The organism is Trinickia sp. Y13 (assembly GCF_029522115.1).
Classification (GTDB): domain Bacteria; phylum Pseudomonadota; class Gammaproteobacteria; order Burkholderiales; family Burkholderiaceae; genus Trinickia.
Genome location: NZ_JAKWFK010000023.1, coordinates 1 through 57,671, shown reverse-complemented (window position 1 = coordinate 57,671; position 57,671 = coordinate 1). Strand labels below are relative to the sequence as shown.

The following is a 57,671-nucleotide window of genomic DNA, read 5'->3' as shown; positions in this document are numbered from 1 at the left end:
CCGATGCCGATGCCGATGCCGATGCCGGCGCCGATGCCGATGCGGGCGAGGGCTTGGCCGTGGCCGTGGCCGACGCCGCAGAAGCGGGGGGCGTCGCGGGGACATGCGAAGCAGGAGCGACCGCAGAAGCCGCCGAGGCGCCCTCGGCCGCCGCCGCGCTTGCCGCAGCGGGCGCTGTGGCGCCCGTGCTGCTTTCGTCCTCGTCGCCGTAATTAGGCAGCGCCGGTGGCTTCGACGAATCCGCACCCAGTGCGGCGCGACGTTGCTGCGTATAGGCGTCGCGCACGAACGAATATTTGTCGAGCGCAGCCTGTTCGAGAATATTCGTCGCTCCGAGCATGTCCGACCTTGCACTGACGAACTGCAAGGCGTACAGCGGCCTTTTCGAATCGGTAGGCGCGTAAATCATCGGGCTGAAGCGCGTGTCGACGGCAAGCCCCACGCCGTCGCGGAACGAACTCGGTCCAAAGATCGGCAGCACGAGGTAGGGCCCGGATGGTATGCCCCAGTGACCAAGCGTCAGGCCAAAGTCTTGATGGTGCTTCGGCAAGCGGGCTGGCGTGGCGAAATCGATCAGCCCGCCGATGCCGAACGTCGTGTTCATCGCGAAACGAATCAAATCTTGCGTGGCATCGGTGATCTTCAACTGCAGCAATTCATTGGCGAAGTTATTCAGATCGCCCAAGTTCGAGAAGAAGTTGCTGATCGCCGTGCGCAGCGGGTGCGGCGTGATCTTCTGATAGCCCTTGGCGATCGGCACGGCCACAGTGCGATCGATCGTGTCATTGACCTTGAATATCACACGATTCATGGGCTCCAAAGGGTCGCCCGCGGTGCGCTGATCCGGGCTCGCGCAGCCGCTCAAAAGGGCCGCGGCGAGCGCCGTCGCGGCCAAGGTTCGTAGGTTATCCATCAATTCCTTCTAATCCGTCCTTTTGGGCGCGGGCGGCGCGTGGTTTGCCCATGAGCACGGGCTGGAACACGACCGCGCCGATGAGCGTGCAAGTCAGCGCGAGCGCCAGTAGGCGGCCCATGCTGGCAGTGCCGGGATGGTGCGATAGCCATAAGCTGCCGAAGGCCGTGGCCGTCGTGGCGGCACTGAACAATACCGCATGCGTGAGGCTCGACGCGAGCAGGCTGGTCTGGCCGGCGCGCCATGCCATCACGAAGTAGACCTTGAAGGCGACGCCCACCCCGAGCATCAGCGGCAACGCAATGATGTTCGCGAAGTTCAGCGGCATGTCGAACGCGACGCAGAGCTCGAGCGTGACCAGAGCGGAGACGAGCAGCGGAATCATGGTCCGCAAGACATCTCCGAATCGGCCCAGCGTGACCCATAGCAGCAGCGTGATCGAAAGGACTGCCCAAGCTGCCGCTTGCAAGAACGCCGAGATGATCGTATTGGCCGAATGCAGGATCGAGATCGGTCCGCCGACCGCATTCGGCTCGGCCTGCTTCACCGCGTGGGCGAACTGGCGCAGCATCGTATCGTCGTTCGAGTCGGCGCCAGGCGACACGCGCGGTGAAATTTGCACGAGCGCGCGGCCGTCGGGGGCGACCCAATCGCGCACGAGTGCGGGCGGCAAGGTCTCGCGCGTGATGACCGACGGCTGCAGCAACATCGTGAGTTGCCGCAGGGCGAGCCGCAACGGGGTCGAGAAGGCCGCCTCGGCCCGGTCGCGCATTGCGGCGTCCGCGGCCGCGAGCTTGGCGAGCGAGGCCGATAGCCGCCGCGCTTCGTTCGCGCCGGGGCCGGGGTGGTCGTCGGCCGCATACGTGAGCTGATTCGACGCGCGCTTTAGTGCGGCGACACGCTGCGCGTCGGCCGCCGGGGGCGCGGGCGGTTGCGTCAGTGCAGGCAGCAGGGCTTGCGCAGCCGGCTCGATCAGGGAAATCTTTTGCGGCTGGTCGGGCGGGATGAAGCTCGTGAGCGTAGTGACGCGCCCGACTTCGGGCAGCGCGCCGACGCGGCGAGCCGTCAAATCGGCCGCCGCGAGCGAAGGCGCGAGCACGGCGACATCGTTGATCGAAGCTTCGGGCGAATCTTTCAGCGACAACAGCGTCGCCATCGATTCGGTCGTCGGATCTTTCAAATGCAGCGGGTTGAAATCGAAACGCAGATGCAGCAGCAACGGCGTGGCGCCGAGCACGATGACGAGCGTGCCCAGCAATATCGGCTTGCGGTGGTCTTGCAGGAAATCGTCGACGGGCGCCAAGCGCGCGAAGCCGGGACGCGACGCCTCTCCCGGAGGCGCCATCAGCTTGAGCAGCGCGGGCAGTAACGTCATCGTGCTGAAGTAGGCGACGATCATGCCCACGCCGGCGATCAGGCCAAGTTCCGAGACGCCGCGGTAGGCGGTCGGCAAAAACGAAAAGAAGCTGGTCGCGACGGCTGCCGCCGCCAACGTGAGCGGCAGTCCCATCGAGTGGGCGGCGCCGACGAGCGCATGGTCGAGCCGAGGGTCGCGGTGCCGTTCCTCGCGGTACTTCACGCCGTATTGAATGGCGAAATCGGCGCCCAGCCCGATGAACAACACCATGAACGCGACCGAGATCATGTTCAGCGAGCCGACCATCATGAGGCCGAGCGCTGCTGTGATCGGCAAACCGACGGCCAGCGTAACGAGCACGGCCAGAATCATCCGCTTCGAACGCAATGCAAGCCAAAGAATGGCCAGGACGACGAGGAGCGTGCCGATGCCGTTGACGATCGCACCGTCTTGGACCGAAGCGAATTCTTCGTCGGCAAGCGGTTGTGCGCCGGTCAGGCGCACGACGGCGCCATAGCGCTTCTGCAGATCGAGTTCGCGTGCCACGGTGCGAATCGTCTCCGACGCCTGCGCGCCGGCTTGCAATGCGCCGTAGTTCACGACCGGTTGCACCGTGACGAACGCTCGGGCCGGTTGACGGGCCGCATCGGCGTCGACCAGCGCTCGCCATGAAAAGGCCGCATTTTTACCGGCCAGGACGGCGTCCACCGTATTGGCCGCCCGTGTCAGCAGGTTGGCCATGGCGGGCAATTGCACTTGGCCCGACTGCAACGGCAGCCCGAGCATCGTCGATAACGTCGTGGCAAGGCCCGTGACGCTCGGATCGTGCGCCAGCGTGTTGATGAGCGGGCGCGCTTGCGAGAGCTGCGCCGTCGTTTTCGCTACGCTGTCGGCCGGCAAAAACAGCATGCCGTTGTGCTCGAACAGGGGGCCGCCGCCCGGCTGCGAAACTGCGCCGACCCGGGAGCGGTACGCGGGGCTCGCCAGCCCGGTGGCCAGCGCATCGGCGGCGGCGTCCGCCAATTCGGGTGCGCCCGCCTCGACGACGGCAAGGATGGTCTGATCGCGATCGGGGAACGCCCGGTCCATTGCGCCGCTGAGCGCGGACCATTGCGCATCGGTTTCGATCAGCTTGCTGACGTCGGTGTTGATTTTGAAATGCCGCGTCATGTATACGCTGCTCGCTGCCGCCAAGACGAGCGCGAGCGCGACGATCCAGACCGGGCGGCGCACGGAAAAGGCGACGAGACGAACGATGAGAGGCGTCAGCATGAATCGACCGGCAGCGGAAATCGGGGAGGCAAAACGCCTAAGTATACCGGGGGACGGCTCATGGCCCCCGCACGCAGAGCACGGCGGTGCGGAACCGGCCACGCCCGGCATGCGTCCAACCCCAGGATGGCCGCACTAGGACCGGTATACTGCCCGGATCGCACGATGACCGCGCTCGCATGCCCAGGCTCGAGCGGCGCTATCGATCCCCTTTCATTCGAGTTCGACATTCCATGAAACGTCATCTGTTTGCATTTTTCACCGCGGCGTTCGTCAGCGCCGCCGCCTGGGCGCAATCGGCTCCCGTCGATGTGGTCAAGCAAGCCGTCGTGGGCACCGTGGACGCCATGAAGCAAGATCCTGCCGCGCGCGGCGGCGACATGCCGAAGATCACGCAAATCGTGCGGAGTCACTTCCTGCCCGCGACCAACTTCGAGCGGACCGCACGTATCGCCGTGGGCGATGCGTGGAAGCAAGCCACGCCGGCGCAGCAACAGGAATTGACGAAGCAATTTAAAGTCCTGATGACACGCACTTACGCGGCATCGCTTGCGCAGCTCGGCACCCAAGATGCGCGATTCTCCTTCAAGCAGGAACAAGCGAGCGCCAACGATGCGCTGGTTATGTCCACCGTCACGACGCCCGGCGACAGCCAGCAGGTCGGCTATCGGCTCGGCAAAGCCGGCAACGATTGGAAGATTTACGACATCGACATGTCCGGCGCGTGGCTCATTCAGGTCTACCAGAATCAGTTCAAGCCCCAGTTGGCCAAAGGCGGCGTCGACGGCCTAATCAAGTACCTGACCGAGCACAACGCCCGCAGCGAGTGAGCGAGCTGCGCCGGTCAACGCCGGCGCCGTTCGACGGCGAACTTGATCAGTTCGGCCTGCCCTTCGATCTCGAGCTTGCGTTTCACGTTCAGCCGGTGGGTTTCCACCGTGCGCACCGACAACCCGTAGCGCTCGGCAATCTGCTTGCTCGACAGTCCTTCCGCGAGCGCATCGAGAATTTCGCTTTCGCGCGGCGTCAGGCGCTCCACCGGTGTTTGCAACGTGCTGGCTTGAATCATGCGCGCCGCGATTCCGGCGCTGAAGAACGTTCGGTTCTGCAGTACGGCCGCAATCGCGTGAACGATCTCAGTGGCCGGCGAATCCTTCAACACATAGCCGCTCGCTCCGGCCCGTACAGCTTGCATCACATACTCGATGTTGTCGTGCATCGACAGCATCAGCACGCGCACGGCCGGGAAGCGTTCGTGGAAGACGCCGGCCAACGCGATGCCGCTCATGCCGTTCATGCCCACGTCCATCAACGCGAGATCGGGTGAAAGCGTTTGCGCCAGGGTTAGCGCTTCTTCGGCATTGCCCGCTTCTCCGGCCACGACGAAGCCGGGCAGGCCTTCGAGCCGTAGTCGCAAGCCGTCGCGCACGAGCGGATGGTCGTCGACGAGGATGATGCTGGCCGGTTGCGAGGAGGGGAGTGGGTTCATAGGCGATGAGTGTCTTGCGAAGAATCGGCCGCCCGCGCCGGTGCGGGGTGCGGCAGCGGCGCCGATGCGGCGACGACCGTTCGACCCGGTTGCGATGCGATCGTCAGCGTGCCGGCGAGTGCATCGAGCCGCTCGCGCATGTTGCGCAAGCCGATGCCGCCGCGAGCATCCGCGTGCACACGGTCGATGTCGAAGCCGCGCCCATCGTCCGCAATCGTCAAGTTCACGGCTTGTTCTGCAACGGAGAAGGCCAGCGTGACATGCGCTGCCTGCGCGTGCCGCACGATGTTGGTCAGCGCTTCCTGAGCGACCCTGAACAACGCCGTGTTGATGGCCGCCGGCAGCACGGCGGCGCGCGAGGCGGCGTCCGTTTCGACCCGCATGTCGATCCCCGTCTCCTCGCCGAGTTCGCGCGTCAACTGCTCGAGCGCGGCGGCCAAGCCGAGGTCGTCGAGCATGGAGGGACGCAGCGCATGCGAGATGCGTCGCACTTCGCGCAGGACATGCGATAGCCGCGTAAGGGCGGTGCCGAGCGCCGATTCGGCACTGGGCACGCGCATTTGGGGGTGGCTTGCGTGTTCGAGGCGCGCGAGCGCCGATTCGAGCAAGAGCTTGACCGACACCATCATTTGACTGATGCCGTCGTGCAGTTCGCGGGAAAGTCGCGCGCGCTCATGTTCTTGCGATTCGACCACTTGTTGTGCGAGGCGCTTGAGCTTGGCGTCGGCGCTGCGATATTCGGAGACGTTCAAGAATAGCGCGCAGGCCGTAATGACCCCGAAGCCGGCGAGTGCGATGACGCCGATCCACGTCATGGTGTGCGTGATGTTGGTCGAAGCGCTGGCGTCGATGCGCGTGAGGGCCTCGGTGACGCCGTCGAGATAAATGCCCGTGCCGATCATCCAGCCCCAGCGGGGCAAAGGTACGACGTATCCGAGCTTGGGTTCGAGGCGATGCGTGGACGGACGATGCCAAACATAGCGCACGTAGCCCCCGCCCGCGTTCGCGGCCGAGATGAGCCGCTGTATCGTCAATCTGCCGCGGGGGTCCTTGAGCAGCCACCAGTTGTGGCCGACGAGATCGGGCTCGCGCGGATGCATCAGCGAGTCGCCCTTCATGTCGTAGACGAAGAAATAGCCATCCGGCCCGAAGTCCATGCGCTGCAGCATGGCGAGCGCTTCGCGTTGGTGCGCCTCGTCGTCTTTCGCATCGCCGCCCGCCTCGTAAAGCGGCGTGATGGCCGTTACCGCGAGGTCGACGTAATGCTTGAGTTCGGTCCTTTTGCTCGAGAGATACGCGGCTTCCACGGTCTCGCGCTGCGCTTTGACGAGGGCGGCGGCCTGCAGGCGCACACCGATGCCGATGCCCGCGATGGCGATGACGAACGGAACGATCGCCAGCAAAAAGATCTTCGTCTTGATCTTCATCTCGACAGCGCCGCGTTCTTGGAAACGGGCATTCGTGTGAACAAAACCGCTGATGTTTCGCCGCAAAACAAAGCGGCGCGGCCCATCGGGACCGCGCCGCTCTGGCGAGGCGTACCAAGAACCGACGCTTAGTGTACCGCCGCCGTGCGTGCTTTCTTCGTATTGGCTGCGCGCCCGATTTCTTCGAGCTTGATCTCGACGTGGCGCGAGAACACGTATTCGGCGGGACGCTGCTTGTCGAGCGGAATGTCCTTGGCGAATGCGCCTTCGATCTTCGGGCCGCGCATGCTCACGCCCAGCGCCTTCAGCGGATGCGCCACCGTATCCATGACGGCGGTCGCTTCGAAGCCGCTGTGAACCATGCAATCGGCGCACTTCTCATAATTGCCGGTGCCGTACGCGTCCCAATCGGTTTCTTCCATCAACTCTTTGAAGGTCTTTGCATAACCTTCGCCGACGAGATAGCACGGGCGCTGCCAGCCGAACACCGTACGCGCCGGGTTGCCCCACGGCGTGCAGTGATAGGTTTGGTTGCCCGCGAGGAAATCGAGGAACATCGCCGATTGGCTGAACGACCAGTTCTTGCCGCGATTGCCGCGCTTGAAGATCTCGCGGAACAGTTGCTTGGTTTTATCGCGGTTCAGGAAGTGCTGCTGATCCGGCGCACGCTCGTAGGCATAGCCGGGCGAGACGGTGATGCCGTCCACGCCCATCGGCCCGAGCGTATCGAAGAACGCTGCGACGCGCTCGGGTTTAGCATCGTTGAACAGCGTGCAGTTGATGTTGACGCGAAAGCCGCGGCGCTTCGCTTCGCGAATTGCGGCGACGGCCTTCTCGTACACGCCTTCTTGCGACACCGAGTGATCGTGCATCGCCTGGTCGCCGTCGAGGTGAACCGACCAAACGAAGTATGGGCTCGGCTCGTAATCGTCCATCTTCTTTTCCATCAACAACGCGTTCGTGCAGAGATAGACGAACTTCTTGCGCGCGATGATGCCCTTGACGATGGTGGGCATGTCCTTGTGCAGCAGCGGCTCGCCGCCGGCGATCGAGACCACGGGGGCGCCGCACTCGTCGACTGCGCCGAGGCATTCTTCGATCGACAGCCGTTGATTCAGAATGGGATCGGGATAATCGATCTTGCCGCAGCCATTACAGGCGAGATTGCAGCGAAAAAGCGGCTCGAGCATCAGCGCGAGCGGATAGCGTTTGTTGCCGCTGAAATGTTGGCGCGCGATATAAGCGCCCACGCGGACTTTCTGCAAAAGCGGGATCGACAAGGCAACCTCCTTAAACTTGGCGTGCGTCGGCAGGCTCCGTGAGCTTTGCCGGCAGCTTGAATTCGACTTTCTCTTCCCGGCCCGTCATGGTCGAGACTTCGACAGGGCCCAGCGCGCGCAGCGCATCGATCACGTGTTCGACCATTTCCTCCGGCGCCGAAGCGCCGGCCGTAATGCCAACCGCTCGCGCGTTGGCGAACCATTCGCTTTTGATCTCGGAGCCGTCGGCGACGAGATAGCTCGGCACGCCCGTTTCGGCGCCGATCTCGCGCAGCCGGTTCGAGTTCGAACTGTTCGTCGCACCCACGACGAGCAAGACGTCGACTTGCTCGCTCAATTCCCGCACCGCGGCTTGCCGGTTCTGCGTGGCATAGCAAATATCGCGCGTATCGGGACCGACGATATTGCTGAAGCGCTGCATCAGCGCTTCGATGATGCCGCGGGTATCGTCGACCGACAGCGTGGTCTGCGTCACATAGGCGAGCGGCGTGTCCTGGGGCAGGTCGAGCTTGGCGACTTCGGCTTCGCTCTGCACGAGCAGCACCTTGCCCGGAATCTGGCCGATCGTGCCTTCCACTTCAGGATGCCCCGCATGCCCGATCAGGATCAGCGTGCGGCCAGCAGCCACGTATTGGCGGCCTTGCACGTGTACCTTGGTGACGAGCGGACACGTGGCGTCGAGCACATCGAGCCCGCGCGCCTGCGCATCGTCCTCGACGCTTTGGGCCACGCCGTGTGCGCTGAAAATAGCGACCGCCCCGTGCGGCACTTCGTCCAATTCTTCGACGAAACGCGCGCCTTTACTGCGCAAATTCTCTACGACGTGCCGGTTATGCACGATTTCATGCCGCACGTACACGGGCGCGCCGTGCCGTTGCAATGCGCGATCGACGATTTCGATGGCGCGAACGACGCCCGCACAAAAGCCGCGGGGTTGAGCAAGGATGACTCGCATGTATGGCGAACTCCGACCGAATCGGGATATCGGGCCGCCGGCACTTAGCGGCATGATTGCCCAGATTCAAACCTATTATTAGAGAGCGGGCGTGATAGCCGGCAAACCAACCCAAACGCGCATTCTAACGCTATCGGACCTCGAACGCTTCCAGCAAGGCAGGCGGGCGTTGCAAGAATGCCAGCAGGCCGCTCGGCGCGGTCTGCGCCAATGGCGCCGGCAAGCCGGTAAACTAGCCGAGCGGGCCGCACCTAGCCGGCCGCACGCCTTTCCGTGCGCCTTGTTTGCGCAAATCCTTTCATTTTTATTTCGATGACCCCGTAGGATGCCCTCCGCTCACTATTCATATCGCTTCACGCCGTGCTCCGTCGAGCGCCCGCATCCGGTCGCGGGCGCGGCCGTTCGCGGTGATCGGCCCGCCGGCCTCGTTGCCGTGAGGGGGCGCGCATGACCGCCGCGCTCTTCGGATTGTCGGCGCTTTCTCTGATCATATGGTGCGTTCTGCTCTTCGCGCGTGGCGGGTTTTGGCGCACGCGCTGCGCGCCGAAAGTCGCCGCCGACGCTATCGAAGCCTTCGGCTCATGGCCCGCGGTGGTCGCGGTCGTGCCGGCGCGCAATGAAGCGGACGTGATCGGCGCGGCTGTGACGTCGCTGATCGAGCAAGCCTATGAGGGGGCCTTCCACGTTGTCGTCGTCGACGATCACAGTACAGACGGCACGGCCGATGTCGCACGCGCCGCGGCGCTCGCGCGGGGCGTACCCGAGCGGTTGACGGTGATCGCCGCCGAGCCGCTGCCCGCCGGATGGTCCGGCAAAGTGTGGGCGCAGTCTCAGGGCGTCGCCGCCATCGAGGCGCGCGGCCTGCCTGCCGATTTTCTGCTGTTGACCGATGCCGACATCGCGCATCCGCCCGATGCCGTCGCGCAACTCGTTGCACGTGCAACGATCGAGCGTCGCGATCTGGTTTCGCTGATGGTGCGGCTACGCTGCGATTCGTTCTGGGAAAAGGCCCTCATTCCCGCGTTCGTTTTCTTTTTCGCCAAGCTCTACCCGTTCAAGTGGGTCAACGATCCTCGCAACAAGACAGCCGCGGCGGCGGGCGGGTGCATGCTGGTGAAGCGTGCGGCGCTGGAGGAGGCCGGCGGCATGGCGTCGATCCGCGCCGCCTTGATCGACGATTGCTCGCTCGCGGCGCGCATCAAGCATCGCGGCCAAGGCCGCCATGCGATTCGTCTCGACGTGGCCGCGAGCAGCCACTCGCTACGTCCGTACGACGGCCCCGGCGAAATCTGGAACATGATCGCGCGTACGGCTTTCACGCAGTTGCGATATTCGCCGTGGTTGCTTGCGGGAACGTTGGCAGGGATGGGCGTGATCTATCTGGCGCCGCCAGTGGTGGCGATGGCGCTCGGCCCGCTCGGCTGGCCCGCGTGGCTCGCTTGGGCGGCGATGTGCTGCGCCTACGCGCCCATGCTGCGCTATTACGGCCGCTCGCCCTGGTGGGCGCCCGCTTTGCCGCTCATCGCGCTCTTTTACGTGGGTGCGACGGTGGCATCCGCCGTGCGGTACTGGCGCGGCAAGGGGGGGCAGTGGAAAGCTCGCGTGCAAGCGCCCGCGCAGGGCAATTGAGCCTGCGCGGTCAGGACTGAGTCAGCATGAGGTAGAGCTCTACGGCGGCGTCGGGGGAGAACGTGAACGGCACCCAGCCGTGACCCGTATGCCGCGCGACCAGCAGACGGTCGCCGTTCGCTTGCTTCTGCATCGCTATGGCGGGGTTCTTGGTCGAAACGAAACGCCAGCCCGGCGGGAGCGCCATCGACGGCTCGGGTGTCATCGAGGCGCGGGCGTTGGCGAGCTCCTCGATCAATTGGCCGATTTGCTCCGGGTGCAGCGTGACGGACTGCGAGCCGATGCTGAGCGTCAGCGCGTTGTGCGCCGGACGCGCGACGCGCAGCGTCGGCCGTGCGTCGTTTGGCGCGTGCGTATCGTCAGCGGATTGCTTCGGCTCGCTTGTCGCGGCGGGCTCGGCCGCCTCGGCCGCGGCTGGCGCTCGTTCCGGCGCGGCATGCGCTGCCTGCTCCGCGGCCGCCTGGGCGAGCCGAAGGAGTTCGCTAAGCCGATCGACCTGCGCGTCGATCGCACCGATCTGTTCTTCCAAGTTCATGCGGCGGCTACTTCAACCAAAGAGACGCGATTCTACCGGGTGCGTGGCCCCTCTATTCGAGCGTGCCGCCGTCCAGTTGTAACAAAATGCACGCGCGGGGCTCACGTGCGCAGGTAGCCCGCTTCGCGAAACCATTGCAGCGCATCGCGCAAGCCGTCCAGATAAGGCCGCGCCAGGTAGCCGATTTCCCGCTCGGCCTTCGCCGACGTGAAATACATTTTGTTCTTCGACATCTTGAGACCGTCGACCGTGACGAACGGTTCGCGCTTGGTCACCTTCGCCACGCATTCTGCGCCGAATGCGAGGGGATAGAGCGGCCAGCGCGGCAAGCTGATCGAGGGCGGTTTGCGGCCCGTTTCCTTGGCGATGTCGGCGAGCATTTGCTGCAGCGGTAAATTTTCGCCGCCCAGAATATAGCGTTCACCGATCGTGCCGCGCTCGAGCGCCAGCAAATGACCTTCGGCGACATCGTCGACATGTACGAGATTCAAGCCCGTATCGACGAAGGCCGGGATTTTGCCGAGTGCGGCCTCGACGATGATGCGGCCGGTCGGCGTGGGGCGCACATCGCGCGGACCAATGGGCGTGGACGGATTGACGATGACTGCGGGTAGCCGGTCGCGTTCGATCATGCGCTCTACGGCGCGCTCGGCCAACACTTTGCTGCGCTTGTAGACGCCGATCGCCTGTTGTGCCGTGAGGGGCGCGGTTTCGTCGGCAACGCGCCCTTCGCGGGTGACTTTCAGCGTTGCGACGCTGCTCGTGTAGACGATGCGCTCGACGCCCTCGGCGAGCGCGGCCCGCATCGTGACTTCAGTGCCTTCGAGGTTGGCGCGTTCGATCTCGGAAGGATCGGGCGCCCATAGGCGGTAGTCGGCCGCCACGTGAAAGAGATATCGCGCGCCGCGCAGCGCGGCCCGCATCGAGCGTTCGTCGCGCATATCGCCGACGACGATTTCAGCGTCGAGCGATTCGAGGTTTTTGCGTGGGCTCGTCGCGCGCACGAGCACGCGCACGCGCATGCCGCGCGCGAGCGCCGTGCGTGCGACGGCTGAGCCGACGAAGCCCGATGCGCCCGTGACAAGCACGAGATCGCGGGAAGATTCGGTCATGGTATGGCGCGTATGAATTGATTACGTCGATGCGCCGAGATTGTACTTGGTGTTGTGTCCGCGCTTCAGGCGTAGGTCATCGTGCCTTGGTTGAACTGCGTAATGAAAGCGTGGGCGTCGGCGGCGGGCATCGGGCGAGCGAAGCGATAGCCCTGCACCACGCTGCAGCCGTGCCGGCGTAGAAACGCGAGTTGCGTTTCGGTTTCGACGCCCTCGGCCACGACTTTGAAGCCGAGCGCGCGACCCAACGACAGAATCGCACGCGTGATGACTTCGTCCTCGCGATGCCGGCCGATGCCGGAGACGAACGACATATCGAGCTTGAGTCGTTCGGCGTGGAAGTTGCGGATGTAGGACAGGCTCGAATAACCGGTGCCGAAATCGTCGATGGCGATATCGATGTCCATCGCCCGCAGCGCGCGCAGCACGTCTAGCGCGCCGATCGTCATGAGCGCGCCCTCGGTGATCTCGAGCTCTAGCAATCGCGGCGAGAGTCGCGCCCGCGAGAGTGCCTGCTGCACGACGCGCAGAATGTCGGCGCGCGCAAATTGGCGCGGCGACAAATTGACCGACATGCGCAACCCCGGAAGCGACGCTTGCCAGACTTGCGCTTGAAAACATGCTTGCTGCATCACCCATTCGCCGATCGGAACGATGAGGCCGTTTTCTTCCGCGATCGGAATGAAGGTCGCCGGGCTGACGCGGCCGAGTTCACTGTCGGCCCATCTCAACAGCGCCTCGACGCCCGTGACGCGATTCATATGGAGATCGACTTGGGGCTGATACTCGAGGCAGAATTCGCCATTGGCCAACGCGGCCCGCATGCGGCGCGATAGGGCTAGACGTTCGTCGGCGCGCCGGCCCAGATCGGGGGAGAAGCGTTGCAGCGAATTGCGGCCGTTCGATTTGGCGCGATACATGGCAAGATCGGCGCGGCGCAGTAGCGTCTCCGGATCGCCGCCGTCGTTGGGAAAGCATGCAACACCAATGCTCGTTTCGACATAGAACTCCGTGTCGTCGATCCAAACAGGCCGCGCGAACGCTTGCGAAGCACGTGCGAGCACCTCGGTGAGGCGGTCTTCTTCGCCGCTCTCGGAGATCACCATGACGAACTCGTCGCCGCCATAGCGCGCCACGGTGTCCGTCGCGCTCACGCAGGCGGAAAGACGCGCGCTGATTTCTTGCAGCAGGCGGTCGCCGATACCGTGACCGAGGCTGTCGTTGACATCCTTGAAGTGATCGATATCCATGAACACCACTGCGACGTGCGTCTCGTCGCGCCGGGCATCGCCGAGCGCTTGAGCGAGCCGTTCGTTCAAGCGATAGCGGTTCGGCAGCGAGGTGAGCGAATCGTAATTGGCTTGTTGGCTCAGTAAGTCACGCGATTGGACGAGCTCGGTCACGTCGTTGACGACGCTGATGTGATGCGTGACGGTACCGTTCTCGTCACGTACCGGCGCAATGTAGATCTGATTCCAAAACAGTGTGCCGTCGCGCCGGTAATTGCGCAGCAACGTCGTAATTTCGCGCTCTTCGGCCAAGGCGCGCCGGATCGAATCGATGCCGTCCTGTTGCCGGTCTTCGCCTTGCAGGAACCGGAAATCCAGACCTTTGACGTCCTCTACCGAATACCCCGTAATGCGCTCGAATGCGGGGTTGGTGTATTCGATCAAGTTGCCGTCTTCGGTCACGCGCGTGATGAGGACGGCGTTGACGATGGCATCGAGCGCGCGGCTGCGCAAATGCAGCGCAAGCTCGACGCCCTTGCGTTCGGTGATGTCTTCGTAAGTGGCGAGGAGACCGATGACTTTGCCGTGCGCATCGCGCAGTGGCACCTTCGTTTTACGCAGCCACCGCGACTTGCCGTTCGCCGCGGGCGAAAACTCTTCGTAATTCGCTAGCGGCTCGCCGCTTTGAATGACTTGGCGGTCACGCATGCGAGCAGTCTCGGCGCCGCTGCGCCAGGGGAGATCGTCGTCCGTGACGCCTACGATTTGCGAGGCATCGGTCAGACCCACATCGTGCGCAAACGCACGATTGCACCCGAGGTAGCGCGATTGCGTATCTTTCCAGAAGATGCGCTGCGGCACGCTGTCGATGACGGCCTCGAGCATTTGCTTCGATTCGCGCAACGCTTCCTTTGCGCATTCTTTTTCGGTCACGTCGATGGCCACGACGAAGCACGCGCGCCGATGTGCGTAGGTCATGAAGTGATACGACGCTTCGACGAAAAAGCGCGAGCCATCTTTGCGCACGTGCGTGCGCACGTGGGTGGAGCCGCTCGTCGTGTTACCTGCCGATGCCAACTTGATGAAGTTCGCCAAGAAGGCGGCACTGTCTTCGGGCGGGCGCAGCGCGGCGATCGACATGCCCGCGAGTTCGTCGCGTTCGTAACCATACTGCCGCACTGCGGCGCCGTTGATTGCGGCGATGGTGAGCGTTTCGACATCGTAGATGAGCATCGGTAAGGGATGCTCTTCGAAGTACTCGCGAAAGCGCGCTTCGCCTTCTTCCGTTGAAATCCGGGCGCGGGCGCGTTCGAGGCCGAACCGATGATTCGCGAGAAAGCCGTAGACCAGAAAGACGAAGGCCGCTGCCGCGGCGGACGCGAATGCAATGCGTTCGGAGGCATAGCGGCGCGCCATCTTGGTTGCTTGCGCGCCGGCGGACACGTCTTGGTCGGCGTCGAGACGGCGCAGATCGACGCTCACTCGATGCCGGCTCGTTTCGACGGCTACCAGCGCATCCCGCGGCAATTCGGCCGCTTGGGGCTGCGTGCCGCCTAGGGCTTGTGCGACGCTGCGCTGCCATTCGTGCGTAGCAGCGCGCAACGCTTCGATGTGTGCCGTTCGTTCTTTCGACGAATCGCGATTGCGTTCCAATGCATTGAGCGTTTGCTCCGCGCGCTCGATGCGCGAAACGGGCCATGGCGTCGCGCGTGAGGCCGGATCGGCGAGCACGCGCAAGAAATCGGCGTCCGCATCGGCGTAAATGCTTTCTAGATCCTCGACGTTGTCACGAATTTGTAACGCGCGCGCGAAGCGAGCGTCGTCGAGTTCGCGCGCGGCGAAGATCTGGCTGGCGCCGAACGCGACGATTCCGACCGCGATCGCGCATACCGCGACGGTCAGGATGGCGGTGCTATTGTCGTCGAGCCAGCTTCTGAGCAAGCGGGTGCGACCGATTTTCGCCCCGTGATCCTGTAGCGCCACCTTGAGTCTCCTCTCGCCAATTGACCTGTCGCGCATAGGCAATCAATGCATTTAACGACCGGCAAGTGACTTTTCTTTAGCGTTGACGCCGCGACGGCTTTCAAAAGCATTCGCGGCATGGCGATTACAATGCGGCGTTAGTGAGATCGCTGCTGGAGCAGGCAATGGAAGGTCCGGATTTGGACAAGAAGGTCGAGACATACTATGTGCGCGTCCGAGGTGTCGTGCAAGGGGTGGGGTTTAGGCATGCGACCCTACGTCAAGCGCATGCGCTCGGCATCACCGGTTGGGTAGCCAACGTGGCCGACGGCTCTGTGGAAGCGATGTTGCAGGGCACAGCGAATCAAATCGATCGGATGCTCGAATGGATGCGACGCGGGCCGCCTTCGGCGCGCGTGACGGAATGCGTTAGCGAGGAACGCAAGATCGATAAACGGTTTGCACGTTTCGAGCAGCATTGAGAAATCCCACAATCTGAGTTCTGTACGAACTGCGCTAACGAACCCGCTCGGCGCTGAACGGCTGGGTAAGAAAATGAAACGACAGGAAACGGGGCGTGGCATCGCACTATCAGTTGCAGCGACGACGTTATTCGCGCTTCTGTCGGTGTATACCCGGATGCTGCATCCGCTCGGCGGGCTCGATATTTTCGCGTGGCGGATCGTATGGACGGTGCCGGGAGCGTTGGTATTGGTCGCGCTGCGGGGGCGTGGTGCACAGATGTTGCAGCTCATGTGCGCTGCTGTGCGCGACCCGTTACGAGGGTTGATGCTGTTGCTCGCCAGCGGCTTGCTCGGCGCTCAGCTTTGGCTGTTCATGTGGGCGCCGCTGCACGGACGCATGCTCGAGGTGTCGCTCGGCTATTTTCTGCTGCCGCTGACGATGGTGCTGGTAGGGCGCTTCTATTACCGCGAGCGCCTCGTGCCGCTGCAATGGCTGGCGGTGGCATGCGCTACAGTGGGCGTGGCCCACGAATTGTGGGTCACGCATGCGTTTTCATGGCCGACGCTGGTGGTGGCCGTCGGTTACCCGCCTTACTTCGTGCTGCGTCGCAAGTTAGGAGGAGACTCGCTCGCGACGTTCGCCGTGGAGATCCTGTTGTTGCTGCCTGCGGCCGTGCCCGTCATTGCGATGAGCGCCGGCGCACAGGCGGCATTCCAGCGGCCGCTTTTGTGGGCGTTGCTGCTGCCGGGGCTGGGCGTATTGAGCACGATTGCACTCGCCAGCTATTTGAAGGCGAGCCGTATGTTGCCGATGGCATTGTTCGGGATTCTGGGCTATGTCGAGCCTGTCTTGCTCGTTTTGTTTTCGGTGATGTTCTTGGGCGAATCGCTATCGGCGCAACAGCTCGGGACCTATGTGCCTATTTGGATCGCTGTCGTGGTGACCGCCGTCCATAGCGTGCTTCTATTGCGCATGCGAGACGGCGTGACTCAGATCGGTTGATGCCTGTTGTGCTGGCCCTCGCGCAGCGCGCTGGCTTTGCGATCGACGCAATCGCGCAGTGCGCGCCGCCAGCCGAAACCGAACAGAATTTCGGCGAGGACGAATAGCGGGCCGATGACAAGGCCGATCAGATCGTCGGCGAAGGCGGGCTTGCGATGTTCATACGCGACATGTCCCACGAATTGGAACACCCAGCCGACGATGAATAGACCTGCGCCACTGCCCGCCCAGGCGATAGACGATGCTTGGGCGAGTATCGCGCCGATGATCAGGCAGCCTGCCGAGATCAGCGCCATGAGAAACCCGAGCGCCGCGTCGAGCACGATGTAATAGACGGTCGCGCAGAGGAACAGGGCCAGCGCGGGGGAGAGGCCGAACGGCAATGCGGCGACATGCCATTGAGGGCGGCTGAGCAAAATGGCCAACGCGAGCACGATCATCGGAATGCCGACGAAGTGGGTGGCGATGTTGCGCCGATCACGATGGTAGGACGCGTACTGCGCGAGTTGGTCGGTTAGCGTCTTCATATGAGCGGTGCCTTTGCCGATGGGAACTGCTACGAATTTGCGAAACATCGCATGGGCGGGCCGGATCTTCAAGTGCTTGAATGTTTCATTCGCATAAAACTTGGGGCGGCGGTTGCTACCCCCGGTGCATTCGTCGGCCAGTTGCTGCGGCGTGACCGCATGCGTTTTGCGGCGGTCTACCCGCGGTGTACACGCCAATTGGCTTTGCTTATAAAACCCGACCGGCGAGCCTTTTCATAACGGGCCACTGCAGGCATCGCCGGTAAATCGGTAAGAAATGGATGTGCTATCGATGCTACTCGGAAATTCGGAAAATATATCCTATGTGCAGATCGGTATAGTTCGAGACTATCCCCGAATCACCGGCATGTTTGTCGATTTCTTTTTCCGTCTCAATTAGAATTTCGTGCTTCTGGAAATCTTGCAGCCTGCGGACAAATAAGGGGTGCGGCATGGCGTTCGGTGCGCTTTTCGACGCGCTGTTCGATGTCGATAAGGAAGCGTTCGAGCCGAGCGCGGTGAGCGTGTGCGGTGCCGCGCTGATCATAAGGCTAGAGAAGGTGGTGGCGTATTCGATCGACAGAGTTCGGGCCAGCCTCCTCGCAACCCCACCCGAGCGAGGCTGAACAATGCCGGCCTCCCCGCGCCGTCGCCCTCAAACAAACGGATTCCCCACGCTCCCGGTAGCCTCCGGCGGTTCCTCCTTCGCGACATCCGGCAGCGCCTTCTCCCGCTCGAGGGCCTCAACGATCGCATCGACGGCCTGCTTCAGCGCGCGCGCCGCTTTCAACCCCCGCTTGTCCTTGCCGATCTTCAGCGACCCCGCAAATGAAACGCTGGCCGTGCTATTGGAAACAGTCAGCGCATCGCCCTCGATACTGAGCACTTCGTCGTCGTTCGCAAATGCATGAAAGTCAGACACCTTTGAGTCCTCCGATTCGTTGATCCTTCAGCGCGTCCGGAATCCCGGGAAAGTGCATGCCGCTCATCCCTTCGAGTTCGTGCACGGTCTTCATCTCGTAGCGATTCGTCGCGACGTTATCGACGACGATCGCAAACGCTTCCTTCGCCGCAGGCACATATACCACCTTGAACAACTGCGTAGGCACAAAAACGTGCGACGCGCCGATCGTGCGCAACGTTTGTCCGGTGAACAGGGGCCCCGTCATGACGTAAGCCTCGCCATAACGAACCGCGATCTTGCGCACGGCCATTTCGATGTGCGCCCACAAGTGCTGATTGTTCTCCCGATCCTGCGGAACGATATTCGCGAGCGTGAACGATTGAGCCATTGCCTCGCCGTTCCAGCGATCGCCGGCCGGGCTCATGTGTCCACGGTCGAAGCCGCTGCGCTTGTAATCGGCCAATGTTGCGCCTTCTCCCGCCGGCAGTGCAGGATCCTCGAAGAACTTGTTCGTGCGCACCTGCTCGCGCGCCTTCCCCAAATGCTCGCGTGTCAAATGCTCGGCCGACCAAAGTGGCCCGTGCGTCAAGCCGGAATGCAAAACGGCGAAATCGGAGTAGCAGAGCAGGCGCGTCTTCGGCGCCATCTTGGCGTTGGCCAGAACCGGGAATTGCCCGTTGGGGGCGAATTGCTGGCATTCGGGCGCGGCAACGGCGTGCGCGCTCAGCGCGATCAACAGCGTGGCAAGCAGCTTCTTCATAGGGGCAACGAGTACTTTCATGTTCGAGTGTTCAGCGGGACGCAAGTATAGCGGCGCACGCGCCGACACAGAACAACACGGCAGAACAACACGGGCCGTCGCGCCCGCCGGAAAGCGCTGGTCCCTCCTGCGACTCAACCGATTCGAACTCGCGCAGGCCGTCCCCGCTACAGCGCTCATCCACATCCCGCCGGCTCGGGGAAGGGCCATCCCTAGCGCGTCATGACCCGCGGCGCTGCCAATTGCGACTCTGCCTGCGGACGTCGATGTGAAAGTAAGCAATTCGAACCCGCTGCCCGCGTTATCGCTTAGCTAACGACGCGATTCGCGCTAATTAGAAATGGAAAGAAACAAGAAAGCAAAATGAAATTACATAGTTAACAAAGTTAGATTGGCCCCTCTAAAGAGCAATCCGCAGGTTGCTAGTTTCACCTAGCTATCGATTGCTAACCCTGGCTCGTGCATACCGACGGTGCGGGTTGCAACACCTTCGCTCGGGTTGCGATGTGGTTGCTATACAGGAAGGTATGAATCCCTCGCTTACGCCGCATGAATAGCCCGTCGACCCTATGCAAACGGCGTATCACGACTTCGACGGCGCCAGTGCAATGGTTGCACCTTTGAGAAGCTCTCACCGTTAATCTCAAAACCGCGTGCCAACCCAAGGCAAACCACTGCCATCGCATTCGCACCCAAGCGGTGCATTGTGGAAAGAATTGGGATCAGGTAAACCTAATTTAGCTCTATCAAACAATTTTTGACGACCAGTTTCTGGCCTGATATGGTTCCGCACACTGAAGACAAGACAAGCGCTGCTCGTGCGCTAGGCAGCAAAATAAGAGCGCTGCGCAAAAGGCTCCAACGCACACTCGACGAAACGGCAACGGTGGCCGGCATCTCGAAGCCGTTTCTGTCGCAAGTAGAGCGAGGGCTAGCAACGCCGTCCATTACGTCGTTGGTCGGCATTGCGCGAGCGCTAGGGGTAACGGTGCAGTTCTTCGTCGATACGCCGACGGAAGGGAAGTCCGTTCGGCGCGCAGACGAATTGCAGTTCTTTAGCTTTGCCGATTCGGCCAACCTTTTCGCCCGGCTCACGAATGTGCAGGGCGATCGGCAGCTCGACGCGATCCTCGTCAGGCTGCCGGCGGGACAACCGCCGTCGGAAGTCACAACGCATGCGGGAGAAGAATTCCTGTATGTATTGCGCGGTGAGATAACACTAAGCCTCGAGGGCACCACGTTCGTATTGCACGCTGGCGACAGCGCGCACTATGAATCCACTGTCCCGCACGGATGGGCCAACACCGCCAGCGATGAGACGGTGCTCGTGTGGGTCGGTACGCCAAGGTTGTTTTGATTAGCCGCTGTTCGTTTTCCTGCGGCCTCCGGTCTTCGCATGTCAGTTAGGAATCCTAACTAACCAACATGTGGGAATGGAAGCCGAGCGAATCTCGCCGTTCAATTGCGGCCGAGATCGCACGTCTGCACGCCGAGATCCGGTAAGCGGGCGCAATGCATATTCGCTCAGTTAGGACTACTAACCAAGCGAATCGGCACATCCGTCTTCAGTCGAGCGTGTGCCATAGCCGTTGAACGATTTATGACGCAGTGCGAGAACGGGGCAGTCAACAGGGGCGGTGCTGGGGTGCCGCAAGCGAGAGGGTGAGCCATGCCTTCGCGCAGAACAACTTGGCGTTACTGACGAGAGAAGGGGAAAAATGAAACTGACGGCTTTAGGATCGGCCATACGAACCATCGTTTGGGCTGAGGTGGCATTGACGGCGGCGCTCGGCACGTCGGTCGCTTTTGCTCAAAGCCAGCCCGCGACACAGGGCGCGCATTCGACGGCCGCGGCGCCGGTCGGAGCATCGAACGCGGCCGCAGCCAGCGCCGCGGCGTCGGGCACCGCTGCGGCGACCACGGCGGCAGGCGCGGTGGCGAACGGGGCGGCAAAGGCGCCGGGTAACGTTCAGAAGTTGCAGCGTTTCGAAGTGACGGGCTCTCTGATTCGAAGCTCCGACAAAGTTGGTTTCAACCAAGTCCAAACGGTGACCGCCAAGCAAATCGAGCAGAGCGGCGCATCGTCGGTGGCGGACTTTTTGCGCAATACGACGGCCAACTCGGCCAACAGTTGGAGCGAAGGCCAAACCGGTAACTTCGCGGCGGGCGCCGCTGGTATGGCGCTGCGCGGCCTCAGCGAGAAGTACACGCTGGTGTTGGTCGACGGGCAGCGTGTGGCGCCGTTCGCCGCCTTCTCCAACACGGTCGATTCGTTCTTCGACTTGAACACCCTGCCGCTGAACGATATCGAGCGCATCGAAATCGTCAAGACGGGCGCGGTGTCGCAATACGGTTCCGACGCGATCGGCGGCGTCGTCAACATTATCACGAAGCGCAACTTCCACGGCGTGCAACTGGATGGCAGCTACGGTAGCGCGATCAACGCCGGTAACGGCGATGGCACCACCAAGTTCGGCATTCTCGCCGGCTTCGGCAATCTGAATAGCGATCGCTTCAACGTCACTGCGGCAGCAAGCTTTTATCAGTCGAGCGGCTTCACGCTCGCCGATCGCGACTCGACGCGCAGCGAGGATTGGACGGGTAAGCCCGGCGGCTTGTCGGTTCTCGCGCCGTCTTTCTGGAATATGCCCGACGGCAGTGCACATGCGTTGAGTTCGTGCGCGTACGGCGGCTCGGTTCATCCCGCTGCCACCAACTCGTTGACGCCCGGAATGGCAGGCACGCTGTGCGGCATCAACACCGCCAGCGGCATGTCGATCCTGCCGCAGACGCAGCGTCTGAACGCCAAGCTCCACGCGGACTTCAAGGTCGACGATAAGACCACGGCATTCGCGGACTTCCTCGTGAGCCGCAATCAAACGACGACCAATGACGGCATCTGGGGCAATACGGTGGGCAATCCGCAGAACCCGCCCCTCTATTGGAACCCGCAGACGCAACAGCTCGCCCCGTTCAACACGGTGGTGCCCGCCAGCAATCCGTACAACCCGTTTGGCGTACCGACGGCGCTCACGTATTCGTTCCCGAATACGAACGCTGAAAAAACGGATGCCACTTACTGGCGCGCCTCGACGGGTGTGAAGGGTTCGTTCACGCTGCCGTACGGCGATTGGGATTGGGCCACTTCGGTCAGCCACTCGCAAAGCGTCGTCTCGAACACGTATACGAACCAGTTGAACGTCGCCGCGCTGAACAACATTTATCAGAACGGCACGTTCAACTTCGCCAATCCCTCGGCCACGCCCAACGGGCTCAATGGCTTGTATCAGAACGCCGGCAACCTCGGCATTTCGAAGCTCGATACGATCGATGCGACGATCTCGACGCCAAATCTGTTCCACCTGCCAACGGGTGACGTGGGCGTGGGCTTCGGCGCACAGTTCACGCATCAGAGCGTTTCGCTCATGCCGGGTTCGGAGTTCTCGAGCGGCGAAGTGCTTAATCCGAACCTGCAGACGGTGCAAGGCCAGCGTAACGTTGGCGCCGCCTACTATCAGATCGACGTGCCTATCATCCGCAACCTGACGTTCAGCCAATCGGGCCGCTACGACCACTACAGCGACGTCGGCGGGGCGTTCTCGCCGCGCTTCGCGTTGCGTTATCAACCGGTTCAAGCGCTGACGATGTACGCATCGTACAACCGTGGTTTCCGCGCGCCGACGTTCGTCGAGGACAGCCGGTCGCAAACCATGGGGATTCAAGTCGACCCCAATACCGGCCTGAACTACACGTCGATTACGGTGGGCAACCCTAATCTGTCGCCCGAACGCACCCGCAATCTGAATATCGGTTTCCAAGCTTCGCCCACGCGTACGACCGACATCGGTTTCGAGTGGTACAAGATTCGCGTCGATAACGTGATCGGTCAAGGCCGCCCGTCGCAAATCGTCACGGATCCGACCACGGGTGCGATCCTTTACAAGTTCATTCCGTATCAGAACCTGGGCTATCTCGACACCAACGGTTTCGAGGGCACGTTCCGTCAAGCAGTACCGACGCATCTTGGTACGTTCACGCTGTCGGGCGATTGGGCGTACGTGAATCAATTCAAGCTCGGCTCGCCGGGACGCGCCCCGGTGGACGGCGCGGGCAACAACTACACGCTCACGCAACCGTTCGGCGGCAGCTTCCCGCGCTGGCGCGGAAACACGACGTTGGATTGGACGTATCACAAGTTCGATGCCGCGCTGACCTGGCAGTTCACGGGCCCGTACGCGCAAAACTTGTTGGCGGCACCCGCGCCGGCCAAGGTTGGCTCGTACAGCCAGTTCAATCTGATGGTCTCGTACACGGGCTTCAAGCATTGGACGATCTATGGCGGCATCGACAACATCTTCAATCGCACGCCTCCGTACGATCCAATCTTCGCGGAAGGCACGCTCGACCTGAACGGCTACGACCAATCGATCTATACCTACATCGGTCGTTTCGCGCAGATCGGCGCGACCTATAAGTTCTAACAAAAAGGCATCTCGAGATAGCTGGTCGGTCCGCCGCTTTCGCACCCGAGCAACGCTTGGACTCGAAAGCGAGGCCAAGCCTGCAAAGGCGGCGGACCTGTTTTTTTGAGCAGTCGCAAGAAGTCCCTTGTGATCGGCCTCATCCCGCGGTTCGTTGCATGACGAGCGCCGCAATCACGGAACAAGGCGATTCACGCCGGGAGGATCGAAGGTGGTTATGAAACTCGAAGGACAATCGCCCGGGGCTGCATCCGGGATGGCATGGTCAGGTCGCCCGCGCGAGTACGGGCGAAAGCAGCAAAATCCCGCGCGCCGCTTCGGCGGTATCGCGATCGTCATCTGTTTGCACGTCGTGCTGGTCTACGCGCTGCTAAACGGCCTAGCAACGAAGGTCGTGCACGTCATTGCGCATCCGATCGAAACCAAAATCATCGAGCCGGTGAAGCCGCCCCCGCCGCCGCCGTTGCCGCCCGTGCAACTGCCGCCGCCGAAGTTTGCTCCGCCGCCGCCCCCGTTCGTGCCGCCGCCCGAAGTGCCCGTGCAGGCGCCGCCGCAAGCGACGATCACACATCAAGCAACACCGGTGCAGTCGGCCCCTGTCGTTGCGCCGCCCGCGCCCGCGCCGGTCAAGCCCGTCGTGCATACGGAGGTGGGCGTGGTGTGTCCGAACTCGGATCAGATCCGCGGATCGATCGCGTATCCGAAGGAAGCGCAGGAAAACGGCGATACGGGCGATGTGACGATCGAGTTCACGGTCGATCCGCAAGGCCATGTCACCAATGAACGCGTGGCCAAATCGTCGGATCACGACAGCCTCGACGACGCTGCATTCAAAGCGGTCAAGCGCTTCAATTGCATCGCACAAGGTCAAGCCGTTCGCGTGCAAGTGCCGTTCTCGTTCAACCTCAATTGAGCACGGCCGAGCATCGAGCAACCATGCACGTCGGCATTCGAGCGACACAGGTACAACAGGTTTCACGAGTTCAACGATTGAACCGAACTGGAGCAGATTATGAAGAAGCGTTCCCTCGCCGCATTGGCTAGCACCACGTTGATCGCCGTCGCAACGGTCAATTTCGCCTTGCCGGGCATCGCCTACGCGCAAGCGAGCGATACGGCCGCAGCGGCATCCAACACCGCAGCGCCCCCGCAGACCGCAGCTCCCGCAGCCGATCAACCGGCGCCCCCGCCGGCCCCGGCCGCCACCGAAACGGTAACCAACCCCTACGGCCTCGGCGCCCTCTGGAAGAACGGCGACTTCGTCGCGCGCTTCGTGCTGATTCTGCTCGTCGTCATGTCGATGGGCAGCTGGTACATCATGATCACTAAGTTCTTCGAGCAGTTCCGTGCAAACCGCCGCGCGAAGGCCGCCGACGAGCAGCTGTGGACGGCGCCTTCGCTGGCCGAAGGCGCGAAGCAACTGGACGAGTCCTCGCCGTTCCGTTTCATCGCGGAGACGGCGATCGAGGCAGGCGAGCATCATGACGAAGCGTTGCTCGAAGCGGTCGATCGCAATACTTGGATCGACGTGTCGGTGGAGCGTGCGATCACGAGCGTGTCCAATCGTCTTCAAGACGGCCTCGCCTTCCTCGCCACGGTGGGATCGACGGCGCCGTTCGTCGGCCTCTTCGGAACGGTGTGGGGCATCTATCACGCATTGACGGCTATCGGCATTGCAGGCCAAGCGTCGATCGACAAAGTCGCGGGGCCCGTCGGCGAGGCGCTAATCATGACGGCGATCGGTCTTGCGGTGGCCGTGCCCGCGGTGCTCGGCTACAACTTCCTCGTGCGTCGCAACAAGTCGGTGATGGAACGCGTGCGTGCATTCGGCGCACAACTGCACACGGTCTTGCTCGCGGGCGGCAAGCGCGCGGTGCGCGCGGCCAATCGCCCGGCCTCGCTCGTGCAGTAACCCCTGTTCCGACAATAAGCGAGGTCATTCATGGCTATGAGCGTTGGCGGCGAGGACGAAGACGAAGTCATCGCCGCGATCAACACCACGCCGCTCGTCGACGTGATGCTCGTGTTGCTGATCATTTTCTTGATCACCATCCCGGTCGTTACGCATACGGTGCCATTGCAGCTGCCCCATGAAACGGTGCATCCGCTGCAGACGACGCCCAAGAGCATCGAAATCGCTGTCAATAAAGACGGCGACTTCTTCTGGAACGAGACGCATGTCGATGGTCCGACGCTGCTCGAGAAGCTCAAGTCGGTATCGGCGATGGCTCCGCAGCCCGAGGTCCACGTGCGCGGCGATCAGAACACGCGCTACGAGTTCATCGGCCGAGTCATCACCGACTGCGAGCGCGCCGGCATCGCGAAGGTGTCATTCATCACTGAGCCACCCGCGCGCGGGGGCTGATTTGCCCCGAGAGGAAAGGAGTCGAATATGGGAATGAACGTACCTTCTGGCAGTGGCGGCGGCGAACCGGAAGTGATGGTCGACATCAACACCACGCCGCTGATCGACGTGATGCTCGTGCTGCTCATCATGTTGATCATCACGATTCCGATCCAGATGCACGCCGTGAAGATGAATCTGCCGGTCGGCAATCCGCCGCCGCCGGCGGTGCAGCCGCAAATCGTGCAGATCGATATCGACTTCGACGGCACGATGACGTGGAACGGCACGCCGATCCCGGACAAGGCCACGCTCGAATCGAAGCTCGCGCAAGTGGCGGCAGAGCCCGTGCAAGACGAGATCCACCTGCGGCCGAACAAGCTCGTGCCCTACAAAGACGTGGCGGCGGTGATGGCGGCGGCGCAGCGGGTGGGCGCGACCAAGATCGGTTTGATCGGCAACGAGCAATACATGCAATAAGGAAGTGGCAATGCGAACGATTCAACGACGGTTCAAGCACGCCGCGATCGTGGCCGCCTGCGGCGCGTTCCTCGCGCTGGCAGCCGCACCGGCCGCGACGTACGCGGCAGACACGCTGCGCCCCGAGGTGGGCAAGCCTTTGAACGATGCGCAAACGCTCTACCGGGCGCACAAGTATAAGGAAGCGCTCGCCAAGATCGCGCAGGCTGCTGCCGTTCCCGGCAAGACACCGTATGAGAACTTCATGGTCGAGGAAATGCGCGGTGCGGCGGCCGTTGCGGCGGGCGATACGGGATTGGCCGCGCAAGCGTATGAATCGCTGCTCAATGGCGGCAAGCTGCAAGGCGAAGACGAGCAACGCGTGACGGCGACGTTGGCGGGCATCTATTTTCAGGAGCGCAACTATCCACGAGCGATCGTGACCGCTCAGCGCTACTTGAAGGCGGGTGGCGGTGACCCGCAGATGCGCACGATGCTCGTGCAGTCGTACTACCTGTCGAACGATTGCGCGAGCGTCGTGAACTTGCTCAAACCGAGCATCGATGCGCAGACGAAGGCGGGGCATGCGCCCGACGAATCGCAATTGCAATTGCTCGGCACTTGCGCACAGCGCACGAAGAACGACGCGGCCTACCGCGGCGCGCTCGAAGCGCTCGTCGCATACCATCCGAAGCAGTCGTACTGGGATGATTTGCTGGCGGCGATTCGGAACAAGCCCGGTTATTCTTCGCGCCTCGATATCGACACCTATCGCTTGCGTCGCGCAACGAACGCACTGACGAGCGCTGACGATTACATGGAGATGACGCAGCTGGCGCTCGTTGCCGGCAGCAACGCGGAAGCCAAGCAAGTGATCGACCAAGGGTTTGCTTCGGGCGTGCTGGGCCGCGATCCGAAGACGGTCGCTCGCGAAAAGCGGCTGCAGGCGCTGGCCGCCAAGCGCGCGGCGGCCGGCGCCGACAAGGGCGATCCGCCCGCCGCAGTCGACGAGGGCTTGAACCTCGTTTTCGCGGGGCAGGCGAAAGACGGCATTGCGATGATGGACTCGGCGATTGCAGGCGGAAAACTGCAACATCCCGATCAAGCGCAGTTGCATCTAGGCGTGGCGTATTACATCGCCGGACAAAAGACCCGCGCCGTTCAAGCCTTCCGCGCCGTGAAAGGCACGGACGGATCGAGCGATTTGGCGCGGCTTTGGTTGCTGGTAGCGTCGAAGTGAGGCGGCGCTAGGGGGCAGCCGTCGCGCGTGGGGACATCACGCGCGATGGCATTTCAATTGCCTTCGATCGCTCCGATGAATCGTGCGCCGGGCTGCACCGGCGTGCGTCCAAACGCACTGAAAGAATGAGACTTTCCATCTTTCGCCTAGCATTCGCGATGGCGTTGGGGCTGGCGTGCGCGATCGGCGCCCAGGCCAAGCCGGCCATTGCGCAATTCGGCGATCCAAAATATCCGCCGAATTTCACGCATTTCGATTATGCGGATATCGATGCGCCCAATACGGGCACGCTGCATTTTCAGAATTACGACCAATCGCAGAGCTACGATTCGCTCAATCCGTTCATTGTGCGCGGCCTGTTCGCACCGGACGTACGCAATCTGATGTTCGACACGCTGATGCAGCGCAGCTGGGACGAGCTTGCTTCCGAATATCCGCTCGTCGCGGACGATGTGGAAGTCGCGCCGGACGGGTTATCGGCCACTTTCCATATCGATCCGAGGGCGCGCTTCTCGAACGGCGATCCGATCACCGCAAGCGACGTGAAGTATTCGTTCGATACGCTCAAGAGCGCTCAGGCGTCGCCGATGATCTCGTCGCAGTTCTCCGAGATCAAGCGTGCGACAGTGGTGGACCGCTCGACCGTGCGGTTCGAGTTCATCGACAACTCGCGCGCCGCGCCGCTGATTGGGGGGGACATCCCCGTGTTTTCGCCAAAGTGGGGTGCGCTGCCGGACGGAACCCATTTGCCGTTCGACCAGATCTCCGTGGAGCCACCCATCGCGAGCGGTCCCTATCTCGTCGAGGCGCGCAAGAACGACAAGGAGATCGTCTATCGGCGCAACCCGGACTACTGGGCCGCGAATTTGCCATCGCGTCGCGGCATGTTTCATTTCGATCGGATCGTCTTCAAGCTCTACCTCGATCAATACACGAAGCTCGAGGCGTTCAAAGCGGGCAACGACGATGTCGACCGCGAATACAGCGCCACGCAATGGGCGCGCAAGTACATCGGCAAGAATTTCGATTCGGGACTGCTCAAGAAAGAGACGTTTCCCGATGGCCCGGCTCAGATGCAGGGCTTCATGATCAACACGCGTAAGCCCGAATTCCAGGATCGGCGCGTGCGTCATGCGCTCGCGCTCGCATTCGACTACGACTGGATGAACCGCATGATGTTCTACGGTCAATACACGCGGCTCAACAGCTTCTGGGACGCCAGCCCATTCGGCGCCACGGGCATGCCGAGCGAAAAGGAATTGAAGCTGCTCGAGCCGTTTCGCGCCGAGTTGCCGCCGGACGTTTTTGGCCCGATGGTGCAGCAGCCGAGCACGAAGCCGCCGGGCTCGTTGCGGGCCAATCTTCGGCAAGCGCGCGAGCTGTTGGCCCAGGCCGGTTGGCACTATCGCGACGGCGCGCTGCGCGACGCCGCGGGAACGCCGATGAGGCTCGAAATCATGGATGACGAGCCCGGTTTCGATCGTCTGTTGATTCCATATATGCAGGCGTTGCAAACGCTTGGCATCGATGCGCATATGCGCGAAATCGATAGCGCGCTGTATCAGAAGCGGATCGACAGCTTTCAGTTCGATGTGACCACGTACATCTATCCGCCGGTGACGATCCCGGGCATCGAGCTCGAGCGCCGCTTCAGTAGCCGAGCGGCATCGCAAATCGGTTCGGAGAACTACTCGGGCATCCGCTCGAAGGCGGTCGATGCACTCGTGCACGCGGCCATCGCGGCCACTAACCTCGACGATCTCGAAGCGGCGACGCGTGCGCTCGACCGGGTGCTGATCAACGAGTATTACGTGGTGCCGCAGTATTACGAGCGCGATGTCCGCATCGGCTACAAGACGACGATCGGTCACCCGCGTGTCGTGCCCAATTCGTATCAAGCCGAAGATTGGATCATCGATTACTGGTTCCGCGGGAAGAAGGGGGCAGCGACCTTGCAGGCATCGGCGACCCCCGCCAACGCGCAGGGCGCTGCGCACTGACAGATCGAAATACCGAGGATTTCTAACGGCCATGTTCGCTTATATTCTTCGACGTTTGCTGCTGATGATTCCGACACTGATCGGCGTCGTTACGCTGACTTTCGTCGTCACGCAGTTCGTGCCTGGGGGCCCCGTCGAGCAGATGGTGACTCAACTGCGCCACGGCCAAGCCAACCACGGCGGTGATGGCGGGGGCGGTGGCGGTGGTGGATATCACGCGAGCCAGGGCGTCGACCCGCAGCAGATCGAACAAATCAAGAAGCAGTTCGGTTTCGACAAGCCGCCGCTCACACGCTATTTCCTGATGCTCAAGCACTACGCGACGTTCGATCTCGGTCAGTCGTACTTTCAGCATGCGAGCGTGTGGCGCGTGATTCGCAACAAGCTGCCCGTATCGATTTCGCTGGGCTTGTGGACGATCGTGCTCACCTACGCAATTTCGGTGCCGCTCGGCATTGCGAAGGCCGTGCGCAACGGGTCTCGATTCGACGCGGTAACGAGCGTGCTGGTGTTGGTCGGATATGCGATACCCGGCTTCGTGCTGGGCGTGTTGCTATTGATGTTGTTCGGCGGCGGCACGTTTTGGCAGGTGTTTCCGATGCGCGGACTGACCTCCGACAACTTCGCCGATCTGACGACCTTTGGCAAAGCGCTCGACTACCTGTGGCACATGGTGTTGCCCGTTACGGCGTCGGTCGTCGGCAATTTCGCCATCGTGACAATTCTCACGAAGAACACTTTCCTCGAGGAAATCGGCCGGCAATACGTGCTCACGGCCCGCGCCAAGGGGGCGCCCGAACGCGACGTGCTGGGCAAGCATGTATTGCGCAATGCCGCCATTCCCCTGCTGACGGGCCTGCCCGCCGCGTTCGTCGGCGCATTTTTGAACGGCAACCTGCTGATCGAGACGCTGTTCTCGCTCGACGGCATGGGCCAGCTTTCATACGACTCGGTGATCCGCCGCGACTACCCCGTGGTGCTCGGCTCGTTGTTCTTGTTCACATTGATCGGTCTCGTCACCAAACTCATCGCTGATGTCTGCTATGTCCTCGTCGACCCCCGCATCCAATTCGACCGCATGGACCGCTAAGGCGGCCGGCGTCCCGCTAGCGTCGCCCTCGCCGTGGCGGCGCACGTGGCTTCGCTTCAAGCAGCAGCGGCTCGGCTATTGGAGCCTGCTGATCTTCGCCGTGCTGTTCGTCGTCAGCCTCATGGGCGAGGTGCTATGCAACGACAAGCCGCTCGTCGTGCGCTACGACGGCCATTACTACTTTCCGATCGTGAAGACTTATCCGGAAACGCAGTTCGGCGGCGATTTCCCCGCAAAGACGAACTTTCTCGATCCGTATATTCGGTCACGGATCGAATCGAACGGCAATTTCGCAATCTATCCGCCGAACCATAACTACTACGACACCATCGATTACTTCGCCGTGCGGCCGTTCCCCGCGCCGCCGTCATCGGCCAATTGGCTCGGGACCGACCAGTTCGGACGCGACGTGCTTTCGCGCTTGTTATACGGCTTCCGCGTGTCGGTGCTCATGGCGTTGGCGTTGACCGCATCGGGCGTTTTCTTCGGCGTCCTCACCGGGGCGTTGCAAGGGTTCTACGGTGGCCGCACCGATCTGATCGGGCAACGCTTGATCGAGATTTGGGCGTCTATGCCCGATCTCTATCTGCTCATCATCTTCGCCTCGATCTTCGAGCCTACGCTGTGGCTGCTGTTCATTCTGCTGTCGATGTTCGGATGGCTCGTGCTGTCCGACTATGTGCGCGCCGAATTTCTGCGCAACCGCTCGCTCGATTACGTGAAAGCCGCGCGCACGATGGGGCTCTCGAATTGGCAGATCATCTGGCGTCACGTGCTGCCCAACAGCCTGACGCCTGTCATCACGTTCCTGCCGTTTCGCATGAGCGCCGCGATCCTCTCGCTCACGAGCCTCGATTTCCTAGGCCTGGGCGTGCCGCCGCCCACCCCAAGCCTTGGCGAGCTGTTGCAAGAAGGCAAGAACAATCTCGATGCCTGGTGGATTTCCATTTCCGCATTCGCTGCGCTGGTCGTGACGCTGCTGTTGTTGACGTTCATGGGAGACGCGCTGCGCAACGCGCTCGATACGCGCAACCGCGGGTCCGCTTTCGGGGGAGCGAAGTGATGCGCACCGGTCCTTTGCTCAGCATCGAAAATCTGTCGATCAGTTTCGGGGAGAAACAATGCGTGCGTGCGTTGACGCTCGCGATCGCGCGCGGGGAGCGGGTTGCGCTCGTAGGCGAATCGGGGTCCGGCAAGAGTCTGACGGCTCTCTCGATCTTGCGTCTCGTGCCCGATGCGACGGTGTCGGGCCGCATCCTGTTCGAAGGCGAGGATCTGCTGACGAAGACGGAGCAGCAGATGCGCGGCATGCGTGGCGCCGATATCGCCATGGTGTTTCAAGAGCCGATGACGGCGCTTAACCCCCTATACACGGTAGGCAAGCAGATCGCCGAAAGCTTGCTTTTGCACGAGGGGTTGCGGCCGAACGCGGCGCGCGCACGAGGGATCGAACTGTTGCGCCGAACCGGCATTCCCGAGCCCGAGCGCCGCATCGATAGTTTTCCGCACCAGCTTTCCGGCGGCCAGCGCCAGCGCGCGATGATCGCGATGGCGCTCGCGTGCCGCCCGCGTCTGCTGCTGGCGGACGAACCGACGACGGCGCTCGACGTCACCGTCCGGCAGCAGATCGTCGATCTGCTGATCGACCTGCAGGAACAGGAGGCAGCCGAGCGCGGCATGGCGGTGCTGTTGATCACGCACGATTTGAATCTCGTGCGGCGCTTCGCGCAGCGCGTGGCCGTGATGGAAAAGGGCGTGCTGGTGGAAACGAACACGACCGACGCGCTATTCGCCGATCCCCAGCATCCGTATACGAAACGCCTGCTCGATAGCGAGCCGCATCGATGCGTCGATCCGGTGCCGCCCGAATCGAATCCTGTTCTCGAAATCTCCGGTCTCTCGGTCGATTACCGAACGAGTGCGAAGGGGCTGCGCGGACTATTCGGCAGCGCGGCGTTTCGCGCGGTGCAGGACGTCGATCTCACGTTACGGCGGGGCGAAACGGTGGGCATCGTCGGCGAATCGGGCTCGGGCAAATCAACGTTGGCCGCAACGGTGCTGGGGCTGCAGCGTGCGGCTCACGGGGAAATCAAAATCGGCGGGCGCACGCTTGCCAGCTATCGATCATCGAGCGCGCAATGGTGCGCGCTGTGCGCGCGGATGCAAGTGGTCTTTCAAGATCCGTTCGGGTCGCTTTCGCCTCGCATGACGATAGAGCAGATCGTCGGCGAAGGGCTGCGAGTTCACAAGCCGCATCTGGCCGCAAAGGAGCGCGCGGCGCGCGTGGCCCAATTGCTCGAAGAAGTGGGGCTGCCCGCCGATGCCCTGCTGCGCTATCCGCACGAGTTCTCGGGCGGCCAGCGCCAGCGTATCGCGATTGCTCGGGCGTTGGCCGTCGAGCCGCAGTTGCTGGTGCTCGACGAGCCGACGAGCGCGCTCGACGTGTCGGTGCAGCAGCAAGTGCTGACATTGCTCACCGGGTTGCAAAAGAAGTATGGGCTCAGCTACCTGTTCATCACGCACGATCTCGCCGTCATGCGCGCCATGGCGCACCGCGTCGTCGTGATGAAGTCCGGCCGCATCGTCGAGGCGGGCGATACGCTCGATGTGCTGCGCGCGCCATCGCATCCCTATACGCAATCGTTGTTGGCCGCTTCGATGCAATTGCCGGAGCCCGACGCGAGCGAGGCCGTTGCATGAGGGAGCAGCGTTGTAGGCGTAACGCGACGTAGAGCGGCGCAAGCCGGTACGTTTGAGCTAGCGCTCGCATCGCATGGACGAGACACATCACGCCAAACAACAACAACGGAGGATGCAAGCACGTGCCGTCTTTTTTCATCGACCGTCCGGTGTTCGCATGGATCGTCGCGCTCTCGATCATCGTCGCGGGTGCGCTCGCGTTGCCGATGCTGCCCGTCGCCCAGTATCCGCGGCTCGCACCGCCGCGCGTCATCATCGATGCGCAGTATCCAGGCGCATCGGCGGAAGAGGTCGATAGCAACGTCGCGAGCTTGATGGAGCAGAGCTTGGACGGCGCGGAGGGCCTGCAGTACTACGAGACGACGAGCGATGCGCTGGGCGAAGTCGAAATCGTCGCTACGTTCGCGGCCGGGACTAATCCCGATTTGGCGATGGTAGACGTGCAGAACCGCTTGAAGCAAATCGAGCCGCGGTTGCCGCAGCAAGCGGTGCAACAGGGCATTTCGGTGTTCAAGGCGGCAAATACGTTCCTCATGCTCGTGACGCTCGTGTCGACGGATGGAACGCGCGATTCGGCCGCGCTCAGCGACTACTTGAACCGGTTTTTGTTGCGCGAGCTCAAGCGCACGCCCGGTGTGGGCGCGGCGCAACTGTGGGACGCCGATCGCGCGATGCGGGTGTGGCTCGATCCTATGAAGCTGCGCGAGTACGGGCTGTCCCCGGCCGACGTCTCGACGGCCATCCGCGCGCAGAACGCGACGGTCACCGCGGGGGCGATAGGCGATGCGCCGGCCGTCGACGGACAGGCGTTGACGGCCTCGGTCACTGTGCGCGGCCAATTGCGTACGGCGCAGGAGTTCGCCGCCATCGTGCTCAAGGCGCAGCCCGACGGCTCGGTCGTGCGGCTCGGCGATGTCGCGCGCGTCGAACTCGGGCGCGACACGTACACCTTCTGGTCGCGCTTGAACGGCAAGCCTGCCGCGACGGTCGGCATCCAACTCGGGCCGCTCGGCAACGCGCTCGAAACCTCGAACGCGATTCACCGGCGCGTCGCCGAACTGTCGAAGACCTTGCCGCCTGGGATCGCCGTCGAGATTCCGTATGACGGGGCGCATTTCGTCAAGATTGCGATTAGCGAAGTCCTGCTCACGCTGATCGAAGCGATCGTGTTGGTGTTTTGCGTGATGTGGCTGTTTCTGCGCGATCTTCGCTATACGCTCGTGCCCACGATCGTGATTCCGGTCGCGCTGATGGGCGCGTTCGCGGCCATGTACGCGTTCGGGCTTTCGATCAACGTTTTCACGTTGTTTGGGCTGGTCCTGGCGATCGGGATTCTGGTCGACGACGCGATCGTCGTCGTCGAAAACATCGAGCGCATCATGCGCGACGAAGGGCTTGCGCCGCGCGAGGCGACGCGCAAGGCGATGGCGCAGATCGGCGGGGCGATCGTCGGCGTCACGGCCGTGCTGACGGCGGTATTCGTCCCGATGGCGTTCTTCGACGGCGGCGTCGGCGGCATCTATCGTCAGTTCTCGATCGCCATGATTGCGGCGATCCTCGTTTCCGCGTTCATGGCGCTTTCGCTCGCCCCCGCGCTGTGTGCGAACTTGCTCAAGCCGCCGCGCGATGAGGGCGCGACGGGCCGCGGCATGGCTGCGCGGTTTCTTCGGGGGTTCGAACGAGCATCGGACCGCTATCGCGCGATCGTCGCGAAGTTGCTTCGTCATCCTAAGCGTTTCTTCGCCGTGCATCTGGTCATGATAGGTATCGGCGCGCTGTTGTATGCATCGTTGCCCGGCGGGTTTCTGCCGACCGAGGACCAGGGCCAGCTTCAGGTGATGGTGCAATTGCCGCCCGGGGCATCGCAGCAACGCACCTACGCCGTCATTCGCCAGGTCGAGGACATTCTTCATCGGCAAAGCGCGGTCGAGAACGTGACGAGCGTGATCGGTTGGAGCTTTGCGGGCAACGGTCAAAACGTTGGCATGGCGTTCGTTGCTCTGAAGGACTGGTCGCGTCGCAACATAGATGCGCTTGCGTTGCGCGACCGTTTGAATCAGTCGTTCGAGAAGATCGGAGATGGCCAGGTGATCGCGCAATTGCCGCCATCGGTTCCTGGAATGGGCCATGCGGAGGGCTTCACGTTCCATCTCGAGGACCGCGGCGGCATGGGCAATGCCGGCTTGGAAGCGGCCCGCGAGCATATGCTCGAATTGGCGCGCAAGAGTGCCGTGCTGGCCGATGTTCATTCCGAGACGCTGCCCGATGCGCCGCGTGTCGTGCTCGAGGTCGATCGGGCCAAGGCGTATGCGATGAATGTGTCGTTCGATGCGATCGAAGACGTGCTCGGCAACACGTTCGGCATGTCGTACGTCGACGATTACCCCGCCGCGGGCCGCATGTTGCGCGTGCTGGTAACGGCCGAGTCCCAAGCGCGCATGGCCGATGCCGATTTGCTGAGCCTGGCGGTGCGCAATTCGGTCGGCAAGATGGTGCCGTTCTCTGCGTTTGCGTCGTTGAAGTGGTCGCGCGGGCCCACCGTGCTGGCGCGCTACAACGGCTATCCGTCGCTCGACGTGACGGGCCGTGCGGGGGACGGCTACAGCTCCGGTGCGGCGATGGCGGAAATGGAGCGGCTGGCTGCGCAACTGCCCCAGGGCACAGCCTACGATTGGGCCGATGCGGCGCTGGCGGAAACGCAGGCTGCACGGCAGACGCCGCTTCTCATCGGCTTATCGTTGCTCGCTGTTTTCATGGCGCTTGCCGCGCTCTATGAAAGTTGGTCGATTCCGCTTTCGGTGCTGATCGTCGTGCCGCTCGGCATGATCGGCGCTGTCGCGGCGATGCTCGTGCGAGGTTTGCCGAACGACATCTACTTCAAAATCGGGCTGGTGACCGTCATCGGGCTCGCCGGGAAGAATGCGATCTTGATCGTGCAATTCGCACGCGATGCGCGCACTCACGGCGTCGCGCTCGTAGATGCGATCGTGCAAGCATGTGCGATGCGTTTCAGGCCCATCGTGATGACGTCGGCGGCATTCTTGCTGGGCGTCGTGCCACTCGTGTTCTCGAGCGGAGGTGGCTCGGAAAGCCGCCATTCGATCGGCACCGGCGTGTTCGGCGGCGTGATCGCAGCGACGGTCCTCGGCCTCGCATTCACGCCCGTTGCATTCCATGTCGTCATGCGCGCAACGCAGCGGCGCGCTTCGTCGGGCGGCGAGCGGAAAGCAGACCGCGAACAAGCGAGTGCCGACGGCGTGCCCGATCCCGAAAGGGAGTCGTCATGAATGACGGCATGAGGCGCCACCGCAAGACTTACGAACACGGCGCATGGATCGAGGATGACCGGGCGCAGTCCACCGTGCTTGGACCGAAGATTCGCTCGTTGCGCCAGCGCTTGGCGTTGACGCTCGACGAGACCGCCACGCGCGCGGGCATCTCCACGCCGTTCTTGTCGCAGATCGAGCGTGGCCGAGCGCGGCCTTCGCTCGCGACGTTAGTGTCGATCGCTCGCGTGCTCGGCGTCGAGGTGCAGTATTTGCTCGACGCGCCGCGCGAGGAACGATTCGTCGCGCGCGGCGATCACCTGACCTTCTTCGGCTTTGCCGATGCCGACAAGCGTTTCGCGCGGCTCACGCGAATCACCGCCGGCGGCCGCATGGAGGCGCTGCTCGTGCGCATCCCGGCCGGGCGCAAGCTCGACGACATCACCGCACGCGCGGGCGAGCAGTTCTGGTATGTGCTCTCGGGCACCGTGACATTGACGCTCGAAGGCAAGACCTACGTCTTCCGCGAAGGCGATTCGGCGCATTACGATTCGACCGATGCGCATTATTGGGAAAACACGGGAGAGCAGGAGGCCTTGCTCATGTGGGTCGGCACGCCCAACCTTTTGTAGGGGGCGAGCAGCGGCGAAAGCCTAAAACCGACAGCCTAAAACCGACAGCCGTTACGGTGCAGCCGACCGCGGCTTCGTTTGCACTTGCGCGATGGCGCTCAACAACGCATCGAGCATGACGGGCTTGGTCAAATGCGCATCGAATCCCGCCCGCGCGGCCTCCTCGACATCCGACGCTCTGCCGAAGCCGCTGAGCGCAATGGCCTTGATCGATGCGAACTCGGGCCGTCGGCGCACGGCCTGGATGAATTCCAAGCCGCTCATGCCGGGCATGCCGAGATCCGACAAGATCACCGATGGCGTCAGCTTGCCGAGCGATTCGAGCGCTTCGTCGCCGCTCGTGGCGATGGTCACCGCTGCGCCCTCCATTTCCAGCAGCAGTTTGAACGCCTCGAGCGTTTCCTGATCGTCGTCGACGATCAACACGCGCTCGCCTCGCAAGAAGGCCGTCGAGTTCGGGCCGCCAGCCGCATCGGGGACCGTCTCGACGATTCGCGGCAGCTTGACGGTGAAGGTTGCGCCGCGCCCGAGTCCTTCGGAATGGGCTCGTACCTGGCCGCCATGGATCGCGACCAGTTCTTTGACGAGCGACAGCCCGATACCGAGGCCGCCGCGTACGGCCGCAGCGGTGACGCGGCTTTGCCGGTACATCTCGAAGATATGCGGCAGCGTAGCCGGATCGATGCCGACACCGCTGTCGGTCACGCTCAGGACCGCGTCATATTCGTCGATCGAAAGCTGGACGACGATTTTGCCGTCGCCGTCGGTGAATTTGAGCGCATTGCTGACGAGGTTCCAGACGATTTGCTCGATTCGCGTGAGGTCGGCGTTCACGGATACCGGCTCGCTCGGCACCGAAAGCCGGAAATCGACATCCTTGCGCTGCGCTTCGTCGTGCATCGTATGACAGATGCGTTGCACGATTTCCTTGAGGTCGACGGGCCGTCGCGTGATCGACAATTTGCCGGTGCGCAGACGCGACATGTCGAGCAAGTCGTCGATGATCTGCGCTTGCCCGAGGACGGTGCGGCGTATCGTATCGGCCGCTCGGGCGATCGCCGCGTTTGCGCGGGCTTCGGCCGAGCGTGCGATGAGTTCCGTGTTCGCGCTGATCAGGTTCAACGGGTGCTTCAGCTCGTGCGATACGACAGCCAGGAACTCGTCGCGCCGCCGCTCCACTTCGTCGTTGATCTTGCTCGTTTCCTCGGACTTTGCGCTGAGCTCGGCTTTGACAATCCGTAGCGCTTCGCTTGCCGCCTGCAGTTGCTCGCGCGTGCGCTGCAATTCGCGTTCGAGTTGGGCGATGGGAGGCTGGCTCGCATCCTCGGTGTGCCGTTTGCCATCAAGCGCGTCGCTCGCGTGCGCCCCATCGACCCGAATTTCGCCGCCGTTCGATGGAGCGTCACGGCGTTCGGGCGAACGTCCTCGGCTGTGATCAGACATAGCGATCGATATGCACAAATGGAGTGAGCTGGCACAGGCGGCATTGGCGCCTCGCGACGAGTTCGCGATGGACTAGCCGGCAATCCGGCATGAGCCACCGCCGCCCGCGGCGGTTTTTGCTTCGTTTGGGTCGTGCCGCGCTGTATATGATACGCAACGCGTTGCAGATTGCGAGGGTCTAGCCCTTTGTCATGCGCACGGAAGGTATGCGCCCGAACGAAGCGGCAATGCGCTGCGTCCTTCTGCGTCCTTTACGGCGAAGGCGGCGGGCACGGACAACGTCCCGACGGACGTGGTTCCGGAAAAGCAATTGTCGTTCCATCGGCCCGGTGGCGGTGCTTCAATGCTGTCGATTATTCGAAGCTAGGAATGCCTTCGTCGCGGGTTCTGGGCGTCATCGAGCGGACCACCACGTTGAGCGCGCGCCCGAGAGGCAGGCCCGCCAAGAGGCCCCATGCGGCAAATGAAAGCAATGTGAAAGAAAGCGATGTGCTCCAGGACGCATGCGTAGCCATCGCATAACGCTCGATGAATTTGCAGACAAACGAGAGCAACAGCGTCACAAGCAAGCACGGATCTCCCGGTATGCGCACTTTGACGCGGTTATCCGTGACTTTGAACTGTAGAGCCCAACGGCTTGCGTGCAACCACCCCAGGCCCGCCCCGAGGGCCAGCATGGCGAGCGACACGGCATCCATCGATATATCCGCGCCCGGGAACGCGCGGTCAAGGCTCGCTGCACCGAGGGCCAGGAAGCCGAGCGGAAACACGAGCAGGCGCTCGGGGCGCATTGTGCGCGGAAAACACCGGCGCACGCCTAGATAGACGAGTGCGCAGAGCAGAACATATACGTAAGTCGGGATGAAATGCATGCTAATCGCCTCTTCCTTTTTATGACGAATCTTTGATGCGACGCGTTTGCGCGCGAGGAAAACAGCAGTGTATTTCCGCACCGATTCGCTTTGCGCGGCATGCGACGAATAGCACGCGGCGGCGACGAATTGCGGCTAGCGCCGACAAAGCGGAGAAAAGGCTCAGGCACGTCGACTGTGTCAACTCCTAGCTCTCGTAGTCGGCCGGTTTGGGGCCCCGGCGTGGGCAACGCCGCACGCTTCGAACGAGTGCGCTTGCGACGTATTGATGCGCGTGCGTCGTCCGGTTGCGTGATCCGACTATCGATAAAAGAAAGCGGGCGCTATACTCTGTGCCGCATTTCATCGCCCGAGAGCCCGCTTCATTTTTCCTCCGCCGACAAATCGGGGGAATAATGTCGAATAGTCCCAATTCGGAATATGGAAAACAAACAGCGTGGCCAATTGCGCCGAGTGAGTCCCCAATGCGATCCGTGCATGCGGCGCAGGGGCGTTGCGGCGTTGTTTTCGTTTGCCGCCTTGCTCGCCTGCGGCGGTTGCGCCGTCGGCCCCGATTTCAAAGCGCCTGCGGCGCCCGTCGCGGCCAGCGTGACGCGCGAGCCGTTGCCTGCGCAAACGCAAGCGACTCCGATCGAGGGCGGTGCGGCGCAGCGCTTCGACCCCGCGGCTCAGCTTTCGTCGCAGTGGTGGACCTCATACGGTTCGCCTCAACTCGATGGGCTCGTGGCGGCCGCGTTGACCAATAGTCCGACGATCGCTTCGGCGCAAGCCGCGTTGCGCGTGGCGCAAGAACAGGTGAACGCGCAGCGCGGCGGGTTGTTCCCGTCGATCAGCGGCAGCGCGGGCGCCACCCGAGAAAAGCTGAACGGCGCGGCGCAAGGGTTTCCCGGGTTCGGCGATTTTCTGTTCACGCTTTATAACGCGTCGGTGAGCTTGTCGTACAACTTCGATGTGTTCGGTGGGGTGCGGCGCGGCATCGAGGCGCAAGAGGCCGGCCGCGATGCGCAGCGCGAGGAACTGCAAGCGACTTACCAGACGCTCGCCGCCAACGTGGTGACGGCCGCGGTACTCGAAGCGTCGCTGCGCGCGCAGATGGCCGCGACCGAAGAGCTCGTTGCCTCGGCGCAGCACGAGGTCGATTTGAGCCGTCAGGAGTTCGAGCTAGGCGGTGCGGCCCGTTCCGACGTTTTATCGGCCGAATCGAATTTGGCGACGGTGCAGGCGACGTTGCCGCCCCTGCGGCAGCAACTTGCGGCTGCGCGCAGTCAGCTCGCCGTTTATCTTGGCAAGCCGCCGAGCGAATACGGCGAAGCCGCGTTCGACCTCGCCTCGCTGCGATTGCCGCTCGATATTCCGCTGATGGTGCCCTCCGAAATCGTGCGCCAAAGGCCCGATATCCGGCGCGCCGAAGCACAATTGCATGAAGCGAGTGCGCAGATCGGGGTCGCAACGGCGAACATGTTGCCCCAGATCGGCATTACGGGCAGCTATGGCGAATCGACGTCTTCTTTCCGTTCGCTATTCAACAGCACGGTGTTTTCGCTGGGCGCGAACGTGAGCGCGCCGTTGTTTCAAGGCGGAACGCTGAGCGCCAAGCGGCGCGCGGCGATCGCCACGTACGATCAATCGCTCGCGCAGTACCGGCAAACCGTTCTGCTAGCGTTCAAGAACGTGGCCGATGCGCTGCATGCGCTGGACGCCGATGCGCAAACGCTAGCGGCGCAATATCGTGCGCAAACGGCCGCGGCCGACAGCTTGCATTTGATCGAACAGCGTTTCGGTCTCGGCGGCGCGAATCACCTCGAACTGCTCGTTGCGCAGCAGCAGTATCAGCGCTCGCGCGTCGCTTATGTGCAGGCGCTGGCGGCGCGTTACCAAGATACGGCGGCGTTGTTCCTCGCACTGGGCGGCGATTGGAAGCAGGCGGGCGAGGCCGCGCAGGCCGATCGATAGCGGGTAGAGGGCAGAAGAGGGCAGCGAGCAAGATAGCGGTGGCAGGATCATCCAATTCATATCGCGGAAGTCGATTACATGACCGATAAATCGGAGTTGTTGCGGCAGTTGCGGATCGATCGCGACGCACGGCCCACGGAAAGTACGTCGTCGCGGCGCTTGTGGTGGCTGGCGGCGCTGATCGCTTTGCTGATCGCGCTCGGGGCGGCCGCTTTCTTTTGGTTGCATGCCGCGGTGCCGACAGTGAAGGTGGCGGTCGCTCGGCCCGTGGCCACCGGTTCGGGCGCGCAAGGGGGCGCATCGATTCTCGATGCGTCGGGGTATGTAGTTGCGCGCCGTCAAGCGACGGTGTCGGCGAAGATCACGGGCAAGCTTTCGCAGTTGTTCATCGAGGAAGGCGTGCACGTGAAAGAGGGCGACATCGTCGCCAAGCTAGACGATCGCAACGCAACGGCCACGCTGCTTCAAGCGAAGGCAGGCGTGACCCAGGCGCAAAGCACGCTGCTGCAGGCGAAGGCCGCCGCGGCCGATATCGCGCCTATTTACGCCCGCGACCGCAAGCTCGCCGCCGCGGGCGTGATCAGTACCACCGCGCTCGATCAAAGCAAGGCGAATTACGATGCCAAGCAGACGGATGTGGCAGTAGCCGAAGGCAATTTGGCCGTGCGCCGGGCGGCGCTCGAAGTGGCGCAACGCGATCTCGACGATACGACCGTACGTGCGCCGTTCACGGGCGTCGTGACGAGCAAGAACGCACAGCCGGGGGAAATCGTTTCGCCGCTATCGGCGGGGGGCGGTTTCACACGCAGCGGCATTTGCACGCTCGTCGATATGGACTCGCTCGAGGTCGAAGTCGACGTAAGCGAAAACTTCATCAGCCGCGTGCGTGCGGACGAACCCGCCACGCTGAAGCTGAACGCCTATCCGGACTGGAACATCCCTGCCTACGTGATTGCAGTTGTGCCCACGGCCGATCGCAGCAAGGCGACCGTCAAGGTGCGCGTGGGCTTCAAGTCGCGCGATCCGCGCATCTTGCCGGAGATGGGTGCGCGCGTCTCGTTCCTGAGCCGTGCGCAAAGCGGTGCGAACGGTGCGGCGAGTGCCGGCGCGGTCACGTTGCCGGCCGATGCGGTGCAGGCGAGCACCGGTTCGGCGACGGGCACCGTCTATGTACTGCACGACGACACGGTGGAGCGCCGCGAAGTGAAGCTGGGCGCGCGCGACGCCGAGGCCCAAACGGTGCTCGCCGGCCTCGCCGCCGGCGAACGCGTGGCGGTGGGTGATTTCACGAAATTGGCCGACGGTGCGCACGTGAAGGTCGTCGATCGGTAAACCCGAAACGCAACACTCGAACCCAGAATCGAGATCGAAGGAGCAAAGCGAAATGACTGCCATGGTGTCTCTGAAGGACGTCGTCAAGACGTACACGCGCGGCAAGCAAACAGTCGAAGTGCTGCACCATCTCGACATGAATGTGGCCGAGGGCGATTTCGTTGCCTTGATGGGGCCGTCGGGATCGGGTAAGACGACGGTGCTCAATTTGATCGGCGGCATCGATCAGCCGACGAGCGGGGAAATCGTGGTTGCGGGCGAGCGCATCGATCAATTGCGCGGCGGCAGCCTCGCGCGTTGGCGTTCGAATAACGTCGGCTTCGTATTTCAGTTCTACAACTTGATGCCGATGCTCACGGCCGAGCGCAACGTCGAACTGCCGCTGCTGCTCACTTCGCTGCCCAAGGGCGACCGGTTGAAGCGCGTGCATGCGGCGCTCGCCATTGTGGCCTTGGAGGATCGCGCCAAGCACAAGCCGTCGGAGCTGTCCGGCGGGCAAGCGCAGCGCGTGGCGATTGCGCGCGCGCTCGTGTCCGATCCGAAGCTGCTCGTTTGCGACGAGCCGACGGGCGATCTGGACCGCACCACTGCCGATGAGATTCTGCACTTGCTGCAAGTGCTCAACCGCGAGTACGGTAAGACGATCGTCATGGTCACGCACGATCAAAAAGCGGCCGACTATGCAACGCACACGCTGCATCTGGACAAGGGTCGATTCGTCGAAGAGCGGCAAAAGACCGAAGCCTAACGCAAGGGGATAGACGATGAAATTCATCCCGCTGATATGGGCGATGCTTTGGCGCAAGAAGGTGCGAACTTCGCTGACGCTGCTTTCGATCGTGATCGCATTTCTGCTGTTCGGCATGCTGCAGGGCGTGAACTCGGCGTTCAAGCAAACCATCGAACGTTCGAACGTCAATCGGCTCGTGGTAACCAACAAGATCTCGATCACCGAGAGCCTGCCGTACGCCTACATGAACCAGCTCGAAACGATTCCCGGCGTGCAGCGCGTGTCGCACGAATCGTGGTTCGGGCCTTATTACCAGGACCCGAAAAACTTTATCGCCGCATTTCCGGTCGAGCCCGAGCGCGAGTTTCCGGCTCATCCGGAAATGATCGTCCCCAAAGATCAACTTTCGGCGCTCGAGCATACGCGCGACGGCGCGATCATCGGCGCGGGCTTGGCGAAGAAATACGGATGGAAGATCGGCGACCGCATTCCGCTGCACTCCACGATTTGGGTGAAAGCATCGGACGGCAATTCCGATTGGGATTTCACGATCGTGGGCATCTATGAAGTGCCGAGCGAGCGTTCGCGCGAAGACGCGATGTTCTTCAACTACAAGTACTTCGACGAAGCCCGCAGCTTCGCGAAGGGCAAGGTGGGTTGGTACATCGTGCAGGTGAAAGACCCCAGCCAATCGGCGCAGATCGCCCAGGAGATAGACCGCCGCTTCGCCAATTCGCCCGATGAAACCAAGACGCAAACGGAGAAGGAGTTTCAACAGTCTTTCATGAAGCAGATCGGCGACATCAATCTCATCGTCACCTACATCCTCTTCGCCGTCTTCTTCGCGCTGTTGTTCGCGGTTGGCAGCACCGTCATGCAGGCCGTGCGCGAGCAAGTGCCCGAATTGGCCGTGCTCAAGACGCTCGGTTTTTCCGATACGCGCATGCTGGTGCTCGTTCTCGTGCAATCGCTGACGCTGTGCATCTTTGCGGCGCTGCTTGGGCTTGCCATTGCCGATCTGCTCTTTCCGATGCTGCGCGGGACGCTCGGCGTCGTCGACATGCCCGTGACCGTCATCGCGGAAGGCGTCCTCATGGCGGCGCTGCTCGCCGTGGCGACCGGCATCGTTCCGGCTTGGCGCGCCAAGCGGCTCGTCATCGTGGAGGCACTGCGCTCATGATCAAGCAAATCGTTGCTGTCACGTCGATGAACCTGCGTAGTTTGCCGCAGCGCATCGGCACGGCGTGGGTCATCGTGATCGGTATCGCCGTGACCGTCGCGGTCATGGTGTCGGTGCTGGCCATGGCCGCGGGTTTTCAGCGCACGTTGAAGGGCACGGCGCGAGCCGATCGGGCCATCGTGCTGCGTGCGGGTTCGCAGGCCGAGCTCGAAAGCACGATCGATCGAGAAAACGCGCAGACGATCATGGATGCGCCAGGTGTCCGTAAAGACGAAGCCGGGCGGCCGGTCGCTTCGGCGGAAGCGGTCGTGATCGTCGCCTTGCCGCAAAAGAAGGACGGGGCCGACGCGAACGTCACCTTGCGCGGGGTCGGGCCGAACGCGGCGAAGCTGCGGCCTGAGATGCATTTGATAGCGGGACGGATGTTTCGCCCCGCCGTGCGCGAATTGATCGTCGGCAAATCGGCCGTGGCGCAGTTCAAGGGGCTCGAGCTCGGCAGCCACATTGCCTTTCGGGACTCGGAATGGACGGTCGTCGGCATTTTCGAAAGCGGCGGCGATGCGCATGAATCGGAATTGCACGGTGATGTCGAGACCGTGCTCTCCGCGTATCGGCGCAATGGCTTTCAATCCGTGACGGTCATGCTCGATTCGGCGGCAGCGTTCGATCGATTCAAGAGCGCATTGACGACCGACCCGACGCTCAAGGTGGGCGTCCAGCGCGAAGCCGATTACTACGCGGCGCAATCGCGCAACTTATCGAAGCTCTTGAATCTACTTGCGTATTTCGTGGGCGGCATCATGGCGCTAGGCGCGTGCTTCGGTGCGCTCAACACGATGTACACGGCGGTGTCCACGCGCACGCGGGAAATCGCCACGCTGCGCGCGATCGGGTTTTCCGGCATGCCGATTGTGATTTCGGTGTTGGTCGAGTCGCTGCTGCTGTCCATCATCGGCAGTGCGATTGGCTCGGGCGCAGCGTGGCTGTTCTTTAACGGCAACACGGTCAATACGCTCGGCGCGGGTTTCACGCAGGTCGTGTTTCATTTGACGGTCACTGCCTCGTTGCTCGTGTCGGGCGTGTTCGTCGCCTGCACGATTGGTATGCTCGGGGGCTTGCTCCCGGCAGTACGTGCAGCGCGGTTGCCGATCGCGACTGCATTGCGGGCGAATTGAAGGCGAATTGAACACGAGTTGAACGCGAGTTGAAGGTCGCTCTCCCAAGCCGCTTATGGCAGCGCCGCGACGGTGTCCGCCGTCCGGCGCCGCTCGCGCGCGGCGTCGTCTCGATCCTATGGCTCGTCGCGTTCTGCAGCATCGTCAGTGTGGGCTTTTGGACGGCGCATCGCGACGAACCTTTGCTGCGGTATCTCGTGGTCGGAAACGGCATTGGCCTGAGCGCCTCGGCGCTTGGCAGGCTCACAGGCACACTCGGCGCGGCGCGCTTTGGCCTCTTGCCTAGGGTTTTGCTGATTGCGCCGTTGAGCGTGGTGGCGGGCGTCGAAATCGCTGCCTACACGGTCGGCGGCGTGCCGCATTTGCTGGGCCGTTCGAGCCTCGACGCTTGGTTTCACTACGGTACGTCGTTCGTCATTGCGGGCGTCGCCTGTGCGTTCGGCGCCGTATCCGCGCAAGCGATGAGGATGCGCGCATCGTTGGAAACCCAGCGACGCGAGGCGGCCGAGTTGCGGCAAGCCGAGACGGCGGCGCGGCTCGCCCTGTTGCAAGCGCAGATCGAACCGCATTTCCTGTTCAATACGCTGGCCAACGTCCAGAGTTTGATCGAGCGCGACCCGAAGCGTGCGGCATCGATGCTCGATAGCCTCAATCGATACCTGCGCGCGAGCTTGAAACGCACGCGTGATGCCGCCTCCACACTCAAGGACGAGGTCGAACTCGTGGAAGCGCTGCTAGACATTGCCTCGATTCGTCTCGGCGATCGTTTGCGCTATGCGATCGACGTCGTCGAGCCGATGCGACAAGTGCCGCTCGCGCCGTTGCTGATGCAGCCGCTCGTGGAAAACGCGTTGCTGCACGGCATCGAGCCGTCGATCGACGGGGGCGAGATTCGCATCGTGGGGCGAATCGAAGCTGATATGGTGGCGCTCGATGTGATCGACACAGGCGTCGGTCTGGGACACGGCACGAACTTGCATGGCGGCGTTGGGCTAACGAACGTACGTGCTCGCTTGAATAGCGTGTATGGTCCGCGCGCGAGCGTGTCCGTCGCCGCGAACGCCGAAGGTGCGCGCGGTGTGACGTCCAGCCTGCGCATTCCGATTTCTCCGCTTCGCTAGGGAGCGCTCGCTCATGCCGTCCGCCCTGATTGCCGACGACGAGCCGAATCTTTCGGCCGAACTCGCTGCGCGCCTAACGCGCTTTTGGCCCGAACTTCAGATCGTATCGATGCCGCGGGATGGGGTGGAGGCGCTGGCGCAGTTGAACGAGAAGCGCCCCGACATCGCCTTCCTCGACATTCGCATGCCGGGCATCGATGGGCTCAAGGTTGCGCAACTGGCCGCGCCCGTGCGGGTGGTGTTCGTGACGGCGTACGATGCCCATGCGGTGGAAGCGTTCGAGGCCGCCGCGACCGACTATTTGCTCAAGCCGGTGACGGACGAGCGCCTTTTGCGCTGCATCGCGCGTTTGCAGCAGAGCGGCGCGCCGGAGCGCGGGGCAGCGGCCGACGAGTTGGGCCAAGCTAGGGAAGTGGCGCCGATTCGATGGTTGACGGTAGGGATCAAAGAGACGACGAAACTCGTATCGATCGACGATGTGCTGTTCTTTCAGGCGACCGATAAGTACACCGAGGCGGTCACGCGCGATCAGCGGCATTTGATTCGCACGCCGCTGAAAGAGTTACTGCCGCGCTTGGACGGCGACCGGTTCGCCCAAGTGCATCGCGGCGTGATCGTGGCCTATGCGGCGGTCGATCGAATCGAGCGGGATTTGCTGGGCAGGCTGCGCATTCACCTGCTCGAGCATGATGCGGTGCTGCCCGTCAGCAGGGCGTATGCGGGACTGTTCAAGCAGATGTAGATCGCTTACATGCTGCGCAGCGCAAACCGCTTGAGCTTGCCCGTTTCCGTGCGCGGCAATGCGTCGATGAACTGAATGACGCGCGGGTACTTATACGGCGCGACCGTTTGCTTCACGAACGTCTGCAGGGCGGTGACGAGGGCATCGTCGGCGACGTAGCCTGGCTTGACGACGACGAACGCTTTCACGACTTGCCCGCGCTCCTCATCGGGCGCACCGATGACGCCGCACTCGGCCACGGCCTCATGCTGCATCAACACGCTTTCGACCTCGGGCCCCGAGATGTTGTAACCCGCGGACACGATCATGTCGTCGGCGCGCGCTTGATAGAAGACGTAGCCGTCGGCATCGACGTAAACCGCGTCGCCAGGCAGATTCCAGCCGTCTCGCACGAACTTCTTTTGACGCTCGTCGGCCAAATAGCGGCACCCGGTCGGCCCGCGCACGGCGAGCTTGCCGACCGTGCCGACGGGCACGGGCTGCATCTCGTCGTCGACGACCTGGATCACATAACCGGGCACGGCTTTGCCGATCGCACGGGGGCGCACTTCGTCGCCGGACGACGAGATGAAGATATGGATCATCTCCGTTCCGCCTATGCCATCAATCATCTCGATGCCGGTCGCCTTGCGCCAGAGCTCGCGCGTGGCATCGGGCAGCGCCTCACCCGCCGATACCGTCTTCTTCAAGCTCGCGATATCGAAGCGCGGCACGAGCGGCGCCATTTGCCGGTAGAACGTCGGTGCGGTAAACATCGTCGTCGCATGAAAGCGTTCCACGGTGCGCAGCAGCGTTTCGGGTGTGAGCCGTTCGATCAGCACCGTCGATGCGCCAACACGCATCGGGAAGCACAGCAAGCCACCGAGGCCGAACGTAAACGCAAGCGGCGGCGTGCCGCAAAAGACATCGGCGCCAGTCGGCTTTAGCACGTGGCGCGGAAACAGATCGCACATCGCGAGCACGTCGCGGTGGAAATGCATGCAGCCTTTCGGCGCGCCGGTCGTGCCGCTCGTGAATGCGATCAGACAGACATCGTCCGCTGCCGTGTCGCAAGCCGTAAACTGCGTGGGTTTAGTTGCGGCCAATGACTCTATGGCGCCGGGCGCGTCGCTGTGAAACACGCGTACGTCGACGAGATCGGCGCAATAGAATTCATCGTTCTCGTCGCAGCATCGGTCGAGTTCTTCGATCAAACGGGCATCGCAGAGAGCCGCGCGGATCTGCGCTTTGTCGATGATCTGCTTCAATTCCTTCGCTCGCAACAGCGGCATCGTCGGCACGACGACCAGTCCCGCTTTGAGGCTCGCCAGGAACGCCGCCGCCATTTGCAGCGTATTCGGCCCGCGCAGCAGCACGCGGTTGCCGGGAACCAGCGCCATGTCTTCGACGAGCACATGCGCCCAACGATCGACCATCTCGCGCAGCTCGCGGTACGTTGTACCCTTCGGCGTGTCGTCGACTTCCGACCAGATCGCGATGCGATCGCCGTGCCCGGCTGCGATGGTGGCGTCGAGCAGCTCCGTCGCGCAGTTGAAGCGCTTGGGGTAGGAGACATCGGGGTGATCGAGCAGCAAGACCGGCCATTGATCTTGCGGCGGCAAATGGTCTCGCGCAAACGTATCGACATGGGCTGACGGTTCCATGGCTCGCTCCGGGTCAGTCGGGTATCACGGCGGTGGCTTCGATTTCCACTTTGGCGCGGTCTTCGATGAGCGCGGCTACTTGCACGGCGCTCATGGCGATGTCGTAATCGCCGATCAACTCTCTGAACGCTTGGCCGACATCGCGCGCCGCCGCGAGGTACTCGCGTTTATCGGTCACGTACCAGGTCATGCGTACGAGGTGCTCCGGCCGCGCGCCGGCTTCTTTCAATATGGCGACGATGTTTTCGAGCGCTTGGCGTGCTTGCTCGGCGAAGGAATCGGAGCGGAATTGCTCGGTGTGGTCCCAGCCGATTTGTCCGGCGATGAACACTTGCGTGCCGTGCGCCGCGACGCCGTTCGCGTAGCCGCGCGGCTTGGACCACCCGGCGGGTAACAGGGGACGTTTCATCTAAGTGCCTCTTGAGCATTCGGGGATGAAGAAGCGGCCGCACGTTGCAACGCCGCGCGGATATCGTGAGGAATGTCGATCGATTCGCCGCTCTCCAGCGACGTCGTGACCAGTACTTGGTGCGCGACGAACCGAACGCCGTCGAGGCCTCGGCCGACGATATGGATGCCTATCGAGCGCTGACCGACCTTCGTCAACGCAAGCGAGAGCGTGACCGTTTCGCCCATGCGGCTTGGCCGGGCGAATTCGCATTGAAGCCTGACGATGGGCAGGCCCACGCGGCGGCGCGCGATCATATCGGCGTAGTCGATGCCGAGCGAATCGGTGAACCAGTCTTCGACGAGCGCGTTCGTCAGCGTCAGATACTGCGGAAAGAACACGATGCCCGCCGGGTCGCAATGCGCGAAGCGAATGCGCACGGGGCGTTCGAAGACGATGGGCGCTTGCTCGCTCATGGTCATTGGCCCGCCCCTGCGCGTTCGGCCGTCGCAGTGTGTTCGGCATGCGCTTTGAGCAGATCGCGGCCGATGATGAGTTGCTGGACCTCCGTTGCGCCTTCATAGATGCGCAGGGCACGAATCTCGCGATAGAGCGTCTCGACGGGCGCACCGCTGCACACGCCTTGACCGCCCCACAATTGCACGGCTGCATCGATGACGCGCTGCGCGCCCTCGCTGGCGTGCCACTTCGCCATCGCAGCCTCGCGCGTGACGCGTTTTCCTTGGTCGCGCATCCACGCCGCGCGGTAGACGAGCAGGGCGGCGGAATCGATCGTGAGCGCCATCTCTGCGAGCCTCGCTTGAGTCAATTGAAAATCGCCGAGCGTTTGCCCGAACATGCGGCGCGACGTTGCGCGTTGCAGCGCCTGCGCCAACGCGTGCCGGGCGAAGCCGAGCGATGCAGCGGCCACCGACGTGCGAAAAATGTCGAGTGTGCGCATAGCTAGCTTGAATCCTTCTCCCGCGGCGCCTAGCCGCTGGGCTTTGGGCACGCGCGCACCGTCGAAGCGCAGGCGCGCAAGCGGATGCGGGGCGATGACATCGATACGCTCGGCGACCGTGAAGCCCGGCGTATCGGCATCGACGATGAAAGCGCTGATGCCGCGCGCGCCCGGCGCCTCGCCCGTGCGCGCGAAGACCACATAGAAATCGGCGATGCCGCCGTTCGAGATCCACGTCTTCTCGCCATCGAGTACGTAGGCATCGCCCTCTTCGCGCGCGGCGAGAGAAAGTGCCGCGACGTCCGATCCCGCGTCGGGTTCCGAGAGGGCAAATGCCGCGATGGCTTGGCCGCTCGCGACGCGCGGCAAATAGCGGCGTTTTTGCTCGTCCGTGCCGGCAAGCGAGATGGCACCCGAGCCGAGTCCCTGCATGGCAAGCGCGAAATCGGCCAGGCCCGAATGGGAGGCGAGGATTTCACGCAACAGGCAGACGGAGCGTGTGTCGATTGCATCGCCATGGCCGCCGTATGCCGCGCCGCCCACGCCGTAGCGGAGCCAGCCGTCTTCCCCGAGCATGTGCACGAGGCGGCGGCAGTGTTCATCGACGCTTGCTCTGCCGTGCGGGCCGGTTTGCAACGGCTCCCCGTACGTGAGCAGCGAAACGTTCGCATCGCACCATGCCTGCACATCGACGGCTAGCTTGCGATGCCGGTCTTCGAAAAAAGGCCAATCGAGCATGTCCGCCCACTGAGCGTTCGCCATGTCAGTTTCCTTCGAAGAGGGGCCGCGTCTTGGCCGCGAACGCGCGATAGGCGCGCTCGAAATCACGCGTCGCCATGCAGATCGCTTGCGCCTGCGCTTCTGATTCGATCGCTTCGTCCACGCTCATGCTCCACTCTTGGTGCAGCATCTTCTTCGTGACGCCATGGGCGAACGCCGGACCCGACGCGATCGAGCGGGCGAGTTCTTCGGCGTCGGCCAGCAACTGATCGGGTGCGCAGAGACGGTTGTAGAAGCCCCAAGCGAGACCTTCTTCGCCGCTGGCCGAACGCCCTGTAAACAGCAACTCGGAGGCTCGCCCTTGACCGATGATGCGCGGCAGGATCGAGCACGCGCCCATGTCGCAGCCCGCGAGGCCGACTCGCGTGAAGAGGAACGCCAGCTTGCTGCGCGCCGTGGCGAGCCGCATATCGGCTGCCATCGCGATGATCGCGCCGGCGCCTGCGCAGACGCCGTCGACTGCGGCGACGATCGGCTGCGGGCAGTGACGCATGGCTTTGACGAGATCGCCCGTCATGCGGGTGAACATCAGCAGCTCCGGCATCGGCAGGCCGATCAGTGGGCCGATGATCTCGTGAACGTCGCCGCCCGAGCAGAAGTTCTCGCCCGCCCCATGGATCAAGATGGCTTTGACGTCGGTTGCGGAGGCGAGATTGCGAAACAGGTCGCGCAGCTCCGCGTAGGAGTCGAACGTCAACGGGTTTTTGCGCTCGGGGCGATCGAGCATGACCGTGCCGACGCCATCGGCCACGCGCCAGCCGAAGTGACGCGAGCGATACGCTGAAAGGGTCGTGCGATTGCCGGCTCGCAGCGCATCGGCATTCATCGCGGCATCCGTCATTGCTTGGTTCTCCTATTCATTCACATCTCGCAACTGTTTGCTCACTTCAACTCTTGATGCAATCGAGCAGGTGTTGTTTGAGCTTGCCAAGACGTTGCTGCATCTTCGATTTATCGTCGATCGATAAGCCGCCGAACAATTCGACGACCCAACGCTCGTGCGCTTGGGCCATTTTGTCGAACAGCGTGCGGCCGGCTGGCGTGAGCCGCACCGTGAAGGCGCGGCGATCGTTGGGGTCGGCATCGCGCGCGACGAGACCTTCCTTTTCCAACTGATCGGTCAACCCCGTCACATTGCCGCCCGTCACCATTAGACGGCGCGAAATCTCGCTCATCTTGAGCCCTTCGGGGTGACGTTCCAGTTGCGCCATGAAGTCGAAGCGCGGCAGTGTCGTGTCGAATTCCGTGCGTAGGCGGCGGCGCAACTCGGTCTGCACGAGGTTGGTCGTCGTCAAAAGGCGTAGCCACAAGCGCAGGCTAGTGTGGCTATCGGCGCCCGTGCTCATTTCGAGGTCGACGACGTTCTCCGCCCGCGCTTCGCGCGGTGCGGCTTTCTTTTTTGTCGAAGCGCGAACGGCGTCGCTCACATTACTTCTCCGCCAGAGATGGAAATCGATTGCCCCGTCACCGAGGCCGATTCGGGCATGACGAGCCACAGCACCGCATGAGCGACTTCGTCGGGCGTAATGAAACGCCGTTGCGGGTTGGCGCGTTGCAGCGCCGTGCGTGCTTCGGTGGCGCTTCGGCCGGTTTTAGCGACGACCTGATCGAGCGAGGTCTGCAATAGGGGCGTTTCCGTGTAGCCTGGGCAGACAGCGTTGACGGTGACGCCCGTGGTGGCCGTTTCGAGCGCGAGCGCTTTGGTGAGCCCGATGACGCCATGCTTCGCGGCGCAATAGGCGGTCACGTACGGATAACCGATTTGCCCTGCTGTGCTTGCAACATTCACGACGCGGCCGAACCCACGTTCGATCATGGAGGGCAATGCAGCTTGCGTGCAGAGGAACACGCCGGTCAAGTTGACCTCGAGCATACGTTGCCACAACGCGAGGTCAGTCTTCGCGAACGGGGCGGCTTGCGCCTGCCCGGCATTGTTGACGAGCACGTCGACCGGGCCGAGTGCATCGCACGCGGAAGCGAAGGCATCGTCCACGGCGTCGGGGTGAGTGACATCGACGGTGGCGCAATGCACGGCATGCGATGCGCCGAGTGCCGTGCGATGTGCTTCGAGCTTGGCCGAATCGCGGCCCATCAGCGTTACGCGCGCACCCGCATCGACGAGCGCTTGCGCGATCGCCGCGCCAATACCGCTGCCACCGCCTGTGACGACTGCGTGCAGATCGTCGAGCGAGTGCGCCATCGGCTTTGCGTTCATTGTGCCACCTCGGCGGGTGCAGATGCTGCGGCATGGCTCGCGCGTTCGCGCTCGAAGTTGCGTTCGAGCTGGACTTTCGCTGCCGAGTATTGCTTGGGCCAGGCGACATCGAAGTAGCCGATTTTCGCGGCCTCGGTGAGGGTCCAAGCCGGATTGGCCAGATGGGGCCGCGCCACGGCGCAAAGATCGGCGCGGCCCGCGGCGATGATGCTGTTGACGTGATCCGCTTCGGAGATGGCGCCCACCGCGATCGTGGCGATGCCCGCTTCGTTGCGGATACGATCCGAGAACGGCGTTTGAAACATGCGACCGTAGACGGGTTTTTCGGCTTTGCTGACTTGCCCCGACGACACATCGATCATATCCGCGCCAGCGGCCTTGAATGCGCGTGCGATTTCGACGGCATCGTCGGGTGTCGTTCCGCCGTCCACCCAATCGTTCGCTGAGATGCGTACGGAAATCGGTTTGCCTTGCGGCCAGACCTTTCGAATCGCGTTGAACACTTGCAGCGGATAGCGTAGCCGGTTTTCGAGGGAGCCGCCGTATTCGTCGGTGCGGTGGTTCGTGAGCGGCGAGATGAAGCTCGACAAGAAGTAGCCGTGCGCGCAGTGCAGTTCGAGCCAATCGAAGCCAGCTTCCTGGGCGCGTTGGGCGGCGCGCACGAATTGCGCTCCGATCTCGCGCAACTCGTCGTGAGTGGCCGCGTGCGACCACTGGCTGATGCCCGCGAGATACTGTTGCTGCGAAGCCGAAACGATCGGCCAATTGCCGTCGGGCAAAGGCTGATCGATACCCTCCCAACTGACGCGCGTCGATGCCTTCGCGCCCGCGTGGCCGAGTTGCATGCCGATTTTTGCATCGCTCATGTGATGGACGAATTCGACGATGCGCTGCCAAGCATGCAAATGCTCGTCGGTGTACATACCGGGGCAGCCGGGCGTGATGCGTCCTTCCGGCGAAACGCAGGTCATTTCCGTCATGACGAGTCCGGCGCCACCCATCGCACGTGCGCCGAGATGTGTCAGGTGGTAATCGCCCACCGTGCCGTCCACAGCCAAGTATTGGGCCATGGGAGAAACGACGACGCGATTCTTGAGCTTGATGTCGCGCACGGAGAACGGCGTGAACATCGGGGGAATGGATTGCTTTGTATCGCGTGCGCCTTCGACGCCGGCCTTCTGAGCTAGCCATTGTTCGAATGAGCGTACATAGTGCGGATCGCGTTGACGCAAGTTCTCGTGCGAGATGCGTTGCGAGCGCGTGAGCAGCGAGTAGGCGAACTGCTCGGGTTCGAACGAAGCGTAGCGGCTGACGTGCTCGAACCATTCCGTCGAATTGCGTGCGGCGTTCTGAATGCGCAGCACGTCGACGCTGCGCGTTTCCGTGTAATGGGTGAGGGCGGCGCGCAGATCGTGCGGGTGGGCATCGATGCTATCGGCTAGCGCGATAGCGTCTTCGAGCGCGAGCTTCGTTCCGGACCCGATCGAGAAGTGTGCCGTGTGCGCGGCGTCGCCCATGAGCACGATGGGTGTGGCACCGCCGTTCGCACGCGCCCGGTAATGCACCCATTCTTGATTGACGACGCGCGGGAATCGAATCCACTGCGCGGAGCCGCGCAGGTGTGCGGCGTTCGACATCAACGGGTGGCCGTCTAGGTACTTCGCGAATAACCGTTCGCAGAAGGCGATGCTGTCTTCTTTGGTCATTTCGTCGAGGCCGGCCGCGCGCCAGACGCGCTCGGGCGCTTCGACGATGAAGGTCGAGGTGTCCTGATCGAACCGGTAGGCGTGCGCTTGAAACCAGCCCCATTCGGTTTTTTCGAAGGCGAAGGTGAAGGCGTCGAATAGCTTGTGGGTGCCTAGCCAGACGAAACGGCAATCGCGCACGTCGATATCGGGCCGGTAAGTTGCGGCGTATCTCTGACGGATGGGGCTGTTGGCGCCGTCGCAGGCGATGATGAGATCGGCGTCGTAATCGTCGTCGTTCGTCACGTTAGTTTCGAAGACGAGCTTGACGCCGAGCGCTTCGCAGCGTGCCTGAAGGATATTGAGCAGACGTTTGCGCCCGATGCCGCAGAACCCGTGGCCGGAGGAGCGGATGGTGCGTCCGCCGAAATGGACGTCGATGTCGTCCCAGTGGTTGAACGCATCGAGGATCATCTCGGCGCTTGGGGCATCGGCCGTGCGCAGGTTTTCTAGCGTTTGGTCGGAGAAGACCACGCCCCAGCCGAACGTGTCGTAGGGGCGGTTTCGCTCGATGACGGAAACCTCGTGCGCCGGGTTGCGCAGTTTCATCAATAGGCCGAAGTAGAGCCCGGCGGGCCCACCCCCGATGCAGACGATGCGCATGGCGCCTCCTCGCGTGTCGATGGGGGAAATTTAGGTGTAAATAGTTTAGGTGTCAAGTAAACGGAGGGGGCCGCGGGCGCTGGTGTGGGCGCTGATGATCCGATGTAATAAAGTCAGTCTTGGGAGAATGAAGTCTGTCGTGCGGACAGATGGCGGGTACCCTGGCTTAATTCAAGATGGCGGGCTCCGGGTAGGAGCGCAGAATGGCGAGCGGGTTGGCAGGATCGGTCCACGGAGCGTGCGTGCCGCTCGGGTGCCCGCAGGCCCCCTACGTAAAGACGCCCGTCGACGAGGTTTCCGGGACAGCTGCAGCGGTGCATATAGAGAGATACGCGAACATCGAAGCGTGGATGAAGAGTCGATTCATTGCGCCGCTTTTGTTCGGTTAGGATTTGCCGCCGCGGGGAATGAACTTCAAGACTACCTGCCGCGTTTGCCTCGGGAAAGGTGGCAGATTCGTAGAGGCACACTGTCATGTGCGCCAGGCGTTTTTGTTCAGCGCGTTGTATCCCGCTGCCGTACGCGCACCCATTCGGGCGCCACAGCCTGAATTTTATTTGTCAGAATTCCGCCGGCGTAACCGCTTGGCAGACGGCGAAAATCAGCAGGAGTATCGATACCTGTTGAGAATTCGCCGCCATAGTAAGGCCCAATGGCGAAGACCGCACTTCTGGCGCTAGCCATCCGGTCGAGAAAACGATCTGGCCAGCCCCACAGCCAAGGAGCGATATTGATCGGCACAAAGATGATGCTGTTGCGGCATGCCGAAGGAACTATCCCGGTCCACCCGTATGCAACGTAGGAGATCAAACATCGCTTGAGTGTGCTCCGAGACATCGCTTTCACGCCAGGCAGCTCAGCGCGAAAGGTAGCAATGGGGGCGTCTCCGCCGTACACCATCAATCGCTTAGATGCTTCGAATGGTTGCTTACGAAAGGCCGCCGCGAGCAGGCGCCCCTCGTTCGGGTCGTTGCTCTTAATGTTGATCAGGAATCGCCCCGTCGGGAATGTCGCCAGCACGTCGCTAAGGGACGGCATGAGGCCAACTCCCATGCCGCGAAAGGGGTAGGTCCGCCCGCCGTCGGCCGTGTATCCGTAGCCGATATCGAGTGTTCGCAAGTACGCCATCGATTGCTCGCGAGTCACGCCATGGCCATTGGTGCGGCAATCAACGGTCCAGTCATGAAAGACAGCGAACTGTCCGTCCGTCGTGGGATGCACGTCGAACTCGACGATGTCCGCTCCGGCCTCGAAACTGGCTCGCATCGAGGCGATGGTATTCTCAAGATAGGAATGCGTCGGCGGCAGCATCCGTGCTGCCGTGCAAGTATCGTTCTTAAGGTCTGTCTTGTCGAAATCCTGCGAGATGCCTCGATGTGCCAGCAGCATTGGCGTCCCGGACACGCGCTGCATAAAAAGGGTTGAGTTGTTGACGAAGACAAAGGCGATCCATATAGCTACGGTGCCGATAATCCATGAACGCAATTTACGCATATTGGCAAACACTCACTTGTGTGACGGAGCAAGGCGGAAAGACCTGAAGTGTCATCATGCTTTTCCTCCCGATGGGAGACGACTTGGAAAAACGCGATCGAACCACGCTTTGCGAGCAACCTTTGCCGAGAGGGACTCTAGCAGGCTGTTGAAGTATCCCCCTCGCAGCGCGACGGTAGCTTTCTCAAGAGCTGCTGCGCCGACTTGGGGGTGTCGATTTGATGCTGAATTTCCTTAATTCGGGCCGATTCGATGTCGTTTCCT

General features: G+C 62.4%; 48 protein-coding genes (1 of these 48 running past the window's edge). 25 read left to right on the top strand and 23 right to left on the bottom strand.

What is annotated here, in order from left to right; translation table 11 throughout:
- Together MMB74_RS25750 and MMB74_RS25745 are read right to left on the bottom strand one after the other, a co-directional pair.
- Positions 1-913, bottom strand: partial view of a VacJ family lipoprotein gene (locus tag MMB74_RS25750; RefSeq protein WP_277431492.1) — the 5' portion only. The gene continues 89 nt to the left of window position 1, outside the view; 913 of the gene's 1,002 nt are visible here — the first part of the coding sequence; it begins with the start codon at positions 911-913; its stop codon lies off the left edge, out of view.
- Entirely contained in the window at positions 906-3,542 is a 2,637-nt protein-coding gene (locus MMB74_RS25745; protein WP_277431491.1) for an MMPL family transporter, read from the bottom strand. The genes MMB74_RS25750 and MMB74_RS25745 overlap by 8 nt, the downstream gene beginning before the upstream one ends.
- Before the next feature lie 233 nt (positions 3,543-3,775).
- On the opposite strand from MMB74_RS25745, the gene MMB74_RS25740 reads away from it, so the two are divergent.
- A complete protein-coding gene (locus MMB74_RS25740) occupies positions 3,776-4,372 on the top strand; it encodes an ABC transporter substrate-binding protein (protein ID WP_277431490.1) in 597 nt (198 codons plus the stop codon).
- A 14-nt stretch (positions 4,373-4,386) separates the two neighbouring features.
- Here the strand turns inward: MMB74_RS25740 and MMB74_RS25735 are convergent, their stop codons facing one another.
- The 4 genes from MMB74_RS25735 to ispH form a co-directional block, all read right to left on the bottom strand.
- Entirely contained in the window at positions 4,387-5,031 is a 645-nt protein-coding gene (locus MMB74_RS25735) for a response regulator transcription factor (protein ID WP_277431489.1), read from the bottom strand.
- Entirely contained in the window at positions 5,028-6,458 is a 1,431-nt protein-coding gene (locus tag MMB74_RS25730; protein WP_277431488.1) for a cache domain-containing protein, read from the bottom strand. The genes MMB74_RS25735 and MMB74_RS25730 overlap by 4 nt, the downstream gene beginning before the upstream one ends.
- 128 nt (positions 6,459-6,586) lie before the next feature.
- Positions 6,587-7,738 (bottom strand): adenosyl-hopene transferase HpnH, encoded by a 1,152-nt coding sequence (hpnH, locus tag MMB74_RS25725; RefSeq protein ID WP_277431487.1) that lies wholly within the window; start codon positions 7,736-7,738, stop codon positions 6,587-6,589.
- 10 nt (positions 7,739-7,748) lie between these two features.
- Positions 7,749-8,693, bottom strand: coding sequence for a 4-hydroxy-3-methylbut-2-enyl diphosphate reductase (gene ispH, locus MMB74_RS25720; RefSeq protein ID WP_277431486.1), 945 nt, complete (start codon positions 8,691-8,693; stop codon positions 7,749-7,751).
- Positions 8,694-9,140: 447 nt separating this feature from the next.
- Between ispH and MMB74_RS25715 the strand changes: the two genes are divergently transcribed.
- Positions 9,141-10,322, top strand: coding sequence for a glycosyltransferase (locus MMB74_RS25715; RefSeq protein WP_277431485.1), 1,182 nt, complete (start codon positions 9,141-9,143; stop codon positions 10,320-10,322).
- 10 nt (positions 10,323-10,332) lie between these two features.
- Here the strand turns inward: MMB74_RS25715 and MMB74_RS25710 are convergent, their stop codons facing one another.
- From MMB74_RS25710 to MMB74_RS25700, 3 genes are all read right to left on the bottom strand, one after another.
- The gene (locus MMB74_RS25710) at positions 10,333-10,857 is read right to left on the bottom strand and encodes a hypothetical protein (RefSeq protein WP_277431484.1); all 525 of its coding nucleotides are present in this window, start codon (positions 10,855-10,857) and stop codon (positions 10,333-10,335) included.
- Positions 10,858-10,958: 101 nt separating this feature from the next.
- A complete protein-coding gene (hpnA, locus tag MMB74_RS25705) occupies positions 10,959-11,969 on the bottom strand; it encodes a hopanoid-associated sugar epimerase (protein ID WP_277431483.1) in 1,011 nt (336 codons plus the stop codon).
- A 65-nt stretch (positions 11,970-12,034) separates the two neighbouring features.
- Positions 12,035-15,181, bottom strand: a complete 3,147-nt coding sequence (locus tag MMB74_RS25700) for an EAL domain-containing protein (protein WP_277431482.1) — start codon at positions 15,179-15,181, stop codon at positions 12,035-12,037.
- A gap of 164 nt (positions 15,182-15,345) precedes the next feature.
- Between MMB74_RS25700 and MMB74_RS25695 the strand changes: the two genes are divergently transcribed.
- Complete coding sequence (locus tag MMB74_RS25695; RefSeq protein ID WP_277431481.1) at positions 15,346-15,642, top strand: acylphosphatase; 297 nt, start codon at positions 15,346-15,348, stop codon at positions 15,640-15,642.
- A 73-nt stretch (positions 15,643-15,715) separates the two neighbouring features.
- Complete coding sequence (rarD, locus tag MMB74_RS25690) at positions 15,716-16,627, top strand: EamA family transporter RarD (protein ID WP_277431480.1); 912 nt, start codon at positions 15,716-15,718, stop codon at positions 16,625-16,627.
- On the opposite strand, the gene MMB74_RS25685 is transcribed toward rarD, so the two are convergent.
- Positions 16,615-17,154 carry an Mpo1-like protein gene (locus MMB74_RS25685; protein WP_277431479.1) on the bottom strand — a complete coding sequence of 180 codons (540 nt, stop codon included), beginning with the start codon at positions 17,152-17,154 and terminating at the stop codon, positions 16,615-16,617. The genes rarD and MMB74_RS25685 overlap by 13 nt on opposite strands.
- A gap of 452 nt (positions 17,155-17,606) precedes the next feature.
- Here MMB74_RS25685 and MMB74_RS25680 point away from each other — a divergent pair, with 452 nt between their 5' ends.
- Positions 17,607-17,780, top strand: coding sequence for a hypothetical protein (locus tag MMB74_RS25680; RefSeq protein ID WP_277431478.1), 174 nt, complete (start codon positions 17,607-17,609; stop codon positions 17,778-17,780).
- A gap of 29 nt (positions 17,781-17,809) precedes the next feature.
- Here the strand turns inward: MMB74_RS25680 and MMB74_RS25675 are convergent, their stop codons facing one another.
- Positions 17,810-18,040, bottom strand: a complete 231-nt coding sequence (locus MMB74_RS25675) for a hypothetical protein (RefSeq protein ID WP_277431477.1) — start codon at positions 18,038-18,040, stop codon at positions 17,810-17,812.
- Between the two features lie 28 nt (positions 18,041-18,068).
- Entirely contained in the window at positions 18,069-18,818 is a 750-nt protein-coding gene (locus tag MMB74_RS25670) for a DNA/RNA non-specific endonuclease (RefSeq protein WP_277431499.1), read from the bottom strand.
- A 781-nt stretch (positions 18,819-19,599) separates the two neighbouring features.
- On the opposite strand from MMB74_RS25670, the gene MMB74_RS25665 reads away from it, so the two are divergent.
- The 13 genes from MMB74_RS25665 (at position 19,600) to MMB74_RS25605 (ending at position 37,030) form a co-directional block, all read left to right on the top strand.
- Complete coding sequence (locus MMB74_RS25665) at positions 19,600-20,175, top strand: cupin domain-containing protein (RefSeq protein ID WP_277431476.1); 576 nt, start codon at positions 19,600-19,602, stop codon at positions 20,173-20,175.
- Between the two features lie 361 nt (positions 20,176-20,536).
- Positions 20,537-23,299 (top strand): TonB-dependent receptor, encoded by a 2,763-nt coding sequence (locus MMB74_RS25660; protein ID WP_277431475.1) that lies wholly within the window; start codon positions 20,537-20,539, stop codon positions 23,297-23,299.
- Positions 23,300-23,516: 217 nt separating this feature from the next.
- Complete coding sequence (locus MMB74_RS25655; RefSeq protein WP_277431474.1) at positions 23,517-24,212, top strand: energy transducer TonB; 696 nt, start codon at positions 23,517-23,519, stop codon at positions 24,210-24,212.
- A 99-nt stretch (positions 24,213-24,311) separates the two neighbouring features.
- Positions 24,312-25,211: a MotA/TolQ/ExbB proton channel family protein gene (locus MMB74_RS25650; protein ID WP_277431473.1), complete on the top strand. Its 900-nt coding sequence runs from the start codon at positions 24,312-24,314 to the stop codon at positions 25,209-25,211.
- A gap of 30 nt (positions 25,212-25,241) precedes the next feature.
- On the top strand, positions 25,242-25,664 hold the full coding sequence (locus MMB74_RS25645; RefSeq protein WP_277431472.1) for a biopolymer transporter ExbD: 423 nt from the start codon (positions 25,242-25,244) through the stop codon (positions 25,662-25,664).
- Between the two features lie 27 nt (positions 25,665-25,691).
- Complete coding sequence (locus MMB74_RS25640) at positions 25,692-26,123, top strand: biopolymer transporter ExbD (RefSeq protein ID WP_277431471.1); 432 nt, start codon at positions 25,692-25,694, stop codon at positions 26,121-26,123.
- A gap of 10 nt (positions 26,124-26,133) precedes the next feature.
- Positions 26,134-27,342, top strand: coding sequence for a tetratricopeptide repeat protein (locus MMB74_RS25635; protein WP_277431470.1), 1,209 nt, complete (start codon positions 26,134-26,136; stop codon positions 27,340-27,342).
- Between the two features lie 125 nt (positions 27,343-27,467).
- Positions 27,468-29,342, top strand: a complete 1,875-nt coding sequence (locus MMB74_RS25630) for an extracellular solute-binding protein (protein WP_277431469.1) — start codon at positions 27,468-27,470, stop codon at positions 29,340-29,342.
- Positions 29,343-29,373: 31 nt separating this feature from the next.
- A complete protein-coding gene (locus MMB74_RS25625) occupies positions 29,374-30,432 on the top strand; it encodes an ABC transporter permease subunit (RefSeq protein ID WP_277431468.1) in 1,059 nt (352 codons plus the stop codon).
- Entirely contained in the window at positions 30,386-31,495 is a 1,110-nt protein-coding gene (locus MMB74_RS25620) for an ABC transporter permease (protein WP_277431467.1), read from the top strand. The genes MMB74_RS25625 and MMB74_RS25620 overlap by 47 nt, the downstream gene beginning before the upstream one ends.
- Entirely contained in the window at positions 31,495-33,132 is a 1,638-nt protein-coding gene (locus MMB74_RS25615) for a dipeptide ABC transporter ATP-binding protein (RefSeq protein ID WP_277431466.1), read from the top strand. Before MMB74_RS25620 ends, MMB74_RS25615 begins: the two co-directional genes overlap by 1 nt.
- Before the next feature lie 122 nt (positions 33,133-33,254).
- The gene (locus tag MMB74_RS25610; protein WP_277431465.1) at positions 33,255-36,419 is read left to right on the top strand and encodes a multidrug efflux RND transporter permease subunit; all 3,165 of its coding nucleotides are present in this window, start codon (positions 33,255-33,257) and stop codon (positions 36,417-36,419) included.
- Positions 36,416-37,030: an XRE family transcriptional regulator gene (locus tag MMB74_RS25605; RefSeq protein ID WP_277431464.1), complete on the top strand. Its 615-nt coding sequence runs from the start codon at positions 36,416-36,418 to the stop codon at positions 37,028-37,030. Before MMB74_RS25610 ends, MMB74_RS25605 begins: the two co-directional genes overlap by 4 nt.
- 51 nt (positions 37,031-37,081) lie before the next feature.
- On the opposite strand, the gene MMB74_RS25600 is transcribed toward MMB74_RS25605, so the two are convergent.
- Positions 37,082-38,473 (bottom strand): ATP-binding protein, encoded by a 1,392-nt coding sequence (locus tag MMB74_RS25600; protein ID WP_277431463.1) that lies wholly within the window; start codon positions 38,471-38,473, stop codon positions 37,082-37,084.
- A 353-nt stretch (positions 38,474-38,826) separates the two neighbouring features.
- Positions 38,827-39,345 carry a DUF6622 family protein gene (locus tag MMB74_RS25595; RefSeq protein WP_277431462.1) on the bottom strand — a complete coding sequence of 173 codons (519 nt, stop codon included), beginning with the start codon at positions 39,343-39,345 and terminating at the stop codon, positions 38,827-38,829.
- 477 nt (positions 39,346-39,822) lie between these two features.
- Here MMB74_RS25595 and MMB74_RS25590 point away from each other — a divergent pair, with 477 nt between their 5' ends.
- From MMB74_RS25590 to MMB74_RS25560, 7 genes are all read left to right on the top strand, one after another.
- The gene (locus MMB74_RS25590) at positions 39,823-41,298 is read left to right on the top strand and encodes an efflux transporter outer membrane subunit (protein ID WP_277431461.1); all 1,476 of its coding nucleotides are present in this window, start codon (positions 39,823-39,825) and stop codon (positions 41,296-41,298) included.
- A 78-nt stretch (positions 41,299-41,376) separates the two neighbouring features.
- Positions 41,377-42,630: an efflux RND transporter periplasmic adaptor subunit gene (locus MMB74_RS25585; protein ID WP_277431460.1), complete on the top strand. Its 1,254-nt coding sequence runs from the start codon at positions 41,377-41,379 to the stop codon at positions 42,628-42,630.
- 52 nt (positions 42,631-42,682) lie between these two features.
- A complete protein-coding gene (locus tag MMB74_RS25580) occupies positions 42,683-43,378 on the top strand; it encodes an ABC transporter ATP-binding protein (RefSeq protein WP_277431459.1) in 696 nt (231 codons plus the stop codon).
- A 16-nt stretch (positions 43,379-43,394) separates the two neighbouring features.
- Positions 43,395-44,540: an ABC transporter permease gene (locus MMB74_RS25575; protein ID WP_277431458.1), complete on the top strand. Its 1,146-nt coding sequence runs from the start codon at positions 43,395-43,397 to the stop codon at positions 44,538-44,540.
- The gene (locus tag MMB74_RS25570) at positions 44,537-45,715 is read left to right on the top strand and encodes an ABC transporter permease (RefSeq protein WP_277431457.1); all 1,179 of its coding nucleotides are present in this window, start codon (positions 44,537-44,539) and stop codon (positions 45,713-45,715) included. Before MMB74_RS25575 ends, MMB74_RS25570 begins: the two co-directional genes overlap by 4 nt.
- Positions 45,716-45,828: 113 nt before the next feature.
- Positions 45,829-46,836, top strand: a complete 1,008-nt coding sequence (locus tag MMB74_RS25565) for a histidine kinase (RefSeq protein WP_277431498.1) — start codon at positions 45,829-45,831, stop codon at positions 46,834-46,836.
- A gap of 13 nt (positions 46,837-46,849) precedes the next feature.
- Positions 46,850-47,578, top strand: coding sequence for a LytTR family DNA-binding domain-containing protein (locus MMB74_RS25560; protein WP_277431456.1), 729 nt, complete (start codon positions 46,850-46,852; stop codon positions 47,576-47,578).
- Between the two features lie 5 nt (positions 47,579-47,583).
- On the opposite strand, the gene MMB74_RS25555 is transcribed toward MMB74_RS25560, so the two are convergent.
- The 9 genes from MMB74_RS25555 to MMB74_RS25515 all read right to left on the bottom strand — a co-directional run bounded on the left by MMB74_RS25555 (position 47,584) and on the right by MMB74_RS25515 (position 57,407).
- A complete protein-coding gene (locus MMB74_RS25555; protein WP_277431455.1) occupies positions 47,584-49,221 on the bottom strand; it encodes an AMP-binding protein in 1,638 nt (545 codons plus the stop codon).
- 13 nt (positions 49,222-49,234) lie between these two features.
- Entirely contained in the window at positions 49,235-49,630 is a 396-nt protein-coding gene (locus MMB74_RS25550) for a RidA family protein (protein ID WP_277431454.1), read from the bottom strand.
- The gene (locus MMB74_RS25545; RefSeq protein ID WP_277431497.1) at positions 49,627-50,085 is read right to left on the bottom strand and encodes a thioesterase family protein; all 459 of its coding nucleotides are present in this window, start codon (positions 50,083-50,085) and stop codon (positions 49,627-49,629) included. Before MMB74_RS25545 ends, MMB74_RS25550 begins: the two co-directional genes overlap by 4 nt.
- Positions 50,086-50,087: 2 nt before the next feature.
- Positions 50,088-51,332 (bottom strand): acyl-CoA dehydrogenase family protein, encoded by a 1,245-nt coding sequence (locus tag MMB74_RS25540; RefSeq protein ID WP_277431453.1) that lies wholly within the window; start codon positions 51,330-51,332, stop codon positions 50,088-50,090.
- A 1-nt stretch (position 51,333) separates the two neighbouring features.
- Entirely contained in the window at positions 51,334-52,191 is an 858-nt protein-coding gene (locus MMB74_RS25535) for an enoyl-CoA hydratase family protein (RefSeq protein WP_277431452.1), read from the bottom strand.
- A gap of 46 nt (positions 52,192-52,237) precedes the next feature.
- Positions 52,238-52,777, bottom strand: a complete 540-nt coding sequence (locus tag MMB74_RS25530) for a MarR family transcriptional regulator (RefSeq protein WP_277431451.1) — start codon at positions 52,775-52,777, stop codon at positions 52,238-52,240.
- A complete protein-coding gene (locus MMB74_RS25525) occupies positions 52,774-53,550 on the bottom strand; it encodes an SDR family NAD(P)-dependent oxidoreductase (protein ID WP_277431496.1) in 777 nt (258 codons plus the stop codon). The genes MMB74_RS25530 and MMB74_RS25525 overlap by 4 nt, the downstream gene beginning before the upstream one ends.
- Before the next feature lie 11 nt (positions 53,551-53,561).
- On the bottom strand, positions 53,562-55,913 hold the full coding sequence (locus MMB74_RS25520) for a bifunctional salicylyl-CoA 5-hydroxylase/oxidoreductase (RefSeq protein ID WP_277431450.1): 2,352 nt from the start codon (positions 55,911-55,913) through the stop codon (positions 53,562-53,564).
- Positions 55,914-56,408: 495 nt separating this feature from the next.
- Positions 56,409-57,407: a glycerophosphodiester phosphodiesterase family protein gene (locus MMB74_RS25515; protein WP_277431449.1), complete on the bottom strand. Its 999-nt coding sequence runs from the start codon at positions 57,405-57,407 to the stop codon at positions 56,409-56,411.
- Positions 57,408-57,671 lie beyond the last annotated feature (264 nt).

Excerpts from the sequence above, each read along its gene's own strand:
- MMB74_RS25745 (WP_277431491.1), bottom strand. The coding sequence starts at position 3,542 with ATGCTGACGCCTCTCATCGTTCGTCTCGTCGCCTTTTCCGTGCGCCGC.
- MMB74_RS25740 (WP_277431490.1), top strand. The coding sequence starts at position 3,776 with ATGAAACGTCATCTGTTTGCATTTTTCACCGCGGCGTTCGTCAGCGCC.
- MMB74_RS25735 (WP_277431489.1), bottom strand. The coding sequence starts at position 5,031 with ATGAACCCACTCCCCTCCTCGCAACCGGCCAGCATCATCCTCGTCGAC.
- MMB74_RS25730 (WP_277431488.1), bottom strand. The coding sequence starts at position 6,458 with ATGAAGATCAAGACGAAGATCTTTTTGCTGGCGATCGTTCCGTTCGTC.
- ispH (WP_277431486.1), bottom strand. The coding sequence starts at position 8,693 with ATGCGAGTCATCCTTGCTCAACCCCGCGGCTTTTGTGCGGGCGTCGTT.
- MMB74_RS25715 (WP_277431485.1), top strand. The coding sequence starts at position 9,141 with ATGACCGCCGCGCTCTTCGGATTGTCGGCGCTTTCTCTGATCATATGG.
- MMB74_RS25710 (WP_277431484.1), bottom strand. The coding sequence starts at position 10,857 with ATGAACTTGGAAGAACAGATCGGTGCGATCGACGCGCAGGTCGATCGG.
- hpnA (WP_277431483.1), bottom strand. The coding sequence starts at position 11,969 with ATGACCGAATCTTCCCGCGATCTCGTGCTTGTCACGGGCGCATCGGGC.
- MMB74_RS25695 (WP_277431481.1), top strand. The coding sequence starts at position 15,346 with ATGGAAGGTCCGGATTTGGACAAGAAGGTCGAGACATACTATGTGCGC.
- rarD (WP_277431480.1), top strand. The coding sequence starts at position 15,716 with ATGAAACGACAGGAAACGGGGCGTGGCATCGCACTATCAGTTGCAGCG.
- MMB74_RS25685 (WP_277431479.1), bottom strand. The coding sequence starts at position 17,154 with ATGAAGACGCTAACCGACCAACTCGCGCAGTACGCGTCCTACCATCGT.
- MMB74_RS25680 (WP_277431478.1), top strand. The coding sequence starts at position 17,607 with ATGGCGTTCGGTGCGCTTTTCGACGCGCTGTTCGATGTCGATAAGGAA.
- MMB74_RS25670 (WP_277431499.1), bottom strand. The coding sequence starts at position 18,818 with ATGAAGAAGCTGCTTGCCACGCTGTTGATCGCGCTGAGCGCGCACGCC.
- MMB74_RS25665 (WP_277431476.1), top strand. The coding sequence starts at position 19,600 with ATGGTTCCGCACACTGAAGACAAGACAAGCGCTGCTCGTGCGCTAGGC.
- MMB74_RS25660 (WP_277431475.1), top strand. The coding sequence starts at position 20,537 with ATGAAACTGACGGCTTTAGGATCGGCCATACGAACCATCGTTTGGGCT.
- MMB74_RS25655 (WP_277431474.1), top strand. The coding sequence starts at position 23,517 with ATGAAACTCGAAGGACAATCGCCCGGGGCTGCATCCGGGATGGCATGG.
- MMB74_RS25650 (WP_277431473.1), top strand. The coding sequence starts at position 24,312 with ATGAAGAAGCGTTCCCTCGCCGCATTGGCTAGCACCACGTTGATCGCC.
- MMB74_RS25645 (WP_277431472.1), top strand. The coding sequence starts at position 25,242 with ATGGCTATGAGCGTTGGCGGCGAGGACGAAGACGAAGTCATCGCCGCG.
- MMB74_RS25640 (WP_277431471.1), top strand. The coding sequence starts at position 25,692 with ATGGGAATGAACGTACCTTCTGGCAGTGGCGGCGGCGAACCGGAAGTG.
- MMB74_RS25635 (WP_277431470.1), top strand. The coding sequence starts at position 26,134 with ATGCGAACGATTCAACGACGGTTCAAGCACGCCGCGATCGTGGCCGCC.
- MMB74_RS25630 (WP_277431469.1), top strand. The coding sequence starts at position 27,468 with ATGAGACTTTCCATCTTTCGCCTAGCATTCGCGATGGCGTTGGGGCTG.
- MMB74_RS25625 (WP_277431468.1), top strand. The coding sequence starts at position 29,374 with ATGTTCGCTTATATTCTTCGACGTTTGCTGCTGATGATTCCGACACTG.
- MMB74_RS25620 (WP_277431467.1), top strand. The coding sequence starts at position 30,386 with ATGTCCTCGTCGACCCCCGCATCCAATTCGACCGCATGGACCGCTAAG.
- MMB74_RS25615 (WP_277431466.1), top strand. The coding sequence starts at position 31,495 with ATGCGCACCGGTCCTTTGCTCAGCATCGAAAATCTGTCGATCAGTTTC.
- MMB74_RS25605 (WP_277431464.1), top strand. The coding sequence starts at position 36,416 with ATGAATGACGGCATGAGGCGCCACCGCAAGACTTACGAACACGGCGCA.
- MMB74_RS25600 (WP_277431463.1), bottom strand. The coding sequence starts at position 38,473 with ATGTCTGATCACAGCCGAGGACGTTCGCCCGAACGCCGTGACGCTCCA.
- MMB74_RS25595 (WP_277431462.1), bottom strand. The coding sequence starts at position 39,345 with ATGCATTTCATCCCGACTTACGTATATGTTCTGCTCTGCGCACTCGTC.
- MMB74_RS25590 (WP_277431461.1), top strand. The coding sequence starts at position 39,823 with ATGCGGCGCAGGGGCGTTGCGGCGTTGTTTTCGTTTGCCGCCTTGCTC.
- MMB74_RS25585 (WP_277431460.1), top strand. The coding sequence starts at position 41,377 with ATGACCGATAAATCGGAGTTGTTGCGGCAGTTGCGGATCGATCGCGAC.
- MMB74_RS25580 (WP_277431459.1), top strand. The coding sequence starts at position 42,683 with ATGACTGCCATGGTGTCTCTGAAGGACGTCGTCAAGACGTACACGCGC.
- MMB74_RS25575 (WP_277431458.1), top strand. The coding sequence starts at position 43,395 with ATGAAATTCATCCCGCTGATATGGGCGATGCTTTGGCGCAAGAAGGTG.
- MMB74_RS25570 (WP_277431457.1), top strand. The coding sequence starts at position 44,537 with ATGATCAAGCAAATCGTTGCTGTCACGTCGATGAACCTGCGTAGTTTG.
- MMB74_RS25560 (WP_277431456.1), top strand. The coding sequence starts at position 46,850 with ATGCCGTCCGCCCTGATTGCCGACGACGAGCCGAATCTTTCGGCCGAA.
- MMB74_RS25555 (WP_277431455.1), bottom strand. The coding sequence starts at position 49,221 with ATGGAACCGTCAGCCCATGTCGATACGTTTGCGCGAGACCATTTGCCG.
- MMB74_RS25550 (WP_277431454.1), bottom strand. The coding sequence starts at position 49,630 with ATGAAACGTCCCCTGTTACCCGCCGGGTGGTCCAAGCCGCGCGGCTAC.
- MMB74_RS25545 (WP_277431497.1), bottom strand. The coding sequence starts at position 50,085 with ATGAGCGAGCAAGCGCCCATCGTCTTCGAACGCCCCGTGCGCATTCGC.
- MMB74_RS25540 (WP_277431453.1), bottom strand. The coding sequence starts at position 51,332 with ATGGCGAACGCTCAGTGGGCGGACATGCTCGATTGGCCTTTTTTCGAA.
- MMB74_RS25535 (WP_277431452.1), bottom strand. The coding sequence starts at position 52,191 with ATGACGGATGCCGCGATGAATGCCGATGCGCTGCGAGCCGGCAATCGC.
- MMB74_RS25525 (WP_277431496.1), bottom strand. The coding sequence starts at position 53,550 with ATGGCGCACTCGCTCGACGATCTGCACGCAGTCGTCACAGGCGGTGGC.
- MMB74_RS25520 (WP_277431450.1), bottom strand. The coding sequence starts at position 55,913 with ATGCGCATCGTCTGCATCGGGGGTGGGCCCGCCGGGCTCTACTTCGGC.
- MMB74_RS25515 (WP_277431449.1), bottom strand. The coding sequence starts at position 57,407 with ATGCGTAAATTGCGTTCATGGATTATCGGCACCGTAGCTATATGGATC.